A 57,671-nucleotide genomic window follows, 5' to 3' on the forward strand; every position below is an offset into this window, starting at 1 on the left:
CGAGGCTGCGGTAGCCGACGACTGGGCGCAATTGCTGCAGGTCAGTGAGCAGCATCGCGCCAGCCGCGAGACTCGCGAACTTCATCTGGAAAGCCGTCAGATGGGCTATTCGCTGAAACAGTTGCTCAACGGGCTGCCCGAACTGGATCGCGATGCCCGCCACTTTCTGGAGCAGACCGTAGAGCCGCATCTCGCCCTGGGCTGGGCGCTCGCTGCACGTACTTGGCAGATCAACCCGCAGGACGCGCTGGCCGCGTGGCTCTGGAGCTGGCTGGAAAACCAGCTGGCAGTGCTGATGAAAACCTTGCCGCTTGGCCAGCAGGCCGCTCAACGCCTGACCAGCGAGCTATTGCCATTGCTGCAACAGGCTCAGGCAAATGCCACACACCAGGACATACATCATGTTGGCAGCGCAGCTTTTGGTCTGTCGCTCGCCAGCATGGCGCACGAACGTCAATACAGCCGGTTATTCCGGTCCTGATCAGCCTTTAAGGAGAATTCAATGAACAGCCAACCCCTGCGCGTCGGCATTGGTGGCCCGGTAGGTTCCGGCAAGACCGCACTGACCCTGGCGCTGTGCCTGGCCTTGCGTGATCGTTACAACCTGGCCGTCGTGACCAACGATATCTATACCCGTGAAGACGCCGACTTTCTGGTGCGCAACGAAGCACTGGCGCCCGAGCGCATCATCGGCGTTGAAACCGGTGGCTGCCCGCACACGGCGATTCGCGAAGACGCTTCGATCAATCTGGAAGCAGTCGATCAACTGAACAGGCGCTTCGAAGCTCTGGACATGATTATCGTCGAGTCCGGTGGCGACAACCTGTCAGCCACTTTCAGCCCCGAGCTTTCTGACCTGACGATCTACGTGATCGACGTGTCGGCGGGCGACAAGCTGCCACGCAAGGGCGGGCCAGGCATCTGCAAATCCGACCTGCTGGTGATCAACAAGATCGACCTCGCGCCGCTGGTAGGCGCTTCACTGGAGATGATGGACAGCGACACGCGCAAAATGCGTGGCGAGAAGCCGTTTGTCTTCAGCAACCAGAAAACCGGCCAGGGTCTGGAACAGATCATCGCCTTCATCGAGCGCCAGGGCTTGTTGACTGCCGCCTGAAATCACCTCTCTAAAGGAACCTGTTGATGAACTACACAAAAGCCTTTGGCGCACTTGCCCTGCTGCTGGCTCCGACCCTGGCCCTGGCTCACCCCGGCCACGGCGATAACGGTTTGATCGCCGGCATCAGCCATCCGCTCGGCGGGCTGGATCATTTACTGGCAATGCTTGCAGTCGGCCTGTGGGCCGCTCAGCAAAAAGGTGCGGCGCGCTGGGCACTGCCTTGTGCATTTGTCGGCACCATGTTGATCGGCGGCGTTCTGGGTTTCGAAGGTCTGAATCTGCCAGGGCTGGAAAGCGGCATTGCGGCTTCGGTGCTCGCATTGGGCCTGGCTGTCGCCCTGGCGGTTCGTCCGCCGCTGGCACTGGCGGTGGCTGCAACGGCACTGTTCGCAATGTTTCATGGCGTGGCGCATGGCCTTGAACTGCCTGAGATGTCCAGCCCTTGGGCCTATGCAGCCGGTTTCGTGGCGGCAACGGCAGCCTTGCATGCAGTGGGTTACGCCGTAGTGCGCGCACTGCCGCAAGCCGCCGCACCCTTGGTTCGCATCGCAGGCGCAGCCTCGGCAGCTACTGGCGTGTGGTTGCTGGCAGGCTGAATGTTCCAAGGAACACTTCAGCGCATTGAGGAACGAGAGGTACAGGCACACAGCGGCCTGAATGCTCATCCGCGCAGCAATCCTGATAACATGCTGCGCAACTCGACACTGCCGCGATGCCCGCCGATGCCTCTTGCTTCCAGCTCTGCCTCCACCCCCGAACTGAATCCGGTTTTCGCCGCCTTGCAGGCGCATTTCCTGCAAGTGGTCGTGCCGCTCTGGCAGGGGCCTGGCTGGAACGCGCAATTGGCATTGCCTTACGAAGCACTGGACGTCAACGAGCAGCCACTGCCACCGCAGCGTTATCGGGCGATGGCTTGTGCGCGCCAGCTGTTCCTGTTTTCCAGCCTGATCGGTCATCCCGAAGTGCCGGCGGCGCGCACCCGAGCCAGTGCGCTGTTTCGCTCTCTGCAACAACACTTTCATGATGCCGAGCATGGCGGCTGGTTCTACAGCATCGATCCGCAGGGCAAACCTCTGGATCGCCGCAAGGACCTCTACACACATGCCTTCATCATCTTTGCCTGTGCGCATTACTGGGCGAAGGTACAGGATCCGCTCGCCGAATCGGTGCTCAATGCAGCGCTCAATGTCGTAGCCGAGCGCTTTGCCGACGATGACGGGCTGTATGAAGCGCAACTCGATGAAGACTGGTCAAGACTGGGCACCGGGCCACTGCAGAACCCGCTGATGCACCTGGCAGAAGCCTTTCTGGCGACGCTGTCGGTGCGCGCCGATCCGGCAACCCAGTCGGCGATGGACGCGCTGGTTATCCACATGCAGCGCCGTTTCGTCGATACAGCGACCGGCGTAATGCTCGAAAAACCGCTGGGCGCTGTGGATAACTGGTACGAGCCAGGTCATCAGTTCGAATGGTTTTTTCTGCTGCAATCCTCGCCTGACCTGCACGATCGCGAACTGCACCAATCCATGACTCGGGCGTTCGCCTATGCAAAGGCACAAGGCGTTGATGCACATACCGGCGCTGTCACCGCCATGCTGACGCTGGACGGCACGGTACGCGATGCTACCCAGCGTATCTGGGCGCAAGCCGAATACCTGCGGGCAATGGCGCTGACGCCCGAGTGCGAGGCAGGGCTGGCCGACCAGTTACTGGCGTTCGAACAGCGCTTTCTGCACGCCAGGGGCTGGAACGAGTGCGTCGAGCCAGATGGCCGTGTCAGTCGCAGCGATATGCCATCGACCACGCCTTACCATCTGGCGACTTGTTACATCGGGTTGGCCGACTATATCGAGAATCGCTTCATCACCGCGTTCCCGCCGCCGACGCCCGCAGAGGGTTGATCAGCCGCGGTTGCGATCAATCGCGAAACCGGCCCAGGTCTGACTGACAGGCATCAGTTCCAGACTGTTGATGTTGACGTGCGCCGGCGTGTTCATAATCCAGAAAATCGTGTCGGCAATGTCTTGCGGCTGAATAGGCTCGGCACCCGCGTAGGTGGCGTCGTATTTGGCTTGGTCGCCACCGAAGCGCACCAGCGAAAACTCGCTCTCGCACAGCCCTGGCTCAAGGTTAGTCACCCGCACACCCGTACCGATCAGGTCGTTGCGCAGGTTCAGAGAGAACTGGCCGACGAAGGCCTTGGTGCCGCCATAGACGTTGCCGCCCGGATACGGATAGTTACCGGCCACCGAGCCCAGGTTGACGATGCTCGCACCGCGACCGTGCGCGATCAGGCGTGGCAGCAACAGGCGAGTGGTGTAGACCAGACCTTTGATGTTGGTGTCGATCATGGTGTCCCAGTCATCCAGATCGCACTTCGGCGCAGGATCGATCCCCAGCGCCAAACCGGCATTGTTGATCAGCCCCTGAATGGTGGCGAACTCTTCAGGCAAGTCTGCAATTGCACTCTCCATGGCCTTGCGGTCACGCACATCCAGCACCAGCGTATGCACTCTGGTTTGCTTCGACAGCTCGGCGCTCAAGGCATCCAGACGATCCTTGCGGCGGCCGGTCAATACCAGCGACCAGCCCGCCTCGGCAAACCGGCGAGCGCAGGCCTCACCAAAACCGGAAGTAGCGCCTGTGATGAATACCGTGGAAGTCATTTGGTTCTCCTGACATGGCGCAAAAAAAGCGCAGCCTGTTAATAAGTTATCCGCAGGGCAGCAGAATGCCTTTGTGCGGGACTGCGATGCAACAACCCGACGCATTTGTACAAAAAACAACCAGCAAGAGCAGAGCCATATGTTCCGGGCCTTGCAGCTAGTTTTGCCCACCTTATCCACAGTCAGACACACAATCTCTGGGGGCAAGTCAGTCCTGCTGAAAGTCCCGCCGTTCGGGGCCTCCAGCGTGTCGGGCAAAGTTTTTCCCTTGACTTTGATCAAGACTCGCCTGCGCGCCTAAAGCGTCAGAAAACCGTGATGGCCTGTAGCCCATACGCAGTAACGCTCAGCTCACTCTTTCCAATGCTTGTTCACAGACTTATCCACAGGGTTTGCATCGGAAAAAACTGTATGAACAACCAGCCTCAAAGCAGTTGACAACAGCCATTAAATTTTGGTCGAAATGCGCTGTACATAATTTAACCAGAGCGCTACAGGCCTTATGCATAAAGGGCTCCAGCTAAATACTCCCAAGTTATTAACAGCCGGTTCCACAGTAATTCTGAACAAGTCGAAACTGTGACAAAACAACCGTTTGCAGCGGTTTTATGTCGCATCCGGAGAGGTCGTCAGAAATGTTTTCCACAATCGAAAAGAATGACGCCCCGAATGTTTCGACATTCGGGGCGTTCGCGAGAAACGGCAGCGTTTTGACGAACTCAGTGCCCGCCCAGATAGGCGTTCCTGACCTCTTCATTTACAAGCAATTCCTTGCCCGTACCGGAGAGACGAATTTCGCCATTGACCATCACATAGGCACGATCAGACAGCTTCAGCGCATGGTTGGCGTTCTGCTCGACCAAAAAGATGGTCATGCCTGTGGCCGCCAACTCGCGCAGGGTCGAGAAGATCTGTTTGACGATGATAGGCGCCAGACCCAGGCTTGGCTCATCAAGCAGCAACAGCTTTGGCCGGCTCATCAGCGCTCGGGCAATGGCGAGCATCTGCTGCTCGCCACCGGACATGGTCATGGCGCGCTGGTTGCGGCGCTCCTTGAGCCTTGGAAACAACTCGAACATGCGCTGCATGTCTTCGGCCGAGTGCTTGTCGCCGATCGGAATGGTGCCCATCATCAGGTTTTCCTCGACCGACATGTCGGGAAATACACGTCGCCCTTCTGGTGACTGCGCGATGCCGTTGGAGGCGATGTAGTGCGAGGACTTCTGGGTGATGTCAGTGCCCTGATAGATGATCTGCCCACTGGCGGCGCGCGGCTGCCCAAAGATCGACATCAACAGCGTTGACTTGCCCGCGCCGTTGGAGCCGATCAGGCTCACCGTTTCGCCTTCGTTGATGTGCAGCGAGACCTTCTTGAGGGCTTGAATCGGCCCGTAAAACACATCGATCTCTTTCAGTTCGAGGATCGGCTTGCTCATACCAGCTCCTCTTCATCGGCGCCCAGGTACGCAGCGATCACTTTAGGGTCGTTGCGGATCTGTTCCGGCCCGCCCATGGCAATAACGTTGCCGTGGTCGAGCACCACAATATCGTCGGAAATACCCATGACCATGCCCATGTCATGCTCGATCAGCACGATGGTCATGTCGTGTTCGTCGCGCAGCAGACGGATCATGCCGCTCAGTGCTTCGGTTTCCTGCGGGTTGAGACCGGCGGCCGGCTCATCCAGGCAGATCACCTGCGGCCGCGTACACATGGCACGGGCGATTTCCAGACGGCGTTGCTGGCCGTAGGACAGCTCGCCCGCCAGGCGGTTGGCGCAATCCACCAGATCGACCACTTCCAGCCAGTAGAACGCCGTATCAAGCGCGTCCTCTTCGGCCTTGCGATAGCCTTTGGTGTTGAGGATCCCGCTGATCAGGCTGCGGTTGACCCACATGTGCTGGGCAACCAGCAAATTCTCGACCACCGACATTTCCTTGAACAGACGAATGTTCTGGAAGGTGCGCGCCAGCCCTGCCCGGTTGACCAGGTGAGTGCCACCGAACATTTTGTAGTACACCCGGCTGAGGAAGCTTTTCGGCGAAATAAAATCAGTGGCCTTGAACGGCTCGCCCAGCAACCTGATCACATCGGTGGTCTTGCCGCGGGTGTGCAGCTCGATGCGCCCGCCAGTGGCCTTGTAGAAACCGGTCAGGCAGTTGAAGACTGTGGTCTTGCCAGCGCCGTTGGGGCCGATCAGGGCGAAGATCGAGTTGCGCCGCACCTTGAGGCTGACGTCGCTGAGGGCCTTGATGCCGCCAAAGTGCATCATCAGGTGCTCTACAGAAAGAATCACTTCATTGCTCATCGTGCGCCTCCTTCTGTCACCAGTGCGCCCTTGCGTGGCTTGACGCCGGTGCGGCTGATGCGGATCAGCCCGCGTGGTCGCCAGATCATCATCAGCACCATCAGAATGCCGAACAGCAGCACCCGATACTCGGAGAAGCTGCGCAGCAGTTCAGGCGCAACGGTCAGCACGAACGCGGCAATCACCACGCCGATGGTAGAGCCCATACCGCCCAGCACAACGATGGCCAGAATCAGCGCCGACTCGAAGAAGGTGAACGAGGTCGGGTTGACGAAGCCTTGGTAGCTGGCGAAAAACACGCCCGCAAGCCCCGCTGTCGAAGCACCTATGGTAAACGCCGAGAGCTTGACCAGAACGTGATTGAGCCCCATCGAACGACAGGCGATCTCATCCTCGCGCAACGCTTCCCAGGCACGTCCGATCGGCATGCGGGTCAGGCGATGCTTGATGAACAGAACCGCCAGCACGACCAGAAACAGCACGGTATAGATGAAGATGAATTTCAGGTCCGGGTTGTAATCGAAGCCGAAATATTCATGGATGGGGATCCCGCCGTCCTTGGCACGACGACCGAACTCCAGGCCAAAGAAGGTTGGCGACGGCACCGGCACCCCGTTCGGACCGCCGGTGAACGACAGCCAGTTGTTCAGTACCAGACGAATGATTTCGCCGAAACCGAGCGTCACGATGGCCAGATAGTCGCCATGCATGCGCAATACCGGGAAGCCGAGAATGCACCCGGCAAGCGCCGCCGCGATCGCTGCCAGCGGCAACGCCGACCAGAAACCCAGGCCCAGATACTGATAGCCGAGCGCCAGACCATAGGCACCGATGGCGTAGAACGCGACGTAACCCAGATCGAGCAACCCCGCCAGACCGACCACGATATTCAGCCCAAGGCCAAGCAGCACGTAGATCAGGCCAAGGATTACAACCGTCAGGATGTATTTGTTGGCGAAGATCGGAAACACGATAGCAATGACGATCAGCAGCGGAATGATCCAGTACAGGCTGGACTTGTGATCGGGCTTGAGCACATGCACGCCAGAATCCGAGCTTTCAAAGCTCTGAGACAGGCGTATGCCCTTGGGCGTCTGCAGAAAAAGACTGATCAGAAAACGCCCGACCATGACCACAGCCACCAGCCAGGCCACGCGCGTGGGCTGCAGGTTGAAGCTGTAACCGTCGAGCACGATGCCGACAATAGGACCGAACACGATCAGCGCCAGCAGTCCGGCGATCACGGCATCGATCAGGCTTTTTTTGATTTCAACAGGTTTGGTGACAGGACCAGCAACGGAAGCGGACATACTTATACCTTCGCCACGAGTGGGCGACCCAGCAGGCCTTGAGGACGGAAAATCAGGATCAATACCAACAGGCCGAAACTGAACACGTCTTTGTAATCGGAGTTGACCAAGCCGGAGAACTGCGACTCGGCAACCCCCAGAATCAGTCCACCCAGCATGGCGCCCGGCAGCGACCCGATCCCGCCCAGTACCGCGGCGGTGAACGCCTTTATACCGATGATGAAGCCTGCGTAGAAATCGAAAGTGCCGTAGTTCATGGTGATCAACACACCGGCCAGTGCAGCCATGGCAGCGCCAATGATGAACACGTAGGAAATCACCCGATCGGTGTTGATCCCGAGGATCGACGCCATCTTGCGGTCCTGCTGTGTAGCGCGGCACATGCGGCCCAGCTTGGTGTACTTGATGATGTAGGTCAGTACGCCCATGCCGACGAAAGCGGCAATGAGGATGAAGATCTTGGTGTAGGTGATCTGCACAAAACCGCTGCCGATCTCGATGCGCCAGGCGCCCTCAAGCAATGTCGGCACGCCTTGCTGGCGAGCCCCCTGACTGATCTGCGCGTAGTTCTGCAGAATCAGGGAAATACCGATGGCACTGATCAGCGGTGCCAGGCGGGTCGAGTTACGCAGTGGCTTGTAAGCCACGCGCTCGATGACGAACCCATATACCCCGGTGACCACGATGGTAAAAACCAGGGTGCCAAGAATCAGGAATGGAAAGGATTCCACGCCGAAGAAAGACAGGACCGCAAGGCCGATGGCGGCCAGGTAGGCGGAAATCATGTAAACGTCGCCGTGGGCGAAGTTGATCATGCCGATGATGCCGTAGACCATCGTATAGCCGATGGCGATGAGGCCATAGACAGACCCCAGAGTGAGTCCGTTGACCATTTGTTGCAGGAAAATCCCATCCATCACGCACGCTCACACACTGAAAGGCAGTTCAGCACCCTGCCGGTCGTTCCCTCGTGAGGCGCGACCAGCAGGTCCGAAAACAACAACAGAGATGCAGGCGCGCTCATGGGCGCGCCCATCACCGCATCAGCGCCTGGGAGGCAGGGCTGACAGGGGGTTATCTCACTTCTGTTTTTCGAGTTGCTTGTATTTGCCGTTGGCGTCCCACTGATACACCACATAGTCGGAGACTTTCAGGTCGCCCTTCGCATCCCAGGCTTTTTCGCCCATAACGGTCTTGACCGGGTTGGCCTTGAGCCACTTGGCAGCCTCTTCGCCCTTGTTGGACTTGGCGCCATTGAAGCCGGCCGCCAGGGCCTGCACGGAAGCGTAAGCGTACAGCGTGTAGCCTTCAGGCTCGTAACCGGCCTTGCGGAACTGGTCAACAACTGCCTTGCTGTCCGGCAATGCGCGCGGGTCGGCACCAAAGGTCATGTACACGCCATCAACGTACTGCGCACCGCCAGCGGTGGTGGCCAGTTCGTCAGTCACGACGCCATCGTCAGACATGAACTTGACGTCCTTCAGCCCCTGCTCACGCATTTGGCGAACCAATGGGCCAGCTTCAGGGTGCAGGCCGCCGAAGTACACGACATCAGCGCCAACCGAACGAATCTTTGTGACCAAGGCGCTGAAATCTTTCTCACCACGGGTCAGGCCTTCCTCGAGTATCGGCTTGACGCCGCGCGCTGTCAGTTGCTTGGCCGTTGCATCGGCAAGGCCCTTGCCGTAAGTGTCCTTGTCGTTGATGACCGCGATTTTCTTGCCCTTGAGCACGTCGACGATGTAGTCGCCAGCGACGATGCCCTGCTGGTCATCACGGCCGCACATGCGGAACATCTCTTTCATACCGCGCTCGGTCACTGTCGGGTTGGTCGAGCCAGGCGTGATGGCAATCACACCCGCATCGCTGTAGACCTCGGAAGCCGGAATGGTCGACGACGAGCAGAAATGCCCGACCACACCAATCACTTTGTCCTGATCCACCAGACGGTTGGCAATTGCCACGGCCTGCTTCGGCTCGCAGGCATCATCGCCCGCCACCAGCACGATTTTCTCCCCGTTCACACCACCTGCCGCGTTGATCGCATCGGCCGCTGCCTGCGCGCCTTTCATATATTGCTCGCCAAACGATGCATTCGCGCCGGTCATGGGACCTGCGACGCCGATTTTCACATCCGCCTGTGCAAACGAAGACACGCCCAATGCAGTTGCCACTGCGATTGCCAGAAAGCCTTTCCTGTAAAACGTATGCGACATGAGTGGTGCTCCTGAGGATATTTTTTTAATGGGCACTGCGATTACGTGATTGCCTGGGTACGGGTTGCTCGATTACAGAGTTGCCTAGAGCAAGGCCCGTGCCATCGCTTTTTTCATTATGAGAATTGTCGTGTTTATCTTTTCATTCAATGACCTGATCGTCGTGCGCTGTGGTTGTGCAACCAAAAAAAACGCATAAAGGTGCAACTCTTCCCGATGAAAGAGCAACCAACCCCCCTTCAGAGTGCAACCCGCATTACACCCACAGGGCAACCCACTTGTAACATTACACGTCACCGAATTGCACACGCCCGGTGCGCGAACGCTACGAGACGCACCAATTGAGGTTAGTGGATTTGGCAGGAAATGCCGTGGGCCATACCTGCCCCTTATTGCTAACCAACAAGCGTCTGGCCGACAAACGACGTTCCAGCGGGATATCATTCCGATTACTCATATTGCTCATGCACGCTCGCGGGAACACAGAGAAGTCACCATGCTGAATAAACGCCACTTGCCCTCGATAGCCGCACTGCAATGCTTTGAGGCGGTGACCCGGCATTTGAGCTTCACCCGCGCCGCCGAAGAACTCAACCTGACCCAGAGCGCCGTCAGCAAACAGGTCGCGCAGCTCGAAGAGCTGGTCCAGCATCTGCTGTTTCAGCGCGTGCGACGTCGCCTGCAACTGACCCCGGCGGGTGCGCTGTATTTGGCGGAAGTGCGCAAGATTCTGACCCAGATAGAGATGTCCACTCACTTCCTGCGCTCCTATGGTGGCGAAACCGAAGTGCTGCGGGTCTCGACACCCTCGACGTTCGGCGCCCGCTGGCTGGTGCCGCGACTGAAGGGCTGGCGCTTGCGTCATCCGCACATTCACCTGGACCTGATCAACGAGCAAGAGGCTGACGACCTGATCAAGGGCCGTTGCGATGTGTCGTTCTACTTCGGCCAGGCTGCCATTCCCGGCGCCGAAAGTGTGAAGCTGTTTGGCGAAGAACTGGTGCCGGTCTGCGCACCTGAAAGTCTGCCGGACGAGCCATTCAGCGATCCGACCCAATTGAGCACACTGGTTTTACTGCAGAACGCCTTCCGCCCGAGGGCTTGGCACGAATGGTTCGAAAGTCAGGGGTATCAGACTGACCACAGCTATCACGGGCCGCGCTTTGAAACCTTCTATATGTGCATTCGTGCTGCGCAGGTCGGCTGCGGTGTCGCGCTGCTGCCGCGTTTTCTGGTCGAGGAGGAACTGGCCGAAGGCAAACTGGTGATTCCCCGGGACTACAGATTGCCCAGCACTAACAGCGCCTATTACCTGTCCTATCCGGAACACACTGCCGACGTGCCCAAAATCCGGGTTTTTCTGCAGTGGATGCTGGAACAGTTGGATCAACCGCCACATTAAAGGCGACAATGCACACCCATCCGGCCGTGAGCTTTCCGTGGTGACAGACAGGAAGTCGCGGGCCCGACATTATCCGGCTGCTCTGGAGAGCCCGATTCAATGAGCGAGAGCGCCTTTTCAAATCGCATCGTGCAAAGTCTGCTCGATACTGATTTCTACAAGCTGACCATGATGCAGGCTGTCCTGCATAACTACCCGAACGTGGACGTCGAGTGGGAGTTTCGCTGCCGCAATGGTGAAGATCTGCGTCCTTATCTGGACGAGATCAAGCACCAGATCGAGTTGCTGTGCGAGCTGTCTCTTACCCCTGAGCATCTGGGCTTTCTGGAACGCATCACGTTCCTGAAGCCGGACTTTCTCAGGTTTCTAGGGCTGTTCCGCTTCAATACCCGCTATGTCAAAACCAGCATCGAGGACGGTGAGCTGTGCATTCGTCTGCACGGGCCGTGGCTGCACGTCATCCTGTTCGAAGTGCCGTTGCTGGCGATTGTCAGTGAGGTCAGGAACCGCCACCGCTACCCGGACACCTTGCTCAGTCAGGCTCGGGATCGTCTCTATGAAAAATTCGACTGGCTGAACAGTAACGCCACGCCGGATGAGCTGGCCGAATTGAAAGTGGCGGATTTCGGCACCCGCAGGCGGTTTTCCTACCGCGTTCAGGAAGAAATCCTCGGCGTACTGAAAAAGGATTTCCCGGGGCAGTTCGTCGGCACCAGCAATGTGCATCTGGCACGCCAACTTGATCTGAAGCCGCTCGGCACAATGGCGCATGAATGGATCATGGCTCACCAGCAACTGGGGCCGCGCCTGATCGACAGTCAGATCGCCGCGCTCGATTGCTGGGTGCGCGAGTATCGAGGCCTGTTGGGCATCGCGCTGACGGATTGCATCACCACGGATGCTTTCCTGAATGACTTCGACCTGTACTTCGCCAAGCTCTTCGACGGTTTGCGCCATGATTCGGGAGACCCAGTGAAGTGGGCCGAAAAATGCATCTCGCATTACCAGAAACTGGGCATCGACCCGATGAGCAAGACACTGGTGTTTTCCGACGGACTGAACCTGCCCAAGTCTCTGGAGATTTTTCGGGCGCTGCGCGGGCGCATCAATGTCAGCTTTGGCATCGGCACCAACCTGACGGCTGATATCCCAGGCATAGCGCCCATGAACATGGTGCTGAAGATGACCGCCTGTGCAGGTCAGGCGGTAGCGAAAATTTCCGACGAGCCCGGCAAGACACAGTGCAAGGACCCGAATTTTGTCGCTTACATGCGGCATGTGTTCAAGGTCCCCAGCTTGCCGACGCCTGAAAAACCCGCTTGAATTATCCCACTGACGAGGAGTGAATCATGCACGCCGTACAGCGCCAGATTGCTGACCAGCTTAATGTCCAGCCACCTTTCGCGGACCAGAACGCACTGCAGGCCGAAGTGGCCCGCCGCGTCGACTTCATCAAAGAATGCGTGCAGAACGCAAGGCTGAAAACGCTGGTGCTGGGCATCAGCGGCGGTGTCGACTCACTGACTGCCGGCCTGCTTGCCCAGCGCGCGATCAAGGAGTTGCGTGAAAGCACCGGTGACAACGGCTATCGCTTCATCGCCGTGCGCCTGCCTTATGTCGTGCAGGCAGACGAGCATGAAGCCCAGGCATCTGTGGATTTCATCGAGCCGGACGAGCGCCATACCATCAACATCGGCTCCAGCGTCAAGGCACTGGCTGCCGAAGTGAAAGCAGCGTTCGACGGGCTGCCGGCCAGCGCTGTGGATTTTGTGCTCGGCAATACCAAGGCGCGTATGCGCATGGTTGCCCAGTACACCGTGGCGGGGGCTTATCAGGGGCTGGTGATAGGCACAGACCATGCGGCGGAAGCTGTCATATCTTCCCCCCTACACTAAACTGCACAACCACCTCTAAACCCCCCGTCTCAGAGGCTTCCTAAGAACTTACAATCAGAGGATACTGAACATCAGTAGCTGTGAAACTGATATGGATGCAGTAAGAAATGAAGGTGGTAGCAGTTCGACGCAAAGAGCTAGACCTCACTGAATCGGTCTTGGCCCATGGCCCATTCCGAGAGCGATTCCTCGCTCAGCCTGAATCCATAGAGCCGCTAGTGAAGGTAACAGGCAGTGCTCTGTTCGCTGACGATGAGCGCCTTCTCCCTTTAGTGTCGTCCTACCTCAACCGACATTACAGAAACACCATCCTCGCAGACCCAACCGTCCTTTCATACGGTCGACGAATTTCCTACCTCCTGACGTACTTGAATGCTAAGCCCGAGTACAGGACATGTGATCGTGATGTAGTGGTCTAATGATTCCGGACACTCATTTAGGCGAGAATATCGCCAGATATAGAGGTGTCTGATGACCAAGCAACGCCGTACCTTCTCCGCTGAATTCAAACGTGAGGCCGCAGGCCTCGTGCTCGATCAAGGTTATAGCCATGTCGAAGCTTCTCGCTCGCTTGGAGTGGTCGAGTCTGCGCTGCGTCGCTGGGTTAGCCAGCTCCAGCAGGAGCGCAATGGCGTGACGCCTCAGAGCAAAGCCCTGACGCCCGAGCAGCAGAAAATTCAGGAGCTGGAAGCGCGCATCGCTCGTCTTGAGCGGGAGAAATCCATTTTAAAAAAGGCTACCGCGCTCTTGATGTCGGAAGAACACGAGCGCTTGCGCTGATCGATCAGCTAGGTGCCCATGAGCCGATCGAATTGCTGTGCGAGATGTTCGAGACACCTCGCTCGTGCTACTACGACCATTGCCAGCGGCGTCGGGCTCCAGACACCGAGCGGGTTCGTTTACTCAGTCGAGTCAATGAGCTGTTCGGGCAAAGTCGAAGCGCTGCTGGCAGCCGCAGTATCGTTTCGGTATTGCAGGAAGATGGCGAGCAAATTGGCCGGTTCAAGGTACGTGGCCTGATGCGGGAACTGGGATTAATCAGCAAGCAACCTGGCTCTCATGCTTATAAAAAAGCAACAGTGGAGAGGCCTGACATTCCGAACATTTTGAATCGGCAGTTCGATGTACCCGCGCCCAATCAGGTTTGGTGTGGCGACATCACCTACATCTGGGCGCAAGGAAAATGGCATTACCTGGCGGTGGTTATGGATCTTTATGCGCGTCGGGTGGTGGGCTGGGCGTTTTCAAACAAACCGGACACGGACTTGGTCATCAAGGCGCTGGACATGGCTTATGAGCAACGCGGCAAGCCTCAGGGCCTGCTGTTTCACTCAGATCAGGGCTCCCAATATGGGAGCCGACAGTTTCGCCAGCGGCTTTGGCGATACCGCATGCGCCAGAGCATGAGTCGCCGAGGTAATTGCTACGACAACTCGCCGATGGAGCGTGTATTCCGCAGCTTGAAAACCGAGTGGATACCCGCCGTGGGCTACATGACGGCCCAAGAGGCACAGCGGGATATCAGTCATTATCTGATGCATCGCTACAACTGGGTTCGGCCACACCAGTTCAATAATGGACTGGCACCCGCTCAGTACGAGAAAAAACTTAACGTCGTGTCCGGGATCAGTTGACCACTACAACTTGGAAGATTCCTGATGCGGCTTCGCATGACAGACACGGACATTGGCTGTCCTATTGACCCCTTCTTGGTTCGCTCTTATTGTCTGCCATCATCTCGGATAAGCATGCAGCGGCCCAATGAGCATCTACACCAATTTCAGGTAGGGAAACCATGGAAGTAGCAGCTAGCCAATTTTTTCACCCAGTGGGGCATGGCACTTTTCTTACTGGTGTAGCATGGTCTCCTACTGGTGAAGCCTCCTTCACTTGGGCTTATGACTGTGGGTCGAAACGAAGAACTCTGACTAGTGCAGCTATCCGCGACCTGTCTGAATCTGGCCGCTACCTCATCGAAAGCAAGACCAAAAGATTCGATTTATTGGTTCTGTCACACTTCGACGACGACCACGTCAACGGTGTGGAGCTATTTCTAGAGACTTGGTCTGTAAAGTGGCTGGCGCTCCCCTTCCTTGATCTCCCCGCCAGGCTAGCTCAGGCAGCCGGCTTGGTCGGTGGCCCATGCTCAGACTCAACTGCACTCTTTCAAATCGCACCTACCAAGTGGCTCGCATCACGCGGGCTGAGCCAGCAGGTTGAAACAATTTTGCAGGTGAATGGCGGCCCTCCCCCCGATGACCAAGGAAATCCGGATGAGATACCGGGCGAACCTAGACCGTTCCCCAAAGAGGGGGACAACGTGGAGGGAGACGGAGAATACCGCCCGATTTTGGAGCGCTATCGGCCGCTCAGCAATGGTAAATCCACCGACCTAAATGAGAAAGTGCAGCCAAGCACGGCCCCGAGCAACGCCGATGATCATGCAATGGCAACGCTCAGCCATTCGACGCCGTTCAGCGCAGTGGGGGGTGGCATCGAGTTCATGTTTTACAACTCCGACCAGCCGGATGTAAGTGTCGTCAATAGCAAGGGTGAGCGAGCCGCTCGTCGCTCTAAAGTAGCCTTGACGCAAGTCGAGGTGGAGATAGAAGACATAGTCAAGCGTTATAGAATTGGCGTGCCCGGAGGGAAGCCCAAACCAAATTGGCGAGAAGAGCTGCGAAAAATTTACGACAGACATTTCGGCTCTTCAGGGATTGCTCGCAACAACATATCGCTTTGCCTGATGAGCCGCCTTGTCACTTTCTCTGAAGACCTATGTGCCAGATGTTCGAGAAATGGGCAACCAAGATGTGTATGCGTTTCGGCCTCACTGATGCTCGGCGACTTGAAAGTCGATTCTGCCACCTCCAGCTCGATGCGGAGACATTTCGGCGAGCATCGCTGGATCCGGCTAGCTGCCGTACAGGTACCTCACCATGGTTCTCAGCACTCTTGGGAAATTGGATCAGCCTCTACGTTCGATGCACAGATGTATGTGCAGTGTGTACCGGATGTTTCCCCGTATCATCCACATAAAACTGTAGAAGTGGACCTCGCAAGCGATGTTGTAAAAACAGCCAATTATCAAAAAGGCGTACATCTACTGATGGTTGGGGGCACGAGCCTCGGCGTACATTTCAAGCATGAAGAGGTTTTCAGACATCCCCACTATGGGAGCTGGCCATGGCATTGGCATTGGCCTAGGAACCGGTACTTAATCTGGGATTACGTTCGCTGGTTACTCGGAATTCGAGTTTCCCCGCCCACTTCTTGATTAGGTGCATGCCCCTTGGATGGGGCTATTCTTGTGCTACAAGTTGAAGGATCAATTGAATGCCGACCACTGAGCTTGGGAACAGTAAGCTGGTGTGCGATGACTTTGCTGGCTACAACGCCGGACTCGAGAAAGGCATGACCGAAACCGGCTGCATGACCCAGGTTTTTCGATCTGCACGTGCCGAGTTAAAGCCGGTTGGCCGAACAGGCGCTGCACTCGATTGGCGGTTTATTCGAGTTGAACACAAGGGCGAGACATGAGCGACGATGATCGTTGGCGGATATGACAAAAAAAGCAGCCCCATTTGAGTGACTGCATGGACTTAACCACCCATTTGCACTCGACTTGACCAGTGCACATGATCTCCATGACCGGCTGGAGTCGGCCTAGCTACCCCTTAAGAGTCGCCGAGGAGAGCTGATTTGATAGAGGAATCACAACCGTCTGGAAATCCTTGCTGATGCAGAAAGCGTTCTGTATGTGCGTCTCGGACTGTCCCTAGTGCAGGAGTCAAACTCGCGGGCTGGCCGCACACTCACTGTCGACAGATTGATGGCACAGGGCTACCAGCTCAAAATTTGTGCTTATAAGGATAAAAACCGAGGAAAACATCAGAAGGGGTGAGGGCCAAATCCCAACTTATCGCGATGTTTGATAACAGCTTATTGGGAGTTCAGCCCAACATTTTAAAATTAAAACTGCGACACTAAATAAAGGTTTGAGCTTTGAAAAATCAAAGCAGGAAAATTGAAATATTTCTCAAAGACGGATTTTTTGTTGGCTCAATCACAGCATCAGACGTCGACACGATCTTAAATGCCATTGAAGGGCATTCAACACCCTCATCGTTGACATTGGAAAAGGAAGCGAAAATGATTGAAGGCAACTACTATGAAATCACATCTAATCTCATAGTACGGCTGGACGAGACGCGAACCCAATTCTTACATAAAGAACAGATAATTCTTTATATAAAAGGAATCAATCTTTTCTGAAAACTTCAACCCAACCAGTCAAGGTTTAATATTTTTTTATAGCTAAGAACACCACCATTAAAGAGTTTTTCATGCCTATTTTTAAATATTACAGACCGAATATATATTTTGAAAAATCGATTCGCTACAACGAGTTGTATTTCTCAGCAAATCATGAGCTAAACGATCCTAACGACCTTAAAGCCACCTACTATTTTGAAGACAGCCCTTCTCTCTGGAAAAATTTACTATCGCTTAAACCAATCAGTCCCGCATGGAATATCCTTCACCACATATCCGCACATGACGAACTATTAATAAATGAGCTTAACACTTTATTCAAAAACGTAACAGTGGACTCATTGACCGGTTCGATACGAGAAATAATCCAAAGCAGAGAACCTGACTTGAAGGATTTATTTGAGCGCTCGATCATTGACAGTCCCGCATCAAACGAATCTGATTTCGCAGAGCAGTCATCGAAAAAAAATCGCGTCGATTGGTGCGTTCTTATAATTACAGAACTTCTTGCTAGGGCAGTAAACCATCAGCTCTATAGTGTTTCGTTCTCAAAGAGCGCTCTTGACCCAATGATGTGGGCCCATTATGCCGATGGTTTCAAAGGCTGCGTGGTGATATATGGCGGACTTGAAGGACCTACTATAAAGCTAAGACACCATCTGATGTCAGACCAAGCGGACATTTACCCGTTGCGTGAGGTCAAGTACATAGATTCGGATAAACATATTCCTATCCTTGAGTGTGCAACGGAAGGCAAGACCAAAGTGGAGGAGGCTTTTTTACAAAAAAACTCATTTTGGTGCTACGAACAAGAACTAAGGCTATTCACGAGTGAGGAAATTCAGACTCACTGGATGGCTGCGTCTGACAAAAAACCAGAAAACCCCAAGCAGAGAATTTTGTACCATGGCACAAATTTTATAAGCGGTATAATATTTGGCCCCAGAGTAAGCGAGGATTACGAGCGCCATATAAAAACGATTATTGCAAGCAACAGGGAGTATGCAGATGAAAAAATGCCTTTCTATTCTTTCAACACCACTCTTAACCCGCACGGCCGACTAGAGGTAAGCTCCGCCTCAAAAATTATTGATAGCAGTCTAGGCAGAATGATCATTGAAAACGAGGAAAGAGAAAAGTTGCTTCTAGCTTTCGGCATTACTAAACCAACGCATGACCACTAAACACACAGCAAGCACATGAAAAAACTTAACATCCCGAGCTTAAGGCAGTACATATAGCGACCAATAGAGCTGTAAGTACTGCCAGCCACGCAGCCGTGCTAGGGCAAGAACCCTGAACTTCTCGACAAGGGAGAGTTGTATATTCTGATAGTCAGACCTTACGATCTCGGGCCGCTTACAAATCAGCGTTTGATGGTCAGTGAATCGCGTCGGACAGACGCGTTCAGAAGCTAGGCGAAGAAATAAAACCTTAAAAATCTTATAGCAATTACGACATATACGGTAAGCCTTGGCACAAAATACTTAGAGGAATTATTGAGTTAGGCATGCTTGCAAAGTCGCGCTTGCGTTTTGACAGTACTTTCTGAAGCCTTGCCGCTTCATTACTGCTTTTGACTAAAACGGCAATAGGCGATTCAGGCATAATTAAACTTCCTTTGCACCGCCATTCTCTCTCATGAATCCAGTTGACGCCTGTACCATCTACATTTTCCAAACGGACTACACGCCATTTTTCATCCTCAGCAATTCCGAGTTGCTCCATCTCAGCGTCTGAAAGATAAATTACTGGTCGGCATCCCTTTTTATAAGCGGTTTTTTTGGTAATAACAATCCCATAAGGCTCATACCTGGGTTTTGCGGGATCTGTGTTCGCCTGATTCAGTACGTACTTGAGTGAATTTAAAGGTATGTCCATGAAGCAAGCCGCTGGATTGACCCCCTTGATAAATCCTTTTTTTGTTGTGCTACCTTCTATTCGTCCATCGAGAAGTATAGATATCAAGTTCTCAAAAGCTGAAAATCCGTTATCGCTAGACCTCCGAGTCAGATGCACCAAATATGGTGAGAGGTCAGGGCGCTCAAAAAAAGGCAGTTCGTTGCTCATTGAAGTCTTCCTGTGACGTGAACGTACCATTGTCGTATTATGTCCCTTATCTGTCGCGCAGCGCCTGTTATAAACTCAAGGTATGGATCAAGAAACTTACTGAAGATCACAAGCACACTACCGGTTACCTTAACAAAAAAAATCGAAACACAATACTCCAGAGGGAGTACGTAAGCCAAAAAAAACACGCTTACTACATCACGAAAGAAGGGGGTCCTATTTCGCGATGCCGTAAGTCTAATTCCTACAGGCACTCGTATTTCTATAGCAACTGGCCTTGAAGATCAGTCGCCGATACGCCAGCCAGACGTAATCGGGTAACGACGATCTCGCCCAAACCCACGCTCGGTGATCCTTGGGCCCACTGCTGCCTGGCGACGTTTGTATTCGTTGAGGTCAACAAGGCGGATCACTTTGCGCACGACCTCTGCGTCAAATCCTTCCTCTATGATCGCGTCGGCGGACAGGTCCTGCTCGACATAAAGGCGAAGCATTTCATCAAGCACCGGATACGGTGGCAGGGAGTCTTCGTCTTTCTGGTCGGGTGCCAGCTCAGCTGACGGTGGGCGGTCAATGACGCGCTGCGGGATCACGTAGCCCTGGGTATTGCGGTACTCGCAGAGCTTGAATACCAGCGTCTTTGGTACGTCCTTGAGGACATCAAACCCACCGGCCATATCGCCGTAGAGAGTCGCGTAGCCGACAGCCATCTCGCTCTTGTTGCCGGTTGTCAGCACCAAGTAGCGCTTTTTGTTGGAGATGGCCATCAACATCGTGCCACGGCACCGGGCCTGGAGGTTCTCCTCCGTGGTGTCCTTGCCCAGCCCTTCGAACATTGGCGCAAGCGTAGCAAGGAACGCTTCGACCATGGGTGCGATTGGCAGAACACTGTACTTCACCCCCAGGATGTCTGCTTCTTCCCTCGCGTCGTCTTGGCTCATCTGCGCCGTGTAGTGGTAAGGCATCATCACGGCTTCGACGTTTTCTGCGCCAAGCGCATCAACAGCAACGGCCAGAACCAGTGCTGAGTCGATCCCGCCAGAAAGGCCCAGTACAACACCTTTAAAGCCATTACGCTGCACGTAGTCTGTCACGCCACTCACCAGCGCCTGGTACACGCTGGCTTCCAGGCTCAGCAGCTCTATCACAGTCCCTGGAACTGGCACCAGAGCACTGTCGGTGCAATCGAAGTCGGTGACGTACAGGCCCTCTTCAAACGCTGGAGCGCGCTGGGTGACCTTGCCGTTGCCGTCCACGACAAAACTATTGCCGTCAAAAACCAGCTCGTCCTGGCCGCCGACTTGGTTCACGTACACCATTGGAATTGAGCACTCATCGGCCCGCTGGGCCAGCAGGGCTTCACGCTCCGCTTGCTTGCCGCGATGAAACGGCGATGCGTTGAGCGTCAGCATGATCTGGGCGCCAGCGTCGCAGGCCTGCTTGAGGGGCTCCGAGAACCAGATGTCCTCGCAGATCGTGATGCCGACCTGGATGCCGAACAAGTTGACGACGCAGGGGCCGCTGCCGGACTCGAAATAGCGCTTCTCATCGAAGACGCGGTAGTTCGGCAGGCGCTGCTTATAGTAGCGAGCAACCTCCTCGCCTTCTGAGATGACCGCGCAACTGTTGTAGCGAGCGCCATCTTCAACCCACGGGAAGCCGATCACGATCACGATGCCGCGAGCGGCCTCGCGGACGCGCGCCAGTGCCTTCTCGATGCGGCTCTGCATGCTGGAACGCAGTAGCAGATCCTCTGGAGGATAGCCGCAAAGGGTCAGCTCAGGGAAGACGATGACCTGTGCGCCGAGGTCGTCGCGAGCGGTCTGAGCTGCTTCGATGATTTTCTCGACGTTGCCATGAACATCACCAACTCGGATGTTCAACTGGGCCATTACCACTCTCAAACGCTGATCCATGGGTCCTCCCGAAACCTGATAAGGGATCTACAAGATTCTGCGCCGTCAGCTAGGCGTCGTTCATCTGGCAATTTCGGGGAGCGCTCGGGTGACATCCGAAACACGCTACCGAGTTGGCTGAAGGCGACTGAGCGGCAGCACAAAGTGGCTTTGGTAACTCATCTAAGGACAGGCCGGACATGTCGCAGCATCTTGTGATAGTAGAGTCATTATGCCCGATCAAGGGGTGATGCCGAGGCTCGATTGCTGGCAAAGCTGGGTGGTAGGCGAAAATTTTAAATTATTTTCCGTTGTGCAGACGTGGATTGTGCACATATCATCAGCAATAAAACGGGTGCTTATATTCAGTTGATTGTGCACTTTTCCGGGGGGAGGAATGTCATGGGCTTTTTCACCAAATTCGGCGACGGCGCTTGCGACCTTGCCCCATTGAGCGGGCTGGTGAAAAACCAGGCACGCGCAATCGCTCGCCATTTCGGCGCGCCGGAATCCCTGGTAGAAAAAGTACCGACTGCCGACCTGGAAGACCTTTCACCTGGCAAACCGGACGAAGCCTCTCATGGCGTGACCTACGCAGAGATAGACGCCTTCCTGCATGGCGAGCCGGTGCGTGAAGAAGCATTCCGCATCATCTGCGAAACCTACGCGAAGACCCAGCACAAACGCGAACTGCCGTACGCACCTTGAGTGACTGGCTCAGAACTGTGACGCGAAGCGTCACGCAAGGCATTCCCAATCTGGAGCGTGGGGAACGATAGTCGTCAAGTAGACACTATCGTGCCCATGCTCGGCGTGGGAATGCCGTTGCGGACGCTCTTCGTCCGCTGCTGAAGGCTTGCCGTTACTTCAGGGTCACGGTGCCTTTCATCATGCTGATGTGCCCCGGGAAGGTGCAGAAAAACTGGTACTTCTCTGCTGCATCAAGTTTGGACACATCAAACGTCACCGAGTCTTTTTCACCGGCACCGATGACTTTGGTATGAGCGATGATGCGATCGTCGCCAGGCTTCAGATAATCCTTGTCGATACCTGCAGCCATGCCATCGTTGGTAATCGCCTGAGCGTCAGCGTCTTTGCTCAACACCCAGTTGTGCCCCATGACGTTCTTCGGCAGGTTGCCGGAATGCGTCAGGTTGACGGTGAACGTCTTGCAGCTCTTGTCGATCTGGATGGCTTTGGTGTCGTACATCATCTGATCGGTCGAATCGACTGTGGTGGAGCACTCGGCGGCCAACAACTGGCCACTGGCCAACGACAACAGCGAAATCGCTACGAGCTTGCGAATCATTTGAATCTCCAGGCAGGCCATTTGAGTAAACGTTGAAAATTGATGTAACAAGAGAGTGCCTTATCGGCGCCAGGGTTCCAAAGACGTGTATCGAAAGGTCCCGGCACAATTGCTCCTTTGAAGAACGATTCAAGAGGCCCGCTAATTAGGCGGCTCAGGCAGCGACGGGCATGACGGTGACGCGGACTTCGGGATCGTGGCTGCCGCCGCCCAGGATAACCCCACGCAAAGGCGATACATCCGAAAAGTCACGCCCCCAGGCCAGGCTGATGTGCTCCAGTGCAGGCTGCGCATTATTGGTCGGGTCAAAGTCGACCCAGCCCGACGCCGGACAAAACACCGACACCCACGCGTGCGAAGCATCAGCACCGATCAGCCGGGGTTGACCGGGCGGAGGCTGAGTCAGCAGATAACCACTCACGTAGCGTGCCGCCAGCCCCCGCGAGCGCAGGCACGCCAGCATCAGGTGCGCAAAGTCCTGACAGACACCGCGCCGTCGCTCCAGCACTTCCACCAGCGGTGTCGCTACCTGAGTCGCTTCTTCGTCGAAAGTGAATTCGCTGAAGATCTTCTCCATCAAGGCCTGCACACCCAGCAGCAACGGGCGTCCGGCAGGAAAGCAGTCCTGCGAAAACTCGACGAACGAACGTTTCAGGTGTACGTAGGGAGACTCGAAGCGATAGCGGCAGGCCTCCAGAATATCTTCGGTCATCGGTTTGGCGCTGTAAGTCAGCGCACTGCGCGTCACTTCCCATTCCGGCGACAGATTGAAATCCAGAAACGGGCGTTCGAGTACCTCGATACGCAGCCGGGCATTGACCTGCAACTCATCATGAGGACGCTCGAACGCCAGGCGCGTCAGCGGGTTGCCGAACACGTCCAGCTCGTCGCGACGCGTGGTCGGCGTCGGGAATATCTCCAGTGCCTGCTCGGTGCAACGCTGCCACTGACTGCTGCGTGGCCAAAGATGCGCCAACTGCTGAGCCAGGGAAACCGGGCTGTCGTACTTGTAATGCGTGTCGTGAAAAATCTGGTAGAAAGCGCTCATCAGACAGATACCGTGCGTTGGCTGACGTCATCGACGTGGGCAAAATGGCGCAAGGCCAGACGGTCTGAAGCCTGCCCACTGCTGTCGCCGATGCTCTGCAACAAGTCGGCCAGCCCGTCGAGGACTGCGTCGATGCTGCTCTGACCAAACAACGGGTTTTCCAGGCTACCCAGATCGAAGGCAGCGAGACGCTGAGCCAGCACCGCAAGGCCGTTATCGCGCGGCGCATCGAACTCGTCGTTCAGGCGGCGCAGCGAACGTTGTACCAGTTTGAGCTGAAACAGCACCGCATGCGGATTCTGCTCATCAAGCAACAGCAGGTCCAGCACTGGAATCAGATGCGGCACCGACATGTAACGCGAACGGTAGGTGATGCTGCTGTTGCCCAGTTCCAGCAACCATTCCAGCCCGGCCTTCTCCGAAACCGCCGAACCGCGCAGAAAGGCCGCCAGGCTTGTGCTGAGAAACTTCAGACGCTCTATCCGGCGCCCGATCATCAGGAAGCTCCAGCCTTCATCACGGGTCATGTCATCCATGGCAAAACCGGCAAGCGCCGCCAGCGACATCACCAGACGGTTGAGAAAATCCACCAGCTCGCCAAAGTCCGGCTCCTCGGTATCCAGGCTCAACGCTTCGCGCTGGAGCTCGACCAGCGCCTGCCAGTTTTCTCTCGATAGCTTGCCGCGCACCTGTGAAGCGGCCCACTGCAGACGCTGCAGATTGCCACGCAGGCTGAATGGCCACTCTTCACCCAGAAGCGCCACAAGCAGGCGATCCTTCAGCTCTTCGCCCTCTTGCGCTTCGGGCAGCATGCCGAGGCTTTCAGCCAGCGCGACGGCAGCCTGTAGCGCAAGCGGGTCATCATCATCGACGTAGCGCGTGAGCATGATGCGCAGCAGGCGCGCGCTGTCTTCGCAACGTTCGCAATAGCGGCCGAACCAGAACAGGTTTTCCACCACCCGCGATGGCAGATAGGGGTCGCGCCGGATCAGGTCATAGACCCCCAGCACGCGCTGACCTTTCCAGGGTTCACCGAGGTGCGAGCGCTCGCCCAGCACCCAGGTGTCCTTGCTCGCACCACCGCGCTGCATAGAGACCACCTCGGCATCGGCTTCAGCGGCCACTCGGGTCAGACCGCCCGGCAGTACACGATAGCCGTCGACGCTGGCCACGGCGTACACGCGCATGCCAATGGCACGCGGCTGCAAACCGGTGCCATCGGCCTGCAGCACCGGCGCGTGGGACAATTGCGCCAGCTCCTGGGCCACATAGGCATAAGGCCGCGATTGCATGCGTTGGGCGAGAGCCGTGCGCTGTTCCTCGTTGAGATCGCGTCCAAACACTGGGGCAAAATGCTGCGAGGGAAATGCGGGTTTGATCAGCAAGTCAGGCAGTTTTTCCAGCGCCTGCGCCAGCACGGTCGGCTCTCCGCACCACCAGGTTGCCACCGATGGCAGAATCAGGTCCTCACCGAACAGGTACTGACTGATTTTCGGCAAAAAGCCCAATAACCCAGGCGATTCAAGCACACCGCTGCCCAGCGCATTGGCGACCAGCACGTTGCCTTGACGCACCGCCTCCAGCAAACCCGGCACGCCGAGTGCGGAATCGGTTCGCAATTCCAGCGGATCACAGAAATCATCGTCCAGACGACGCATGATCGCGTGAACCCGGCGCAGGCCGCTGAGGGTTTTCAGGTAAACGGTGTCATCGCGAACGGTAAGATCGCCGCCCTCGACCAGCGGATAACCCAGCTGCCGCGCCAGATACAGGTGCTCGAAATAACTTTCGTTAAAGCGCCCTGGCGTCAACAACACCACCAGCGGCGCCTCGCTGCTGGTCGGCGCCTGACGTGAAAGGGTCTGTTGCAAGGTATCGAAGAAGCCTGACAGATGCCGGACCTGCAGGTCGCGGTAGGTTTCAGGCAAGGCACGGGCGACGCTCTGGCGATTCTCCAAAGCATAACCCGCCCCGGAGGGCGCCTGAGTACGGTCGGCGGTAACCCACCAGCGCCCGTCCGGCGTGCGCGCCAGGTCAACGGCGTACATGTGCAAAAAGGTGCCTTCAGGCGGTTTTATGCCCTGGCATGGCCACAAGAAGTTGTTATGGCCGAACACCAGTTCGGCAGGCAGCAAACCATTGGCGATCAGGGTCTGGGGACCATAAAGATCGGCCAGCACGGCGTTGAGCAACCGCGCACGCTGGGCAATCCCTGCCGCCACGTGCTGCCACTCATCCGCCGCAATAATGTGCGGCAACAGGTCCAGTTCCCATGGACGATCAGCGCCCTTCGGGTCGGCGTAGACGTTGTAGGTGACGCCGTTTTCCTGAATCTGCCGGGTCAGCAGGGCTTGACGCTGAATCAATTGCGCCGACGTACTGCGTTGCATGTGCTCGTAAAGGCGTCGCCAGTGTGGACGAACGGCGCCATCAGCATCGAGCATCTCGTGGTAAGTGCCCTCGGAAAGAGAGTAGCGATCAAGCAGGTCAGGCATGGAAGGCTCGGCAGGCAACGTAAGGACTTCAGAGTAGTGCTGCCAGATGTCACATCCGTGTGCATCTGACGCACAGAGCCACTGTTTTTAATGCAGACGCATATCCAGCGTCATCGGCAGCTCGTCATTAATATTGAGCGACGGAACGGTCAGCTTGCCGGGTGTGTGACCGATGCGGAAGAAACGTGACAGGCGACGGCTTTCCGCTTCGTTGGCGTTGACCGGCAATGTCTCGTAGTTGCGACCGCCCGGGTGGGCGACATGATACTCGCAGCCGCCCAGCGAGCGGTGCATCCAGGTATCGAGCAGGTCGAACACTAGCGGGGCATGTACGCCGATGGTCGGTTGCAGGCAGTTGGCCGGTTGCCAGGCACGATAGCGTACGCCCGCGACAAACTCGCCGACGCGTCCGGTCGGCTGCAGGGGTACGGGTATGCCATTGCAGGTCAGCAGATAGCGTTGCGGCGGCAGCCCGCTGAGATGCACCTGCAAGCGTTCCAGCGATGAATCGACATAGCGCACCGCACCGCCAGCCGAGCCCTCCTCGCCCAGCACATGCCAAGGCTCCAGCGCCTGACGCAGTTCCAGCTCGATGCCGTTGACGGCGTAATCGCCCACTTTCGGAAAGCGAAATTCCAGATGCGCGGCAAACCAGTCGGCCTTGACCGGATAACCGGCCGCGTTCAGGTCAGCCACTACGTCGGCGAAATCCTGCTCGATGAAATGCGGCAGCATGAAGCGGTCGTGCAACTGCGTGCCCCAGCGTGCCAGTTTGGCCGGTGCATAAGGCTCGCGCCAGAAACGGGCGACCAGCGCGCGCAGCAGCAATTGCTGGGCGAGGCTCATACGCGCGTGAGGCGGCATCTCGAAGGCGCGCAGCTCCAGCAAGCCCAGGCGCCCGGTCGCGCCATCCGGCGAATACAGCTTGTCGATGCAGAACTCGGCGCGGTGGGTGTTACCGGTGACATCGATCAGCAGGTTGCGCAGCAGGCGATCCACGACCCAAGGCGCAACGTCTTCTCCGGGTTCGGGCATCTGCGCGAAGGCAATTTCCATTTCGTAGAGCGAGTCGTTACGCGCCTCGTCGATACGTGGCGCCTGTGAGGTAGGGCCAATGAACAGCCCGGAAAACAGGTACGACAGCGAAGGATGGTTGTGCCAGTAACTGATCAGGCTGCGCAGCAGGTCCGGACGCCGCAGGAACGGAGAATCGCCCGGTGTCGCCCCGCCCAGCACGAAGTGATTGCCGCCGCCAGTGCCGGTATGACGACCATCTATCATGAATTTTTCGGTGGTAAGACGTGTGAGGCGCGCCTGCTCGTAGAGAAATTCGGTGCGCTCGACCAGTTCGTCCCAACTTGCCGAGGGCTGCACGTTGACTTCGATCACACCCGGGTCAGGCGTAATGCGGAAGTTGCACAGACGCGGATCGCTCGGCGGCTCGTAACCTTCGAGCAGAACCGGGCATTGCAACTCTTCGGCAGTTGCTTCGATCACGGCTACAAGCTCAAGGTATTCCTCAAGCTTCTGCAGCGGCGGCATGAACAGGTAGAGACGCCCAGCACGCGCTTCGGCACACAGCGCCGTACGGGTCAGCCAATCGGCGGACTCGTCGATCTTCGGCGCGCGTTCAGCGTCTGTCTCGGTTGACTTGAGTGCCGAGGTCAGCGAGTCGCTGTCGGCCAGCTCAGGAAAGTCCTGATTATGGTCGGTCGGGTGAATGAACGGGTACTCCGCCGCCTTGACCCAAGGCTGCGAGGCCAGTGGCAGTCGATACCCCAACGCTGAATCACCTGGCACCAGACGGCAATGCTCGTCACGCAGATACCAGCGGCCGCTCTGCCAGCTGTCACCTTCTGCACTACGGGCCAGCGGCAAGACCTGGCCGATCATCTTGTCCAGCCCCTGCGCGAAGACCTTGCGCAGGCGCGCCCGCTCAAGCTCGTCGCCCAGCCGCGAATCTTCGGCGGTCACGTTGACCGGCAGCGCACCTTCGCGCCACAGGTAGTAGAAATTATCTTCGTAGGCCGGAAAAACAAAACGGGCCGGCAGTTTCAGGCGCTCGGCAACGCTGGCCAGAAAACGCCCGGCCAGCTCGCCAGTTGCGCCGTAGTCCTGTGTTTCATCGGCGATCAGCGCATTGTTGCGCCAGACCGGCTTGCCGTCCTTGCGCCAGAAACAGTTCAGCGACCAGCGCGGCAACTGTTCGCCCGGATACCATTTGCCCTGCCCGAAATGCACGATCCCCAGCGGCGCATAGTGCGCGCGCATGCGCTGGAAGAGTTCGGCAGACAGCTCACGCTTGCGCGGCCCCAGCGCTGCAGTGTTCCATTCGGGGCCATCGCGATCATCAATGGAAACAAACGTAGGCTCGCCGCCCATAGTCAGGCGCACATCATCGCGGATCAGATCGGCATCAATCTGCCGCCCAAGCGCCTGGATGTCCTGCCACTGCTCTTCGCTGTAGGGCTTGGTGACGCGTGGCGCTTCCCAGATACGCTCTACAGACATTTCATGGCTGAACTCGGTTTCGCACGGCTCGACCAGCCCGCTGATCGGTGCTGCGGAGGATGGCTCGGGACTGCAGGCCAGCGGAATGTGGCCTTCGCCGGCGAACAGTCCAGAGGTGGCGTCCAGCCCGACCCAGCCTGCACCCGGCAGATACACCTCGCACCAGGCGTGCAGGTCGGTGAAGTCGACGTCGGTACCGGAAGGCCCGTCCAGCGCTGCAACGTCAGCTTTGAGCTGGATCAGATACCCCGACACGAAGCGCGCGGCCATGCCCAAATGACGCAGCAGCTGCACCAGCAGCCACGCAGAATCGCGGCAGGAACCCGAGGCGTTTTCCAGAGTGAACTCGGGGGTCTGTACACCCGGCTCCATGCGAATCAGATAATCGACGTCCTGGCTCAGACGCTGGTTGAGGCCAACCAGAAAGTCGATGGCCGGAATCGGCTCACGGCTGATGCTGTCCAGATAGGCCTGGAATCTCGGGGTCAGCGGCAGTTTTTCGAGATACGGTGCCAGTTCACGCTGCTCTTCGCTGGCATACGTGAACGGGATGTTTTCAGCGTACGGCTCGAGAAAGAAATCGAACGGGTTGAACACTGCCATCTCGGCAACCAGATCGACCTCGACACGGAACTCCCTGGTTTTTTCCGGAAAGACCAGGCGCGCCAGATAGTTGCCCTGTGGGTCCTGCTGCCAGTTGATGAAATGATTTTCAGGCAACACTTTCAACGAATACGACAGTACGCGTGTGCGGCTGTGAGCGGCCGGGCGCAGGCGAACGATCTGAGGACCCAGTTCGACCGCGCGGTCGTAGCGATAATGCGTGACATGGTGCAAGGCAATATGAATCGACACGGCGTGCCTCCTGCGAGCCTGAACGGTAAATGAGCCGCGCAAGACTTATGCCATCCGGTCAAAGTCAGGCGCCTACGACATCGGCACTACCCGCTTTACGAGGCTCAGCACCAAAATCGTGCCGGCCTGAGCCAACGGTGCAAGGGTTGCACAGTAATAAGGCAGACAGTGTGGCAGAGGGATTGGGTGTGGGGTGAAGAATTGTGAGCAGCGTGGGGGCGTGGTGTGACGCAGAGCGTCACGAACGGCATTCCTACGCTGGAGCGTGAGTAACGAGCATACGCTGAATACGTGCCCAAGCTCTGCGTGGGCATGCCGCTCTGGACGCTCTGCGTCCGCCCCTGTTCAAGCAGGCGGCGCTATGCGATGTATGTTAGCGCGGTACTACCGGCTTGCGCTTGGCTGGCTTGGGGCCTTTGCCTTTGGCGGCGTCAATGCGCTCTTTGGCGGCCTGCTTGTTGCGCGCCATTGCGGCAGCCTTCGCTTCTTCACGCTTGTCCCACGGCTTGCTGCCGTCGCTGCCACGTGGCGGCAGACCGGTGTGCTGGGTCTGAATCAGCGTGGTCTTGGTGTTCTTGCCGACCTTGTGGCTACCTGCCGGTGTCGAGTTCTTGCGGCGGGCACTCTGGTAGGTGTCGGTCGCAGGCTGATGCAGCGGGATCAATTGATCTTTGCCCGACCCGATGAGGTCGGAACGGCCCATACGCTCCAGCGCCTCGCGCAGCATCGGCCAACCTTTCGGATCGTGATAGCGCAGGAATGCCTTGTGCAGACGACGCTGTGCTTCGCTCTTCACAATCGTGACGCCGTCACTCTTGTAAGTCACCTTACGCAACGGGTTCTTGCCCGAGTGGTACATGGCCGTGGCCGTGGCCATTGGCGACGGGTAGAACGCCTGCACCTGATCCGCACGGAAGCCGTTGCCCTTGAGCCACAGCGCCAGGTTCATCATGTCTTCATCAGTGGTGCCCGGGTGGGCGGCGATGAAGTAAGGAATCAGGTACTGCTCCTTGCCTGCTTCCTTGGTGTACTTCTCGAACATGCGCTTGAACTTGTTATAGCTGCCAATGCCCGGCTTCATCATCTGGTTGAGCGGACCTTCCTCGGTGTGTTCCGGGGCGATCTTCAGGTAACCACCGACGTGGTGCGTGACCAGCTCCTTGACGTATTCCGGCGACTCGACCGCGAGGTCGTATCGCAGGCCGGAAGCGATCAGGATTTTCTTCACACCCGGCAACGCTCGGGCACTGCGGTACAGCTGAATCAGCGACGAGTGATCGGTGTTCAGGTTCGGGCAGATACCAGGAAACACGCAGGACGGCTTGCGGCACGCCGATTCGATCTCCGGGCTTTTGCAGGCGATGCGATACATGTTCGCAGTCGGTCCGCCCAGGTCGGAAATGACGCCGGTAAAGCCTGGCACCTTGTCGCGGATCTCTTCGATTTCACGAATGATCGATTCTTCGGAACGGTTCTGAATGATCCGCCCTTCATGCTCGGTAATCGAGCAGAACGTACAGCCGCCGAAACAGCCACGCATGATGTTCACCGAAAAACGGATCATGTCGTAGGCCGGAATCTTTTCCTTGCCGTACGCAGGGTGAGGAACGCGCGCGTAAGGCATGCCGAACACGTAGTCCATTTCTTCGGTGGTCATCGGAATGGGCGGTGGATTGAACCAGACGTCAACTTCACCATGCTTCTGCACCAATGCGCGGGCGTTGCCCGGATTGGTTTCAAGGTGCAACACGCGGTTGGCGTGGGCGTACAGAACGGCATCGTTCCTGACCTTTTCCACCGACGGCAGACGAATCACAGTCTTGTCGCGGGTCATGCGCGGGCTGGCAAGGATCTGCACCACCTTGGCTTCATTCGGGTCTTCGACGTCGCCTTTTTCCTGCTCGATGGCGCAGGCCTGGGTGTCCTGGGTGTTGACGTACGGGTTGATGATCTTGTCGACCTTGCCCGGACGATCGATGCGCGTCGAGTCGACTTCATACCAGCCTTGCGGCGTGTCACGACGGATGAAGGCAGTGCCGCGCACATCGGTGATGTCTTCGATCTTGTGGCCATAGGACAGACGCTGGGCAACTTCGACAATCGCACGTTCGGCATTGCCGTACAGCAGGATGTCGGCGCAGGCGTCAATCAGGATCGAGTTGCGAACCTTGTCCTGCCAGTAGTCATAGTGGGCAATACGGCGCAACGAGGCTTCGATGCCGCCCAGCACGATCGGCACGTGTTTGTAGGCTTCCTTGCAGCGCTGGCTGTACACCAGACTCGCGCGGTCCGGGCGCTTGCCGGCCATGCCGCCAGGTGTGTAGGCGTCATCGGAGCGGATTTTCTTGTCCGCCGTGTATCGGTTGATCATCGAGTCCATGTTGCCGGCAGCGACACCGAAAAACAGGTTCGGCTCGCCGAGCTTCATGAAGTCGTCTTTGGACTGCCAGTCAGGCTGCGCGATGATCCCGACCCGAAAGCCCTGGGACTCAAGCAAACGGCCAATGATTGCCATGCCGAAAGACGGGTGATCAACGTACGCATCACCTGTGACGATGATGATGTCGCAGGAATCCCAGCCAAGCAGATCCATTTCTTCCCGGCTCATGGGCAGGAAAGGTGCTGGTCCGAAACATTCGGCCCAGTACTTGGGATAGTCAAATAACGGCTTGGCTGCTTGCATGTTCAGGACCTACGTTTGCACGTTGGAAAAATCGCGGGCGCGGAATATAGCACATTTTTTGATCAAGCCTGACAACGGCGGTCGGATTTGACTGACCTTAGATCAATCTTCGTCGAAGTTGTAACTGCCGGGGGCCAGGTTCTCGAAACGCGTGTATTTGCCGATGAACGCAAGGCGTGTAGTGCCGATAGGGCCGTTACGCTGCTTGCCGATAATGATCTCGGCAATGCCCTTGTGTTCGGTTTCGGGGTGATACACCTCGTCTCGATACACAAACATGATGACGTCGGCATCCTGCTCGATCGCTCCGGATTCCCGGAGGTCGGAGTTGATCGGGCGTTTGTTCGGTCGCTGTTCAAGCGAGCGGTTCAACTGCGAAAGGGCAATAACCGGGCAGTTGAACTCCTTGGCCAGCGCTTTCAGGGACCGGGAAATCTCGGAGATCTCGTTGGTACGGTTGTCGCCGCTCGAACCGGGAATCTGCATCAGCTGCAGGTAGTCGATCATGATCATGGCGATGTCGCCGTGCTCTCGAACGATACGGCGTGTGCGTGCGCGCATTTCCGAGGGGCTGATGCCTGCTGTATCGTCGATGAACAGCTTGCGATCGTTGAGCAGATTGACCGCCGAGGTCAGGCGCGGCCAGTCATCATCTTCCAGACGGCCGGCGCGCACCTTGGTCTGATCGATACGCCCCAGCGATGAAAGCATACGCATGATCAGCGATTCACCTGGCATTTCCAACGAATAGACCAGCACCACCTTGTCGCTGCGCAACACAGCGTTTTCGACCAGGTTCATCGCGAAAGTGGTTTTACCCATCGACGGACGACCTGCAACGATGATCAGGTCAGATGGCTGCAGACCGCTGGTTTTTTCATCGAGATCGGTGTAGCCAGTGGAAAGGCCGGTGATTGCGTTGTCGCTGTTGAACAGGGTATCGATACGGTCGATGGCCTTGGTCAGCAGGTCGTTGACACTGACCGGGCCGCCGGTCTTGGGCCGCGCTTCGGCTATCTGAAAAATCTGCCGTTCGGCCTCGTCCAGAATCTCTTCGGCGGTTCGACCTTCCGGGTTGAACGCGCTGTCCGCGATTTCAGTGCTGATACCAATCAACTGCCGCAATGTGGCCCGCGCACGAACGATCTGTGCATAGGCCTTGATGTTGGCAACAGAGGGCGTGTTTTTCGCCAGTTCGCTGAGGTAGCCCAGGCCACCGACTTGCGAGGTCTGGCCTTCCTTGTCCAGCTGTTCGGCCAGGGTAACCACGTCGATCGGGCTGTTCTGATCAGCCAGCCGGGCAATGGCGCGGAAGATCAGACGGTGGTCATGTCGATAGAAATCACCATCAGAGACTTGATCGAGCACGCGCTCCCAGGCGTTGTTGTCCAGCATCAGACCACCGAGCACAGCCTGTTCGGCCTCGATGGAATGTGGCGGCACCTTGAGGGCAGCGGTTTGCAGATCGTATTGCTCGGGGGCGGATATATCGTTCATGGCCACTTTAATTCGGGGGGTTGCAGAATGGGGATGGCACAAAGACAAAGGGCACGACCTGTAAACAGGATCGTGCCCGATGTTAATCCTCTCACGACAATGCCGCCAGACGATTCAGTGTTGCTTAAGCAGCCACTACGACAACGCGTACGGTCGCTTCTACGTCGCTGTGCAGATGCACGGCTACGTCGAATTCGCCAACGTTGCGGATAGTGCCGTTCGGCAGACGAACTTCGCTTTTTGCAACTTCAACGCCAGAGGCGGTCAGTGCATCAGCGATGTCGTGAGTACCGATCGAACCGAACAGCTTGCCTTCGTCACCAGCGGTGGCAGTGATAGTCACTTCCAGCTCAGCCAGTTGGGCAGCGCGAGTTTCGGCAGATGCTTTCTTGTCTGCAGCCAGTTTTTCCAGCTCGGCACGACGCTCTTCAAACGCAGCCACGTTGGCAGCGGTTGCAGCGGTTGCTTTGCCGTAAGGCAGCAGGTAGTTACGACCGTAACCGGCCTTAACGTTTACTTTGTCGCCCAGGTTGCCCAGGTTGGCGACTTTTTCCAGAAGGATCAGTTGCATGTGGAAATCCTCTTAACTTTTAACCTTCACCGTTCGCAGGACCATTGCCGGAGTCTTTCGAACCCCGGCGACCGCGAAAATCAATCAGGCTGTCGACAATGGCAATTACCACGAGCAACGGATAGATCAGTTGCATGAACACCAGCAGCGTGATGTACATCCCTACCAGCCAGAACCGCGAAAGGCGCTTTTCAGCAACCAGTCCGTGAATCAGGGCCAGCCCGGCAAATGCCAGCGGTACGCTGCACAGCGGTGTGATCATGGCTACCTGAGGCCCGAAATTCGGCCCAACCAGCATGCACACCAACAGCGCCAACGCAGGCACCAGTGGAAGTTTCACGGCGCGAAATTCACGCCCGAAACCACCAGGGTTGTACAACATCGCTTGCCAGTACCGGCCCAGCATCAGGCACAGCACACTGACGATTTGCAACACAGCCGCTATCAGGCCATTCAGGACGGGAGCAATCAGTGACCCCAGACGCGCTCGCTCTTCTACGTTCAACTGCTCGTAGAGCCCGGCCAGCATTGTCGGCAGATGTTTCTGCAACTCCTGCGACATTGCTTCCAGAGGTTCGCGAAAAACCGTGCCCAGAACCACTGCGTACACCACACCCAACGCCACGCTGACCAGCAGCACGCGGACCCAGGACTCGCTGGCACGCAAAACCATTGCCAAACTCAGCGAACCCAGCAGCACCATGGCTGTACGAGGTTCACCGAAATACCACCAGACCAAGGCCGGCAGCAGAGCCCAGGACAGGACACCAACGGCATCACTGAACCCGCGTCGCAGGAGCACAAGGCAACCTGCGGCAGCACTCAACCAGAACAACAGCGGCAACGCCGCACATCCAGCCACTACGAGAGTGGCCTGCATACGGCCGCGCATGATGAATTCAGCCAGGGCACGCATGCTTTCTATCCTTTGTTACGTTTTGTCGACTACCTGGTCTCAGCGGCCGTGGCTGTCGGTGTAGGCCAGCAGGGCCAGGAAGCGGGCACGCTTGATAGCGGTGGCCAGCTGACGCTGATAACGTGCTTTGGTACCAGTGATACGGCTTGGAACGATTTTGCCGGTCTCGGATACGTAGGCTTTCAGAGTGTTGAGATCTTTGTAATCGATCTCTTTGACGTCTTCAGCGGTGAAGCGGCAGAATTTACGACGACGGAAGAAACGTGCCATGTAATTGGCTCCTCAAAAGGTCCGTGGATTACTCGTCAGCGTTATCGCTAACGTCGCTGTTGTCGCCGTCATCGCCATCGGCGCTGTCGGAGTGCTCAGGACGGTCACGACGCTCACGGCGCTCACTGCGGTTCTCTTCAGCCTTGAGCATCTCGGACTGGCCAGTTACGGCTTCGTCGCGACGGATGACCAGGTTACGGATCACAGCATCGTTGTAACGGAAGTTGTCTTCCAGCTCGGCCAGAGCCTTGCCAGTGCATTCAACGTTCAGCATCACGTAGTGAGCCTTGTGAACATTGTTGATTGCGTAAGCCAGTTGACGACGGCCCCAATCTTCCAGACGGTGGATTTTGCCGCCGTCTTCTTCGATCAGCTTGGTGTAACGCTCTACCATGCCGCCGACTTGCTCGCTTTGATCCGGGTGGACCAAAAAGATAATTTCGTAATGACGCATGAATGCTCCTTACGGGTTGTAGCCTGCCGCTCAAATAGCGGTCAGACAAGGAGTGAATGACACTGTTGGTCTTGCTCAGGGACAGGCACATGAGCGCCTGCCGTGACAGCAAGGGGCGCAATTGTAGAGAAGGGTCGAGGGAGGTGCAAGGCAATTGGTAAGCCAGTGAGCAGATAGCGAAACGCGACCTGCTCACTGGACGACCGGCAAGGGGTCAGGATTTCTTGCCGGCAGCCTTTACACTGCGCTGGCGCAGCGCTTCAAAAAGACACACGCCGGTCGCAACCGACACGTTCAGGCTGCTGACACTGCCCGCCATCGGCAGACGCACCAGATAATCACAGTGCTCGCGGGTCAGGCGACGCATGCCCTTGCCTTCGGCCCCCATGATGATGATGGTCGGCCCGGTCAGGTCCTGCTGATACAGCTCGACCTCGGCCTCGCCCGCCGTACCGACAACCCACAAACCGCGCTGCTGGAGTTTTTCCAGCGTGCGCGCAAGGTTGGTCACGGCCACCAGAGGAATCACTTCCGCAGCGCCGCAGGCGACTTTTCGCACAGCAGGCGTCAAGGTTGCAGACTTGTCCTTGGGCACGATAACAGCCAGCGCACCGGCCGCATCGGCGGTACGCAGGCAAGCGCCCAGGTTATGCGGATCAGTCACACCATCAAGCACCAGCAGCAACGGCGGCCCCTCGCTGCGATCAAGCAGCTCATCGAGCATTGCCTCGCCCCAGACCTGGCTAGGGCTGACGTCGGCAACCACGCCCTGATGCACACCTTCAACCCAGGCGTCCATTTCGCGACGCTCGGCCTGACCGATAGTCACGCGATTTTCGCTCGCCAGCGCAACCAGCGTCTGAACACGAGGGTCATTACGACCCTCTGCCAGCCAGATGTGCTTGACGCGCTTGGGGTGATGACGAAGCAAAGCTTCTACGGCGTGTACGCCGTAGATTTTTTCCAGCTGACTCATGACTTGGCCTTGGGTTTACGAGCGCCACTGTTTTTTGCAGCCGGCGCGGAGCCCGTCTTCGACGAGCCTTTGCGGTGCTTGCTGGCCGGCTTGCTCGACGAAGGAGCAGAGCCCGACCTGTCAGACTTTCCCGACGACGCCTTGCTACCACCCTTCGCGTCTGCCAGAAGTGCTTTCTTCAGTTCGCGGCTTTTACGCACTTCTGCGTTTTTAGCCGCCGCATCGCCCGGGCGATACGCTTCGGAACTGGTCTCTTTGGCCGAAGAGGTACGGCGACCTGACTTGGTGGCAGGCGCCTTGTCCTTCTCAGCCGCAGCGGCTGCAGGTGGCGCAGTGTCATGACCGCGACGCTTGCGACCGACAGGTGTAGCGGCGGCTGCCGTTGCGGAAATCTCGAAATCGATCTTGCGCTCATCCAGATCGACACGCATGACGCGCACTTCGACAGTATCGCCAAGGCGGAAATTACGCCCGGTACGCTCACCGGCAAGGCGGTGATGCAGCGGGTCGAAATGGTAGTAGTCGCCCGGCAGTGCGGTGACGTGGACCAGACCCTCGACATAGATATCGGTCAGCTCGACGAACAGGCCAAAACCGGTTACCGCCGTGATCACACCGGGGAACGACTCGCCGACGCGATCCTTCATATACTCGCACTTGAGCCAATTGACCACGTCACGCGTGGCCTCATCAGCGCGGCGCTCGCTCATCGAACACTGCTCGCCCAACTGATCGAGCAATGCGTCGTCGTACGGATAGATACGCGCTTTCGGAATCGTTGCAGCGCCTGCGCGACGAACGTGCGGGGTATCCTGCTTGGAGCGGATAATGCTGCGGATCGCGCGGTGCGTCAACAGATCGGGATAGCGACGGATCGGCGACGTGAAGTGCGTGTACGCCTCGTAATTCAGGCCGAAGTGGCCATTGTTGTCCGAGCTGTACACCGCCTGACTCAACGAACGCAGCATCACGGTCTGGATCAGGTGATAGTCCGGACGATCACGAACGGTCTCAAGCAGTGCCTGATAGTCCTTCGGCGTCGGGCCTTCCTTGCCTTTGTGCAGGGTCAGACCCAACTCGCCAAGGAACGCACGCAGTTTTTCCAGACGCTCTGGTGGCGGACCATCGTGGACACGGTACAACGCAGGAATTTCGTGCTTTTTAAGGAACTGCGCGGTGGCCACGTTGGCGGCCAGCATGCACTCCTCGATCAGCTTGTGAGCGTCGTTGCGGGTAGTCGGACGAATTTCGGCGATCTTGCGCTCGGAGCCGAAGATGATCCGGGTTTCCTGAGTTTCGAAATCGATCGCACCCCGCACATGACGCGCGCCAAGCAACACCTTGTACATGGCGTAAAGCTGCTTGAGGTGCGGCACCACGTCGCCATATTCGCCGCGCAGGCTCTTCGCCTCGGCGGTTTTAGGCTGCTCCAGAATCGTGCTGACCTTGTTATAGGTCAGACGGGCATGGGAATGGATGATGCCTTCGTAGAACACGTAGTCAGTCATTTCGCCGGTCTTGGAGATAGTCATCTCACAGACCATGGCCAGACGATCAACGTGCGGGTTCAGCGAGCACAGGCCGTTGGACAATTGCTCAGGCAGCATAGGCACGACACGCTCGGGGAAATACACCGAGTTGCCGCGTACCTGAGACTCGGCGTCCAGCGCCGAACCGATTTTTACGTAGCTCGATACGTCGGCAATTGCCACGTAGAGCTTCCAGCCACCGGAGAACAAACGCAGTTTGCCCGGCTTGGCTTCGCAATAAACCGCATCGTCGAAGTCGCGTGCATCTTCACCATCGATGGTAACGAAAGGCAAGTGACGCAGATCGACGCGATGCTCCTTGTCCTTCTCTTCGACTTCCGGCTTGAGCTTGGCAGCCTCCTTGAGGACGGCTTCGGGCCATACGTGCGGAATATCGTAAGTACGCAGCGCAACATCGATCTCCATGCCCGGAGCCATGTAGTTACCGACCACTTCGACCACATCACCTTGCGGCTGGAAGCGCGGGGTTGGCCAGTGAGTGATCTTCACCTCGACGAACTGGCCGATTTTGGCGCTGTTGTTGCGACCCGGCGTGACCAGCACTTCCTGCTGGATCTTCGGGTTGTCGGGCACCACAAAACCAATGCCGCTTTCTTCGAAATAGCGACCCACTATGGTTTCGTGAGCACGCGAGATCACCTCGACGATCACACCCTCGCGACGGCCACGACGGTCCAGGCCGGAGACCCGAGCCAGCGCCCGGTCACCGTCGAACACCAGACGCATCTGCGCCGGGCTCATGAACAGGTCGTCGGAGCCGTCGTCGGGAACCAGAAAACCGAAACCGTCGCGATGGCCGGAGATGCGACCCAGGATCAGGTCAAGCTTGTCTACCGGTGCATAGGTGCCACGACGGGTGTAGATCAATTGGGCGTCGCGCTCCATCGCACGAAGGCGACGGCGCAGGGCCTCGAATTGATCCTCGGTGGTCAGGCCGAATTCTTCGACCAGTTGCTCGCGACTTGCCGGCGAACCGCGCTCGGCAAGGTGCTGCAAGATCAGCTCGCGGCTGGGAATGGGGTTTTCGTATTTTTCCGCTTCACGAGCGGCCTCGGGATCGAGGGACTGCCAATCGGCCATTAGATAGTTTTCACCTTGTATATATAGGGGTTAGTTTGGCATAGACCTCATGAAACGGGAAATTTCACGCTCAAACCGGCCTGTAAATCATAGGCTCGACCACACTGAGACGCCCGAAACACGCCGCCTGTGATTTTTTTGGACTTTTTTTCACTGCCGGGGTTTACAGCCCAAAAGACGCTCCGTATAGTGCGCGCCATCGATAGGCCTATGCCTTCCGATAATGCCCAGATGGTGAAATTGGTAGACACGCCAGCTTCAGGTGCTGGTGACCGCAAGGTCGTGGAAGTTCGAGTCTTCTTCTGGGCACCAATTCAGGCAACAGACTACAACAGTCTCAAGCCTCACAAAAACCCGCGAAAGCGGGTTTTTGCATTTTCCGCCTTTGATTAATCAAAACAGGGGTTTACAGAGCAAAACGATGGCCGTATAGTGCGCCCCATCAACGGCGTACACGTCATTGATACTGCCCAGATGGTGAAATTGGTAGACACGCCAGCTTCAGGTGCTGGTGACCGCAAGGTCGTGGAAGTTCGAGTCTTCTTCTGGGCACCAATTCAAAAAAACCGAGCCAATGGCTCGGTTTTTTGCTTTCTGGACTTACCAAAAACAGTCCGGCCTGTACCCGGCACTGCAACTGCAGCGCCGCCCCCGCGCATTCAAGCCCTGAACTGCCCCAGGCTGGCTTTCAGCTGTGCAGCCAGCCCGCTGAGTACTTTGCCACTGGCGGTCGTTTCCACCACCGCTTTGGCAGCTCGCTCGGCCTGAGCGTGAATCACCTCTACCCGACCGCGAACAGCCTGCGCACCCTGCGCCTGATGAACCGCTGCCTGAGTTGCCAGGCCAATGGCTGCATGCACCTGCTCGACAGAAGCCTGAACCGTCTGCTGACGCTTGGCACTGTCGCGCAACACTTCAAGCCCTTCCTTGGCCTGTCGACCAGCGACACCGATGGCGGCTACAGCCTCTTTTGCGCCACGCTGCAAGGCGATGATGTGTTCCTGAATATCCCCCGTCGAACTCTGCGTCTTGCTGGCCAGCGCTCGAACTTCGTCGGCGACTACGGCAAAGCCCCTGCCCGTTTCGCCTGCACGCGCCGCTTCGATGGCGGCGTTGAGCGCAAGCAAGTTGGTTTGTTCGGCAATACCGTGGATGACTTCCAGCACAACCTCGATCTGCTGGCTTTGCTGCGCCAGGCGCTCGATGACCTGCGCACCGGTCTCGACCTGACCGGCCAGCGCTTCGATCAGCCCGCCGACCTGACTGGAAGTACGGGTGTTTTCATCAGTCGCCTGCTTGATATCGATCACCTGACGCAGGGCGGCCTGCATTGCGTGACTTTCCGACTGCGCCTCGTCGGCCATCTGCTCCAGCGCTTTAAGACTGGCCGCCACCTCATCACGCTGCAACTCGGCCGCCGCATCGGCACCGGCATTGCGCTGGCTCATTGCGCCGATCTCGATCCCGGTCAACTGTGCAACCTCACCCGCCTCACGCACGATGGGCTGCAACTTGTCGATGAAGCGATTGACCGCTGCCGACATGTCGCCAATCTCGTCATTGCTGTCCAGCTTGACGCGCCTGGTCAAGTCACCCTCTCCCGCCGCCAGATCGTTGAGTGCCGCGATCAACAGGTGCAGCTTGCTGACCACTCGACGCCCCAGCACGACAGCCAGCAACAGCAGCACGCCAAGGCCCACCAACGCCAGGCCCATGCCGATCCGCCAGCGCAGCGTTTCGGCCGCTTCCTGAACAGTGACACGCGTGTTGCCGGTCATTGCCGTTGCTGCGATCTGAGCCGCTTGCAAGCGCCCACGCAGAGCCGTCGAGCTGTCTTTTGACGCACTGGCAAGGCTGTCGGAGACCAATTGTTCGCCGCTGGTGATCAGCGCTGCAAAACGCTTGTCCAGTGCCGCAAGATTTTCCTCGACCGTTGCCGTGGAAACGCCCATGCGCACCTTGCCAATCTCGACACCATTAGGGCTGATGGAGGCTTCGACGTAGTACACGGATGGATCGTTTTTTGCGGCACTCAGGACTTTATCCATCGCCCGTTCGCCCTCGCCCTTGGCCAGCAACGCTCTGACCAGCGCGTTATCCCGGTTCATGTAGCGAGTAAGGTGCTCTCCTGCTGCATCGTCATAGACGACGAACAGCACATTGGGATTGCGCTGCGCCCGTCGGGCAAACTCGGAAAGTGTCGGTGTGTCGTTGTCCCACATGGCTCGCGGAGCGACGGCAGCCAGCAATTCGGCCATATCGGTGGCCGAGTCTTTGAGGTCTTTTTCCAGCGTGGCGCGCAGTTGCGTCTGCTCGTCTTTCAAACGCGTCGACAGACCGACACTCAGGCGTTGACGCGTGCTGGCCGAAAGCGCATCGAGACTCGACGTCACTTCGCTACTCGCCAGTTCCAGCTCGGAGGAAAGATGTTGCGAATCTACCCCGAGGCGATTGGCGAGATCCGCCTCAAGGGCTGTGACCGTGCTCCGGGTAAGCGCAACCGCCACGATGACTTGCACCAGAAGGGCAATGCCCAACGCAATGAAGACCGGGCGCAGCAGACGACTTTGCAATAGAGATAAGATCGCAGACACAGGAGAATCCTTCCACCCTGAGCGCCATTAAAATGATGGCACTTTTCTGTCACCTTTGTAGCAAGCGCCGTGCCGTGACACAAGTCTCACTTTCTGGCGCATTTGATACGCCAGACTTCGAAAGCAGAAAGGGCCGCAAATGCGGCCCTTTCTGTATAACCAAGCGATGAATCAGCCGAATGGATGACGCAGCACGATGGTTTCGTTGCGGTCAGGGCCGGTCGAAATGATATCGATAGGCGCCCCCACAAGCTCTTCGACCCGCTTGATGTAAGCGCGGGCAGCGGCAGGCAGCTCTTCCAGAGTCTTGGCACCCAGCGTCGACTCGCTCCAGCCTGGCATTTGCTCATACACCGGACGAAGGCCCAGATAGCTGTCAGCATCAGTCGGAGCATCAATGACGGCACCGTCTTCGTTCTCGTAACCGATGCAGATGTTGATGGTTTCCAGACCGTCGAGCACGTCCAGCTTGGTCAGGCACAGGCCAGAAATGCTGTTGATTTCGATGGCACGACGCAGGATGACGGCATCGAACCAGCCACAACGACGTGCGCGACCGGTGGTGGCGCCGAACTCGTGGCCACGCTTGGCCAGAAACGCACCAACGTCGTCGAACAGCTCGGTCGGAAACGGCCCAGAACCCACACGCGTGGTGTAAGCCTTGGTGATACCCAGAATGTAATCCAGATACATCGGACCGAAACCCGAACCGGTGGCGATGCCGCCAGCAGTGGTGTTGGAGCTGGTGACGTACGGATAGGTGCCGTGGTCGATGTCCAGCAGCGAGCCCTGGGCACCTTCGAACATGATGTCCTTGCCATCGCGACGCATCTCATGCAGCGCAGCAGTGACGTCGAGCATCAGCGGCTTGAGCAGGTCAGCGTATTCCATGCACTCGTCGAGTGTTTTCTGGAAGTCGATGGCAGGCTCTTTGTAGTAATTGACCAGCACAAAGTTGTGATAGTCGAGCAGCTCGCCCAGCTTGGCGGCGAAGCGCTCGCGGTGGAACAGGTCGCCGATGCGCAGTCCGCGACGCGCCACCTTGTCTTCGTAAGCCGGGCCGATACCACGACCGGTGGTGCCGATCTTGAATTCGCCGCGGGCTTTTTCGCGCGCCTGATCCAATGCAACGTGATACGACAGGATCAGCGGGCAGGACGGGCTGATGCGCAGGCGCTCGCGCACCGGAATGCCTTTCTCTTCCAGCTTGATGATTTCGCGCAGGAGCGCGTCGGGGGCGACCACCACACCATTGCCGATCAGGCACTGCACGCCTTCGCGCAGCACACCGGACGGGATCAGGTGCAATACGGTCTTCTCACCGTCGATCACCAGGGTGTGGCCAGCATTGTGGCCACCCTGATAACGCACTACGGCGGTAGCATGTTCGGTCAGCAGATCAACGATCTTGCCTTTGCCCTCATCACCCCATTGAGTGCCCAGGACTACGACATTCTTACCCATAACACTTGTCCTCATTCACGCAAACTTGGTGCCGGCGGCGGCCGGCAGGAATACTCAAGAAGCCAGCGGCATTACCTGCCAGTGCTCGCCATGCTGAATCAATTGCCGGTCACAGTCGGCTTCGCGCGCCGCACTCACCTGCTGCCCAGGCAATGCCTGAACCACACGCTGACCTTCATTGCGCAACTGGCATACCTGCTGCCAGAGTGCCGCGTCCGTGCTGTCCGGCATCCATATGCCACCGGACGGTAAAACGATTTCTGCCTGCCCCAGAGTTACCAGGGTTTTCAGGTCAGTGGAAAAGCCGGTCGCCGGGCGGGCACGACCGAAGTCGGCGCCGATATCATCGTAACGACCGCCCTGGGCAATCGACTGGCCCACGCCCGGTACGAACACCGCAAAGACCACACCGGTATGGTAGTGGTAGCCGCGCAGTTCGCCGAGATCGAAATACAAAGGCAACTGCGGGAAGCGCACAGCCAGGCGATCGGCGATAGCCAGCAGGTCATCAAGCGCTGCCAACACAGGTGCAGGGGCCGCCGACAGTCGATCCCGAGCTGCATCAAGCACCTCACGACCACCGCACAGATCAACCAGCGCACGCAGCATCGAAGCCAGCTCTTGCGGCAGATCAGCGGTCAGTGCAACCACTTCGTCGATGGCCTTGCGTTGCAGCGCATCGAACAACTGCTGCTCGACCTCACCTGAAAGACCGGCCGCACGCGCCAGACCACGATAGATACCGACATGCCCGAGGTCCATGTGCACATCCGGCACATCGGCCAGCTGCAGCATGGCCAGCATCAGACTGATGACCTCGACGTCGCTGCTCGGGCTTGCGTCGCCATACAGCTCGGCGCCGAGCTGTATCGGACTGCGAGAGGAGGACAATGCCCGTGGCTGAGCATGCAGAACGCTGCCTGCGTAGCATAGACGGCTAGGGCCTTCACGCTTCAGGGTGTGCGCATCGATGCGTGCAACCTGCGGCGTGATGTCGGCACGAAAGCCCATCTGCCGGCCCGACTGCGGATCGATGACCTTGAAGGTGCGCAAATCCAGATCCGAACCCGCGCCGGTCAGCAGCGACTCCAGATACTCGATATGCGGGGTGACGACGAACTCATAGCCCCAGCTCTGAAACAGATCCAACACCTGACGGCGCGCTACTTCAATACGTGCCGCTTCCGGTGGCAGTACTTCTTCGATGCCATCTGGTAGCAGCCAGCGGTCAACCGTTGCCATTACGCCTTTCCCCTGTGATCCAGGCGGCCAGCCTACAGGCTGGCCTTGAGTGAAGCAGAGAGTGGCGCGCCGTATGACGGGCACGACAAATGCCCGGGACAGGCCACGCAGACCACTCTCCTCGAAAAACTTTGCCGCTTTCTGAATCAGATGCGGCCAATCAATCGTGCAGACGCAAAAAAGCCGGGAATTTCCCGGCTGCCGCATGATACACACGTTTCACCGTACGTTCACCCCACCAGGCGGTTTTGCCGCCCGGCGGGTGATTGATTACGGCTTGGCTTTTTCCATGTAGCGAAAGAATTCGCTGTTTGGATCAAGCACCATCACGTCACTCTTGTTCGCAAAGCTTTCGCGGTAGGCGCGCAGGCTACGGTAAAACGCGTAGAACTCCTGATCCTGACCGTAGGCCTTGGAGTAGATCGCAGCAGCCTGGGCATCACCATCACCACGCGCCTCTTCAGACTCGCGATAGGCTTCTGCCAGCAACACACGGCGCTGGCGATCGGCGTCGGCACGGATGCCTTCACCCAGCTCGTTACCCTTGGCACGGTGCTCGCGCGCTTCACGTTCACGCTCGGTACTCATCCGCTCGAAAACGCTGCGATTCACTTCCTTGGGCAGGTCAATGGCCTTGACCCGAACATCGAGCACTTCGATACCCAGCTCTTTTTCAGCCATGCGGTTCAGCGAACCGGTGATATCCGCCATCAGTGCGTCTCGCTCGCCCGACACGACTTCGTGCAGGGTGCGCTTGCCGAACTGGTCGCGCAGGCCGGACTCCAGACGACGCGACAGGCGTTCATCAGCAATCTGCTTGAGGCCGGAAGTCGCGGTGTAGAAACGTTCCGCATCCTTCACGCGCCATTTGGCGTAGGCATCGACCATTACGGCTTTCTTTTCCAGCGTCAGAAAACGCTGGGTAGGCGCATCGAGCGTTAGAAGACGTCCGTCGAACTTGCGCACCTGGTTCACGTAAGGAACCTTCACATGCAGGCCCGGCTGAACGTCAGCCTGGACCACCTTGCCGAACTGCAGCAAAACCGCACGTTCAGTCTGGGACACTATGTAGAAGCTGTTCCAGGCGATGACTGCCAGTACCACACCGACAATAAGGGTGATCAGCGATTTATTGCTCATCAGCGAGTCTCCCTTGTACGTACTTCACCGCGCTGCTGAGCCTCGGTCGCCCGGGCGGCGGCAGCGGCAGCATCGGTATTGGCCTGAGATGGCGTACCCGAACCGGAGCCATGGGCAGTACTGCTGCGACTGCTTTCGATCATCTTGTCGAGCGGGAGGTAAAGCAGATTATTCTGCCCCTTGTCACCGGTCACGAGAACCTTGCTGGTGTTGCTGAAGACTTCCTGCATGGTGTCCAGGTACAGACGCTGGCGGGTTACTTCAGGAGCCTTGCGGTATTCGGCAACCAGCTTGGTAAAGCGATCAGCCTCACCTTTGGCCCGCGAAACCACTTCGTCACGGTAGCCGTTGGCATCTTCGAGAATGCGCTGAGCCTGACCGCGAGCTTCCGGGATAACCCCGTTGGCGTAGCTTTCAGCCTGGTTGCGTGAACGCTGCTCGTCTTCACGGGCGCGGATCACGTCATCAAACGCTTCCTGTACTTCGCGTGGTGCGGCAGCGCTTTGCACGTTCACCTGAGTAACGGTGATGCCGGTGCCGTAGGTATCGAGGAAGCGTTGCAGACGCTCCTTGATTTCACTGGCCATCAGCTCACGGCCTTCAGTCAGTACCTGGTCCATCGCCGTGGAGCCCACGACATGGCGCAGCGCGCTTTCAGTCGCGTGTTGCAGGCTGATTTCAGGCTGATCGACGTTCAGGACGAAGTCCTTCAGGTTGCTGATCTTGTACTGCACGGTCAGTGGCACCTCGACGATGTTCTCGTCTTCGGTGAGCATCTGGCCCTGTTTGCTGTAGGCGCGCTCGCGAGTCACGTTTTCCATGTACTTGCGATCGAACGGCGGGAAGTAGATGTTGAGGCCCGGCCCCACGGTTTCGTGGTATTGACCGAAACGCAGCACGACGGCCTGCTCCTGCTCATCGACAACATAGATAGCGCTGTACAGCCAGAAAGCGACAAGCACGACCAGGCCGATGCCGAGCAGGCCAAAGCCACCGCCCTTGCCAGAACCGCCGCCATTGCCGCTGCCGCCATCACTGCCGCGTTTGTTACCGCCGCCGAACAACCCCTTCAGGCTTTCCTGCAGCTTACGGAAGGCCTCGTCGAGATCAGGTGGTCCCTTGCGGTCGCCGCCACGGCGTTTGCCGCCCCAGGGATCTTGATTATTCGAGTTGCCACCCGGCTCATTCCAAGCCATAGCGCTCTCCATCTGATAAAGCAAAGACGCGCCCGCGGCGCGCCGACCAATGCTACAGAATGCCCGCGAAAGCCGTACAACGGCTTTTTCGTGCTTTTATTGCAAAGTGTGTTGCTCGATGAACTCCAGCGGCTGCAATCCTTCGCGACTCACCAGTCGATTGAGTTCAACGCGCGGTATTCGCACCGCCAGCAAGCTGGCACCGTCTTCGTCATGCGACTCGCTCTGCACCGCACCCAGCTCGAAGAACTGGGCGCGCAGCCGGGCAAGGCTTTGCGGCAAGTGAAGCGTACCGACAAACAGGTCGTTGCCAAGCAATTCGGCGATAGCCTGTTTGAGCAGATCCAGCCCGCGACCATCACGCGCCGACACCCAGACACGCTGCGGCTTGCCATCGGCATCGCGTTGTATCTGAGGCTCCACGCCTTCGAGCAGATCGAGTTTGTTATAGACCTCGAGGATCGGCAAGCCCTCGGCACCGATCTCACCGAGCACGGCCATAACCTGCTCGATCTGCGACATGCGATCAGGCTCGTGCGAGTCGATGACATGCAGGAGCAAATCGGAATTGCTCGACTCTTCAAGGGTCGCGCGAAAGGCTTCTACCAACTTGTGAGGCAGATGGCGAATGAAGCCTACGGTGTCAGCCAGAACGATCGGGCCAAGGTCATCGAGCTGCAGACGACGCAGGGTAGGATCGAGCGTGGCGAACAACTGATCGGCCGCAAACACATCCGAATCGGTCACCGAGTTGAAAAGGGTCGATTTGCCGGCGTTGGTATAACCCACCAGTGAAACCGACGGAATATCCGCACGCCGACGTCCGCGACGCGCCTGATCCCGCTGACTGCGAACCTTCTCAAGACGGCCTTTGATCTGCCGCAGGCGAACCCGCAGAAGACGTCGGTCGGTCTCGAGCTGAGTTTCACCCGGACCACGCAGGCCGATACCGCCCTTTTGCCGCTCAAGGTGAGTCCAGCCGCGTACCAGACGGGTACTCATATGCTCAAGCTGGGCCAGTTCGACCTGCAGCTTGCCTTCGTGAGTACGCGCCCGCTGCGCGAAGATATCGAGGATCAGCCCCGTACGATCAAGCACGCGACACTCGAAAACGCGCTCGAGGTTACGTTCCTGACTGGGCGTGAGGGTGTGATTGAATATCACAAGATCAGCCTGCTCGGCTTTGACCTGGTCGCGAAGCTCCTCGACCTTGCCAGAGCCAATCAGGTATTTGGCCGATGGCCGATGACGCGGCACGTTGATAAACGCAACGGTATCAGCACCAGCCGATATGGCCAGCTCCTGAAACTCCTGCGGATCTTCGCGCGCCTCAGGGTCCTGACCATCCAGGTGAACGAGAATGGCCCGCTCACCACCACTGTGGCGCTCAAAGAACAAGGCAGACTCCTATCAGGCGTTACCTGGCTCGGCGTCCGCGCCGTCAGCATCAGTAGCGCTGGGCAGGCGGATCGGGCGAACCGGTACGACGGTGGAAATAGCGTGTTTGTAGACCATCTGGCTGACCGTGTTCTTCAGCAAAATGACGAACTGGTCGAAAGACTCGATCGTACCCTGCAGCTTGATACCGTTGACCAGATAGATCGATACCCCGACCTTCTCTTTACGCAAGGTATTCAGGTAAGGGTCTTGTAGCGAATGCCCTTTTGACATGTGCCGCACTCCTTTAAGGATCAATAATAATAAATCGAATTCGATTGGCTTGACCGGCCACCCCCCAAGGATAGACGGCTATTGCAGGGACTCAGCTCAATATGGAGACCGATCCCAGGTATTTCAAGGCGCGTGGCAGATTGTCGCTGGCCAGACTGTCCAGCCAGTGCAGATTCTCCCAGCTGCGAAGCCAGGTAAATTGCCGTTTGGCCAGCTGGCGCGTTGCAATGATGCCCCGCTCCTGCATTTCATCCCGCGTCAGCTTTCCGTCCAGATGATCCCAGACCTGGCGATAACCCACTGCTCTTATGGAAGGCAACCCTGAATGCAGGTCGCCTCTCGAGCGCAATGCCAGTACTTCGTCCAGAAACCCCTGATCCAGCATTTGCTCAAAACGTAGCGCGATGCGATGGTGCAGCACCTTGCGATCAGCCGGAGCTATTGCAAGGTTTGCGACAGTATAGGGCAATTGCTGACGCCCTGATGCGGCTGCTTCGGTACTTTGCGCAGTTTGTTGCTCGCGGTGTGCGGTCATGCTCATTCCGCTGACGCGATAAACCTCCAGCGCCCTGATCAGCCGTTGCGGATCGTTAGGGTGAATACGCGCCGCCGACACGGGGTCGACTGCCGCCAGTTGATCATGCAACGACTGCCATCCAAAGGCCTGTGCATCGGCTTCAAGCTGCGCACGAACCTCTGCATCGGCGGCCGGCATATCTGCCAGCCCGTCCAATAGAGCCTTGAAATACAACATAGTGCCGCCGACCAGCAAAGGAATATTTCCGCGTGCGGTAATTTCTGCCATCGCCGCCAGCGCATCGCTGCGAAAGTCAGCTGCAGAGTAGCTTTGTGCCGGGTCGAGAATATCGATAAGGCGATGCGGAAACTCGGCCAATTGCGCTTTGGATGGCTTGGCGGTGCCGATGTCCATGCCGCGATAGACCAGTGCAGAATCGACGCTGATCAGCTCGCAGGGCAGCACTTTGCTGAGTTCGATTGCCAGATCGGTCTTGCCTGCAGCGGTTGGCCCCATGAGAAAGATGGCCGGAGGTAAAGCGTTCATTCATTGACCGCGCAGGAATAATTTATCCAGATCACTCAGGCCCATCTGGGTCCAGGTGGGACGACCGTGGTTGCACTGTCCGCTACGCTCGGTGTTCTCCATGTCGCGCAGCAGGCCGTTCATTTCAGGGATGGCCAGACGCCGGTTGGCGCGAATCGCCCCGTGACAGGCCATTGTGCCAAGCAGCTCGTTCATGTGTGCCTGCACCCGGTCGCTGGTGCCGTACTCCATCAGATCGGCCAGCACATCGCTGACCAGCCGATTGGCCTCGGCCTGCTTGAGCAACGCGGGAATCTGGCGGATGGCCAGGGTTTCCGGACCAAGCCGCTGAAGCTCGAAACCCAGTCGCTGGAACGTCGCGATGTGCTCTTCGGCGCAGTCCGCTTCACGCTGGCTGACAGCGAGCGACTCAGGCACCAACAGTGGTTGGCCGCTGAGTCCTTCGTTGGCCATCGCGATTTTCAAACGCTCGTACATGATCCGCTCATGGGCAGCATGCATGTCTACCAGCACCAACCCGTGGGCATTTTCAGCAAGAATGTAGATGCCTTTGAGCTGCGCCAATGCGTAACCCAGCGGAGGGATATCGCTCGGCGACTCCGGCAATGCCGAAGGGGCGGCGCTGGGCAAGGGCGCAAAAAACTCGCGGTAGGCGCTCTGCGCTTCAGCGACCGGCAGCGCTGACGCAGGTCGCGGAGAATACTGGTATTGGTAACCACTGCCGGAACCGCCGCCAGCAGGCCGGGCAAAAGCCTCGCCCTGGGGCTGTTCAAGCACGTTGTTGGCCAGACGCATTTCGCCCTGTGGCCCGAACTCACCTGCGTCAGGACCTGTCGGTTTGGGCTCGGCGGCGACTGGCACGCTGCCGCCCACCTGATTTTCGGGACGCACATCGCCCAAAGCGCGGTGCAAGGTGCCGTAAAGGAAGTCATGCACCATGCGCCCGTCGCGGAAGCGCACTTCATGTTTGGTCGGGTGAACGTTGACGTCCACCGCTGCAGGGTCGACTTCAAAGAACAGCACGAAAGTCGGATGACGACCATTGAACAGCACATCGCGATACGCCTGGCGCACCGCATGAGCGACCAGCTTGTCGCGCACTGCGCGGCCATTCACGAAAAAATATTGCAGATCGGCCTGGCTGCGAGAAAACGTCGGCAGCCCTACCCAGCCCCACAGATGCAGGCCATTGCGCTCGATCTCGATAGGCAGCGCCTGCTCGAGAAAGCCCGGCCCGCAGATAGCCGAAACCCGCCGAGCTCTGGCGGTGTCGTCATGCGCCTCGTGCAGGCTGAGCACAGTCTTGCCGTTATGGCGCAGATGGAAGGCCACGTCGAAACGCGCCAGCGCCATGCGCTTGATGACTTCCTGCAAATGATCGAATTCGGTTTTCTCGGCCTTCAGAAACTTGCGGCGAGCCGGTGTATTGAAAAACAGGTCACGCACTTCCACCGAAGTGCCGACCGGATGCGCCGCAGGCTGCACGCGCGGGGCCATGTCACGGCCTTCGGTTTCAACCTGCCAGGCCTGGTCGGCGTCACGGGTGCGCGAGGTCAGCGTCAACCGCGCAACGGAACTGATCGACGCCAATGCCTCGCCACGAAACCCGAGGCTCATGACGCGCTCGAGGTCTTCCAGATCGCGAATCTTGCTGGTCGCGTGTCGCGCCAGTGCCAGCGGAAGATCATCGGAGGAAATACCGCCGCCATCATCACGCACCTTCAACAGCTTGATGCCAGCCTGCTCGACATCGATATCAATGCGCCGAGCGCCTGAGTCAAGGCTGTTTTCCAGCAGCTCCTTGATCACCGAAGCCGGACGCTCGACCACCTCGCCAGCAGCGATCTGGTTAGCCAGACGCGGACTGAGCAGTTCGATACGCGCAGCGCTCAGGACAGCTTGAGCGCTGGTGGCTTCAGCGCCGTCGAGAAGAAGATCGGTCATTACTGGGCTGCAACCTCAGAGCTCGGAATTCGCAGGTCCTGACCGATTTTCAACTCATCGGTTTTCAGGTTGTTGGCTGTGCGCAGCGTGGCGATGTTCATGTCATAACGCGCTGCGAGCATGGCCAGAGTCTCGCCAGAGCGCACCACGTGATTGCGCGGCCCTTGGGTCAGCTTGCCGTTGTCGCGCAGCCAGGCAATGTAAGTGCCCTGTGGCGGGTTCTGCTGGAAGAACTGTTTCACGCCAGAGGTAATCGAGCGCGCCAGAGCCTGCTGGTGCGACGCAGAACCCAGTTTGTTAGCTTCGTTGGCATTGGAGATGAACCCGGTTTCTACCAGAATCGATGGAATGTCCGGCGACTTGAGAACCATGAAGCCTGCCTGCTCGACACGGGATTTGTGCAGCGAAGTCACTCGGCCAATATTGCTCAATACTTTCTGGCCGACATTCAGGCTCGACGACAGCGACGCGGTCATCGACAAGTCCAGCAACACGCCTGCGAGCATTCGGTCCTTGTCATCGAGGCTGACCGCACCGGCACCACCAATCAGGTCGGAACGGTTTTCACTGTCCGCCAGCCAGCGCGCGGTTTCGGAAGTGGCTCCGCGATCAGACAGGGCGAATACCGACGCACCAAACGCAGCGGAGGAAGGTGCAGCATCGGCGTGAATCGACACGAACAGGTCGGCACCCTTGGCGCGAGCAATCTCGGTACGTTTGCGCAACGGGATAAAGTAATCGCCGGTTCGCGTCAGTTCGGCGCGGTAGCCTTTTTCTGCGTTGACCTGACGCTGCAATTCCTTGGCAATCGACAGCACCACGTTTTTCTCTTTCTGGCCCGCGCCACCCGAGGCGCCCGGGTCTTCACCGCCGTGCCCGGCATCGATCACGATAACGATATCGCGCTTACCGTTAGGCACAGGTGTCAGCTTGATTTCAGGTTTGGCAGGGCTCACCGGAACTGCGGGCGCCGTATTGGCGGCAGTGTCCGGGATCACAGGGGTCGTCGGATTGGCATCTGCGGCGTTGTCGAACAGATCGACCACCAGACGGTTGCCATACTGCTGGTTAGGCGCAAGGGTGAAGCTCTTGGGCGTCACTGCTTTCTTCAGATCGATGACCACCCGCAGGTCGGTCGGCGTACGCTGGGCAGAACGCATGCTGCTGATCGGCGTATTGGCTGTCGGCACATTCAGCGCACCGCCGAGGGTGGCACCATTTATGTCGATCACCAGGCGATCCGGCGAGGTCAGGGTGAATACGCTGTGCTGGACGGGCCCTGTCAGGTCGAACACCAGGCGCGTGTTATCCGGCGCTCGCCATAAGCGGACACTTCGTACTTGCGTAGCGGCAACCGCCTCGACAGCCAGGGCCATCAACAGCAGACCAACTACAGTAACCAGCGCGCGCATGCGCATACCTAACCCCATATCTATTTGAATTCCAAAGCCAAAGTGGCGCACCAGCGTTCACCACGCGAACCCAGCGGGCTCAATATCACGGACCGACCTTCGCCGTGCGCGCCAATGGTAATGGTCAGGTCGGGCTTTGGCAAAAAGCCTGCACCGCGTTGGGGCCATTCAATCAGACAAAGTGCATCGCCGTCGAAGTAATCACGCACACCCATGAACTCAAGTTCTTCGGGATCGACCAGCCGGTACAGATCGAAATGGAAGACCCGGATCTGACCTATTTCATAAGGCTCGACCAGCGTGAAAGTGGGGCTCTTGACAGCCCCTTGATGCCCGAACCCGCGAATCATTCCCCGTGAGAGAGTGGTTTTTCCAGCGCCCAGATCGCCGTCGAGAAAAATCACACCGGTGCCCTCGGTAACGCCTGCGAGGCGCGCACCAAATTGCATCATGGCGTCCTCACCAACCACCTGCAGCTTTAAATCAGACACGGTTGCAGCTCCTCCAATAACTGACGAATGGCGGGAATAATATCGCTGGCGGCCAGCCCTCGGCCGGTTTCACCGAGTTTCTGACCGGCACTGGCGTGCAGCCATACTGCAAGGCAGGCAGCATCGAATGGCGTCAGGTGCTGCGCCATCAACGCGCCGATCAGCCCGGCAAGCACGTCGCCCAGACCTGCGGTAGCCATCGCCGGATGGCCGCGATCACACAACGCCACTTGCCCGCCTGCATCGGCGATCAGGCTGCCGGAGCCTTTGAGGACGCAAACGGTGTTGAATTTACGGGCCAGTGCCCGGACCGCGCCAAGGCGATCCGCTTGAATGTCCTTTATAGCTACACCCAGCAGGCGCGCTGCTTCACCTGGATGCGGCGTGATGACGCTGTTGGCAGGCAGGCTTACCTGCCCTGTCGCCAGCCTGTTCAGCGCGTCGGCGTCCCAGACCTGCGGACGCTCAGCGTTGGCGGCAGCCGACAACAGACTGCGCCCCCAGGCGTCCTGCCCCAGACCCGGTCCTACGACCAGCACACTGGCGGGCTCGATCAGCGCCATCAACTGATTGGCCGAGCTGATCGCCGCACTCATGATTTCCGGCATGCGCGTCAACGCTGCCGGAATGTGTTCGGCGCGCGTCGCGAGGGTGAGCATGCCTGCGCCACTGCGCAGGGCGCTTTCCGCGCTAAGCAGGGCAGCACCACCAAAACCGTGATCGCCACCGATGACCAGCACGCGCCCGAACATTCCCTTGTGCGCAATGCGCGGCCGTGGCGCCAACTGCGGCAGATTATGTGTATCAAGACGTTTCGCGCTGACCGGAGTTTGCGCGACCAGCTCCGGATCGGCCTGCAAGTCATCAAAAACCAGCTCACCCACCAGGTCTGCCGCCTCACCGGTCAGCAGTCCTGTTTTCAGGCAGATGAAGGTCACCGTAAGATCGGCACGCACCGCAACGCCCAGTGCCTGACCGCTATCAGTGCTCAGCCCTGAAGGAATGTCCACCGCCGCAACTGGCAAACCGCTGGCATTGATTGCTTTGATAGCCGACAGGTAAGGCTCGTGCACCTCGCCATTGAGCCCGGTGCCGAGCAACGCATCCAGCACCACGCCGTCGAGCGCCTGCCCTGCCCACGCCTGGATGCCCACTGCCGAGGCCGCTGCATACGCCGCTGCTGCGTCACCGGTCAGTGCAGCCGGATCACCGACAGCCAGCACGCTGACCTGCCAGCCCGCCTTGTGGGCGAGGGCCGCCACCAGATAACCGTCACCGGCATTGTTGCCACATCCGGCCAGAACGGTCAGCTGGTTAGCCTGCGGCCAGCGCCGACGCAGCGCGCGCCACGTCGCATGGGCAGCACGCTGCATCAATTCCATGCCTGGCGTGCCAGCGGCAATCAGCCGGGCATCAAGGTCGCGGACCTGCGCCGCACTGTACAGCGCGTCGGGTAAATGAGGTTTAGTGTCGAACATGCGTCTATAGGCTCCGATGTCTGGCAGAATTATACGCACCTTGGCCCCGGTTTCTCTCTGCGCATGTCCGCTATTACTGCTGTACTTCCTACTTCCGATGATCTTGCCGCACTCGCCTTGTCTATCAAGGCGTGGGGGCGTGAGCTGGGCTTTCAGGAAGTCGGGATCAGCGGCCTCGACCTGGCAGAGCACGAGCAGCACCTGCAGCGCTGGCTCGATGAGGGTTATCACGGCGAAATGGACTATATGGCAGCCCATGGCAGCAAACGTTCCCACCCCGATGAGTTGGTACCGGGGACGTTGCGCGTGGTGTCGCTACGCATGGATTACCTGCCAGGCGACAGCGAAATGGCCCAGCGCCTTGCTGAGCCGGAAAAAGCCTACGTTTCGCGCTACGCCCTGGGCCGTGACTACCACAAACTGATTCGCAAACGCTTGCAGCAACTGGCCGAGCGCATTCAGCAGGCCATCGGCCCTTTCGGTTTCCGCGCATTCGTGGACAGCGCACCGGTGCTTGAAAAAGCTATTGCACAACAGGCCGGACTGGGCTGGATCGGCAAGAACACGCTGGTCTTGAACCGCAAGGCGGGCAGCTTCTTTTTTCTTGGCGAGCTGTTTGTCGATATTCCGCTGCCGGTCGATGCACCTCATGCCACTGAACACTGCGGGCGCTGCACTGCCTGCCTGGACATCTGCCCGACTGCGGCTTTTGTAGGGCCTTACGTGCTGGACGCGCGGCGCTGTATTTCCTATCTGACCATCGAGCTTAAGACGGCTATTCCTGAAGAGCTGCGCCCCTTGATCGGCAACCGGGTGTTCGGTTGCGACGATTGCCAGATTGCCTGCCCATGGAACCGCTTCGCCCGGCCGACAGACCAGCGTGACTTTCAGCCGCGCCACAATCTGGATAACGCAGGCCTGGCCGAGTTGTTTTTATGGGATGAAGAGACATTTCTCGCCAACACCGAAGGCTCGCCCCTGCGCCGCGCCGGCTATGAACGCTGGCTACGTAACCTGGCCGTTGGCCTGGGCAATGCGCCCTCCACCATACCGGTGATCGAAGCCCTGCAAGCAAAGCGCGACTACCCGTCGGAACTGGTCAGAGAACACGTGGAATGGGCGTTGCAGCGGCATGGGTTGGCGCCACTTTAAATTTGCGACGCGGCGAGAAGTTTTGACGCGGGGCGTCACGAAATGCATCCCCACGCTGGAGTGAGGAACGATAGTCCTCGAACTATCGCGCCTAAGCTCTGCGTCCTCTTAAGGCTCGTCTTTATAGACGAACTTGGGCATCTCCCAGTGGAAACGAATGGCCAGCAAGCGCAGCAGCAGACCACCGAACAAGGTGATCAGCACGGCCTGCTCGTTTGGCAATTGCAGGTACTGGCACAGTAGAAAACACCACGCGGCCAGAAACGAAACGCTGGCATACAGCTCGCGGCGGAATATAAGAGGGATGTCGTTGCAGAAGATGTCGCGCAGGATGCCGCCGAATACCCCGGTGATGACGCCGCACACTGAGGCAATCAGCAGCCCGTGCCCCGCCTCCAGTGCGGTCATGCAGCCGATAAGGGTGAAGGCCACCAGCCCCAGGGCGTCGAGCACCAGAAACAGGGAGCGCAAGTGGCGCATCAACGGGGCGATAAAGATCGTCACCAAGGCCGCCACACTGGTCAGCACCAGGTATTCCGGGTGTTTCACCCAAGTCAGCGGATAGTGGCCGATCAGCACGTCGCGCACTGAACCACCGCCCAGCGCAGTGACGCAGGCGATCAGTACTACACCGAACCAGTCCATGCCGCGTCGACCGGCCGACAAGGCGCCCGTCATGGCTTCAGCAGTGATGGCGATCAGATAAAGCATCAGCAACATGGCGGCGACTCTGCGAAAAAGGCGCGCAGTCTAACCAGCGAACCTGCGCACTGAAAGAGTGCAGCGAAGATTAATCACCGCACACCGATGCCTTGCTTTCACTCGATCACGGCTTGATGAAATGCTCTCGGTAGAAACGCAACTCGGCAATCGACTCGCGAATGTCATCCAGCGCAAGATGCGTGCTGCCCTTCTTGAACTTGAGCTCGGGGGACCAGCGAGCAGCCAGTTCCTTGAGGGTCGAGACGTCGAGGTTGCGGTAGTGGAAGTAGTTTTCGAGCGTCGGCATGTGACGATAAAGGAAGCGACGATCCTGACAGATGCTGTTACCGCAGATCGGCGAACTGCGCTCGGGCACCCACAGCTTGATGAATTCCAGAGTCTGCGCCTCAGCGTCAGCCATGCTGATGGTGCTTTCGCGCACGCGCTGGGTCAGGCCAGAACCGCCGTGCTGGCGCGTATTCCACTCATCCATCTTTGCCAGCGTCTCGTCGCTTTGATGCACGGCGATCACCGGCCCTTCGGCCAGTGTGTTGAGCTCACTGTCCGTGATAATCGTGGCCATTTCGATGATGACATCGGTATCAGGGTCCAGACCGGTCATTTCCAGATCGATCCAGATCAGGTTCTGCTTGTTCTGCATGTGTCGACTCCTCAGCGTAGGCGCGCAGTTTAGCTCACCCTGCCGTGCTAGACTCCTGCCGATCCAACGTACTGCTTAATTCATCGGTT

At 57.8% G+C, this 57,671-nt stretch carries 44 protein-coding genes, 2 tRNA genes and 3 pseudogenes (1 of these 49 only partly in view); 15 read left to right on the forward strand and 34 right to left on the reverse strand.

Annotated features, from left to right (window positions below; translation table 11 throughout):
- From I9H09_RS21240 to I9H09_RS21255, 4 genes are all read left to right on the forward strand, one after another.
- Positions 1-481, forward strand: the 3' portion of a protein-coding gene (locus I9H09_RS21240) for an urease accessory protein UreF (RefSeq protein ID WP_005888567.1). 194 nt of this gene lie to the left of the window's left edge; the window shows 481 of its 675 coding nt (coding positions 195-675); its start codon lies beyond the left edge, outside the window; it ends in the stop codon at positions 479-481.
- Positions 482-502: 21 nt separating this feature from the next.
- Positions 503-1,117 (forward strand): urease accessory protein UreG, encoded by a 615-nt coding sequence (gene ureG / locus I9H09_RS21245; RefSeq protein WP_005888565.1) that lies wholly within the window; start codon positions 503-505, stop codon positions 1,115-1,117.
- 26 nt (positions 1,118-1,143) lie between these two features.
- The gene (locus I9H09_RS21250; protein WP_005888563.1) at positions 1,144-1,716 is read left to right on the forward strand and encodes a HupE/UreJ family protein; all 573 of its coding nucleotides are present in this window, start codon (positions 1,144-1,146) and stop codon (positions 1,714-1,716) included.
- A gap of 90 nt (positions 1,717-1,806) precedes the next feature.
- Positions 1,807-3,021, forward strand: coding sequence for an AGE family epimerase/isomerase (locus tag I9H09_RS21255; RefSeq protein ID WP_053931582.1), 1,215 nt, complete (start codon positions 1,807-1,809; stop codon positions 3,019-3,021).
- On the opposite strand, the gene I9H09_RS21260 is transcribed toward I9H09_RS21255, so the two are convergent.
- The 6 genes from I9H09_RS21260 to I9H09_RS21285 form a co-directional block, all read right to left on the reverse strand.
- A complete protein-coding gene (locus I9H09_RS21260) occupies positions 3,022-3,786 on the reverse strand; it encodes an SDR family oxidoreductase (RefSeq protein ID WP_005888557.1) in 765 nt (254 codons plus the stop codon).
- Between the two features lie 719 nt (positions 3,787-4,505).
- Positions 4,506-5,222: an ABC transporter ATP-binding protein gene (locus I9H09_RS21265; protein WP_003317226.1), complete on the reverse strand. Its 717-nt coding sequence runs from the start codon at positions 5,220-5,222 to the stop codon at positions 4,506-4,508.
- On the reverse strand, positions 5,219-6,094 hold the full coding sequence (locus I9H09_RS21270) for an ABC transporter ATP-binding protein (RefSeq protein WP_005888553.1): 876 nt from the start codon (positions 6,092-6,094) through the stop codon (positions 5,219-5,221). The genes I9H09_RS21265 and I9H09_RS21270 overlap by 4 nt, the downstream gene beginning before the upstream one ends.
- Positions 6,091-7,404 carry a high-affinity branched-chain amino acid ABC transporter permease LivM gene (gene livM / locus I9H09_RS21275; RefSeq protein ID WP_005888552.1) on the reverse strand — a complete coding sequence of 438 codons (1,314 nt, stop codon included), beginning with the start codon at positions 7,402-7,404 and terminating at the stop codon, positions 6,091-6,093. Before livM ends, I9H09_RS21270 begins: the two co-directional genes overlap by 4 nt.
- Before the next feature lie 2 nt (positions 7,405-7,406).
- Positions 7,407-8,321: an ABC transporter permease subunit gene (locus tag I9H09_RS21280; protein WP_005888550.1), complete on the reverse strand. Its 915-nt coding sequence runs from the start codon at positions 8,319-8,321 to the stop codon at positions 7,407-7,409.
- Positions 8,322-8,483: 162 nt separating this feature from the next.
- Positions 8,484-9,620, reverse strand: coding sequence for a branched-chain amino acid ABC transporter substrate-binding protein (locus I9H09_RS21285; protein ID WP_122356036.1), 1,137 nt, complete (start codon positions 9,618-9,620; stop codon positions 8,484-8,486).
- Positions 9,621-10,116: 496 nt separating this feature from the next.
- Here I9H09_RS21285 and I9H09_RS21290 point away from each other — a divergent pair, with 496 nt between their 5' ends.
- The 7 genes and pseudogenes from I9H09_RS21290 to I9H09_RS21320 all read left to right on the forward strand — a co-directional run bounded on the left by I9H09_RS21290 (position 10,117) and on the right by I9H09_RS21320 (position 18,376).
- Complete coding sequence (locus tag I9H09_RS21290) at positions 10,117-11,022, forward strand: LysR substrate-binding domain-containing protein (protein WP_122347940.1); 906 nt, start codon at positions 10,117-10,119, stop codon at positions 11,020-11,022.
- Positions 11,023-11,121: 99 nt separating this feature from the next.
- Positions 11,122-12,345 carry a nicotinate phosphoribosyltransferase gene (gene pncB / locus I9H09_RS21295; RefSeq protein ID WP_005888542.1) on the forward strand — a complete coding sequence of 408 codons (1,224 nt, stop codon included), beginning with the start codon at positions 11,122-11,124 and terminating at the stop codon, positions 12,343-12,345.
- A gap of 26 nt (positions 12,346-12,371) precedes the next feature.
- Positions 12,372-12,899: pseudogene (gene nadE / locus I9H09_RS21300) on the forward strand (NAD(+) synthase); the annotation flags it as partial.
- A gap of 489 nt (positions 12,900-13,388) precedes the next feature.
- Positions 13,389-14,551 (forward strand): IS3 family transposase gene (locus tag I9H09_RS21305; RefSeq protein WP_122346372.1). Its coding sequence is split into 2 segments (ribosomal slippage): positions 13,389-13,644 and positions 13,644-14,551, totalling 1,164 coding nucleotides; the frame shifts between segments, so codons are not numbered across the junction.
- Between the two features lie 161 nt (positions 14,552-14,712).
- Positions 14,713-16,194: a ComEC/Rec2 family competence protein gene (locus tag I9H09_RS21310; RefSeq protein WP_095067227.1), complete on the forward strand. Its 1,482-nt coding sequence runs from the start codon at positions 14,713-14,715 to the stop codon at positions 16,192-16,194.
- Positions 16,195-16,274: 80 nt separating this feature from the next.
- Positions 16,275-16,480, forward strand: a pseudogene (locus I9H09_RS21315) (IS66 family transposase); the annotation flags it as partial.
- Positions 16,481-17,263: 783 nt separating this feature from the next.
- Entirely contained in the window at positions 17,264-18,376 is a 1,113-nt protein-coding gene (locus I9H09_RS21320) for a DUF2971 domain-containing protein (RefSeq protein WP_095067228.1), read from the forward strand.
- 268 nt (positions 18,377-18,644) lie between these two features.
- On the opposite strand, the gene I9H09_RS21325 is transcribed toward I9H09_RS21320, so the two are convergent.
- Both I9H09_RS21325 and I9H09_RS21330 read right to left on the reverse strand, forming a co-directional pair.
- Entirely contained in the window at positions 18,645-19,262 is a 618-nt protein-coding gene (locus I9H09_RS21325) for a hypothetical protein (protein ID WP_017704078.1), read from the reverse strand.
- 284 nt (positions 19,263-19,546) lie between these two features.
- The gene (locus I9H09_RS21330) at positions 19,547-21,178 is read right to left on the reverse strand and encodes an NAD+ synthase (protein WP_122347932.1); all 1,632 of its coding nucleotides are present in this window, start codon (positions 21,176-21,178) and stop codon (positions 19,547-19,549) included.
- Between the two features lie 378 nt (positions 21,179-21,556).
- Here I9H09_RS21330 and nadE (I9H09_RS21335) point away from each other — a divergent pair.
- Positions 21,557-21,865: pseudogene (gene nadE / locus I9H09_RS21335) on the forward strand (NAD(+) synthase); the annotation flags it as partial.
- 154 nt (positions 21,866-22,019) lie between these two features.
- Here the strand turns inward: nadE (I9H09_RS21335) and azu are convergent.
- The 12 genes from azu to rnr form a co-directional block, all read right to left on the reverse strand.
- Positions 22,020-22,466, reverse strand: a complete 447-nt coding sequence (gene azu / locus I9H09_RS21340; protein ID WP_005888538.1) for an azurin — start codon at positions 22,464-22,466, stop codon at positions 22,020-22,022.
- Between the two features lie 154 nt (positions 22,467-22,620).
- Positions 22,621-23,514, reverse strand: coding sequence for a transglutaminase family protein (locus tag I9H09_RS21345; protein WP_005888537.1), 894 nt, complete (start codon positions 23,512-23,514; stop codon positions 22,621-22,623).
- Positions 23,514-26,009: a circularly permuted type 2 ATP-grasp protein gene (locus I9H09_RS21350; RefSeq protein WP_122347933.1), complete on the reverse strand. Its 2,496-nt coding sequence runs from the start codon at positions 26,007-26,009 to the stop codon at positions 23,514-23,516. Before I9H09_RS21350 ends, I9H09_RS21345 begins: the two co-directional genes overlap by 1 nt.
- An 87-nt stretch (positions 26,010-26,096) precedes the next feature.
- On the reverse strand, positions 26,097-29,375 hold the full coding sequence (locus I9H09_RS21355; RefSeq protein ID WP_122347934.1) for a transglutaminase family protein: 3,279 nt from the start codon (positions 29,373-29,375) through the stop codon (positions 26,097-26,099).
- 373 nt (positions 29,376-29,748) lie between these two features.
- A complete protein-coding gene (locus I9H09_RS21360) occupies positions 29,749-32,058 on the reverse strand; it encodes a YgiQ family radical SAM protein (protein ID WP_122347935.1) in 2,310 nt (769 codons plus the stop codon).
- A gap of 102 nt (positions 32,059-32,160) precedes the next feature.
- Positions 32,161-33,555 carry a replicative DNA helicase gene (dnaB, locus tag I9H09_RS21365; protein ID WP_005888531.1) on the reverse strand — a complete coding sequence of 465 codons (1,395 nt, stop codon included), beginning with the start codon at positions 33,553-33,555 and terminating at the stop codon, positions 32,161-32,163.
- Between the two features lie 124 nt (positions 33,556-33,679).
- Positions 33,680-34,126, reverse strand: coding sequence for a 50S ribosomal protein L9 (gene rplI, locus I9H09_RS21370; protein ID WP_003317208.1), 447 nt, complete (start codon positions 34,124-34,126; stop codon positions 33,680-33,682).
- A 19-nt stretch (positions 34,127-34,145) separates the two neighbouring features.
- Positions 34,146-35,042 carry a YybS family protein gene (locus I9H09_RS21375; protein ID WP_005888529.1) on the reverse strand — a complete coding sequence of 299 codons (897 nt, stop codon included), beginning with the start codon at positions 35,040-35,042 and terminating at the stop codon, positions 34,146-34,148.
- 39 nt (positions 35,043-35,081) lie between these two features.
- Entirely contained in the window at positions 35,082-35,312 is a 231-nt protein-coding gene (gene rpsR / locus I9H09_RS21380; protein WP_002551829.1) for a 30S ribosomal protein S18, read from the reverse strand.
- A 28-nt stretch (positions 35,313-35,340) separates the two neighbouring features.
- Entirely contained in the window at positions 35,341-35,766 is a 426-nt protein-coding gene (gene rpsF / locus I9H09_RS21385) for a 30S ribosomal protein S6 (protein ID WP_002551828.1), read from the reverse strand.
- 214 nt (positions 35,767-35,980) lie between these two features.
- The gene (gene rlmB / locus I9H09_RS21390; protein WP_024646411.1) at positions 35,981-36,742 is read right to left on the reverse strand and encodes a 23S rRNA (guanosine(2251)-2'-O)-methyltransferase RlmB; all 762 of its coding nucleotides are present in this window, start codon (positions 36,740-36,742) and stop codon (positions 35,981-35,983) included.
- On the reverse strand, positions 36,739-39,372 hold the full coding sequence (rnr, locus tag I9H09_RS21395) for a ribonuclease R (RefSeq protein WP_236502503.1): 2,634 nt from the start codon (positions 39,370-39,372) through the stop codon (positions 36,739-36,741). Before rnr ends, rlmB begins: the two co-directional genes overlap by 4 nt.
- A gap of 225 nt (positions 39,373-39,597) precedes the next feature.
- Between rnr and I9H09_RS21400 the strand changes: the two genes are divergently transcribed.
- Positions 39,598-39,684, forward strand: a tRNA-Leu gene (locus I9H09_RS21400).
- Between the two features lie 156 nt (positions 39,685-39,840).
- A tRNA-Leu gene (locus tag I9H09_RS21405) sits at positions 39,841-39,927 on the forward strand.
- 104 nt (positions 39,928-40,031) lie between these two features.
- Here I9H09_RS21405 and I9H09_RS21410 read toward each other — a convergent pair.
- The 12 genes from I9H09_RS21410 to I9H09_RS21465 all read right to left on the reverse strand — a co-directional run bounded on the left by I9H09_RS21410 (position 40,032) and on the right by I9H09_RS21465 (position 55,067).
- A complete protein-coding gene (locus tag I9H09_RS21410; RefSeq protein ID WP_122347936.1) occupies positions 40,032-41,966 on the reverse strand; it encodes a methyl-accepting chemotaxis protein in 1,935 nt (644 codons plus the stop codon).
- 171 nt (positions 41,967-42,137) lie between these two features.
- The gene (locus I9H09_RS21415; RefSeq protein WP_024670382.1) at positions 42,138-43,430 is read right to left on the reverse strand and encodes an adenylosuccinate synthase; all 1,293 of its coding nucleotides are present in this window, start codon (positions 43,428-43,430) and stop codon (positions 42,138-42,140) included.
- Positions 43,431-43,484: 54 nt separating this feature from the next.
- Positions 43,485-44,672, reverse strand: a complete 1,188-nt coding sequence (locus tag I9H09_RS21420) for an ATP phosphoribosyltransferase regulatory subunit (RefSeq protein WP_005888519.1) — start codon at positions 44,670-44,672, stop codon at positions 43,485-43,487.
- Between the two features lie 270 nt (positions 44,673-44,942).
- Positions 44,943-45,812, reverse strand: a complete 870-nt coding sequence (hflC, locus tag I9H09_RS21425; RefSeq protein WP_005888516.1) for a protease modulator HflC — start codon at positions 45,810-45,812, stop codon at positions 44,943-44,945.
- Positions 45,812-47,008 carry an FtsH protease activity modulator HflK gene (gene hflK / locus I9H09_RS21430; RefSeq protein ID WP_005888514.1) on the reverse strand — a complete coding sequence of 399 codons (1,197 nt, stop codon included), beginning with the start codon at positions 47,006-47,008 and terminating at the stop codon, positions 45,812-45,814. The genes hflC and hflK overlap by 1 nt, the downstream gene beginning before the upstream one ends.
- Before the next feature lie 96 nt (positions 47,009-47,104).
- A complete protein-coding gene (gene hflX / locus I9H09_RS21435; RefSeq protein ID WP_024690930.1) occupies positions 47,105-48,406 on the reverse strand; it encodes a ribosome rescue GTPase HflX in 1,302 nt (433 codons plus the stop codon).
- A gap of 12 nt (positions 48,407-48,418) precedes the next feature.
- A complete protein-coding gene (gene hfq / locus I9H09_RS21440; RefSeq protein WP_002551819.1) occupies positions 48,419-48,679 on the reverse strand; it encodes an RNA chaperone Hfq in 261 nt (86 codons plus the stop codon).
- Between the two features lie 91 nt (positions 48,680-48,770).
- Positions 48,771-49,742 (reverse strand): tRNA (adenosine(37)-N6)-dimethylallyltransferase MiaA, encoded by a 972-nt coding sequence (gene miaA, locus I9H09_RS21445; RefSeq protein ID WP_024670383.1) that lies wholly within the window; start codon positions 49,740-49,742, stop codon positions 48,771-48,773.
- Positions 49,743-51,686 (reverse strand): DNA mismatch repair endonuclease MutL, encoded by a 1,944-nt coding sequence (gene mutL / locus I9H09_RS21450; RefSeq protein WP_005888511.1) that lies wholly within the window; start codon positions 51,684-51,686, stop codon positions 49,743-49,745.
- A complete protein-coding gene (locus tag I9H09_RS21455) occupies positions 51,686-53,116 on the reverse strand; it encodes an N-acetylmuramoyl-L-alanine amidase (RefSeq protein ID WP_202981880.1) in 1,431 nt (476 codons plus the stop codon). Before I9H09_RS21455 ends, mutL begins: the two co-directional genes overlap by 1 nt.
- 2 nt (positions 53,117-53,118) lie before the next feature.
- Positions 53,119-53,547 carry a tRNA (adenosine(37)-N6)-threonylcarbamoyltransferase complex ATPase subunit type 1 TsaE gene (tsaE, locus tag I9H09_RS21460; RefSeq protein ID WP_268948599.1) on the reverse strand — a complete coding sequence of 143 codons (429 nt, stop codon included), beginning with the start codon at positions 53,545-53,547 and terminating at the stop codon, positions 53,119-53,121.
- A 29-nt stretch (positions 53,548-53,576) separates the two neighbouring features.
- The gene (locus tag I9H09_RS21465) at positions 53,577-55,067 is read right to left on the reverse strand and encodes an NAD(P)H-hydrate dehydratase (RefSeq protein WP_236502250.1); all 1,491 of its coding nucleotides are present in this window, start codon (positions 55,065-55,067) and stop codon (positions 53,577-53,579) included.
- 63 nt (positions 55,068-55,130) lie between these two features.
- Here I9H09_RS21465 and queG point away from each other — a divergent pair, with 63 nt between their 5' ends.
- On the forward strand, positions 55,131-56,219 hold the full coding sequence (gene queG, locus I9H09_RS21470; protein WP_024670387.1) for a tRNA epoxyqueuosine(34) reductase QueG: 1,089 nt from the start codon (positions 55,131-55,133) through the stop codon (positions 56,217-56,219).
- Positions 56,220-56,327: 108 nt separating this feature from the next.
- On the opposite strand, the gene I9H09_RS21475 is transcribed toward queG, so the two are convergent.
- Both I9H09_RS21475 and orn read right to left on the reverse strand, forming a co-directional pair.
- Complete coding sequence (locus I9H09_RS21475) at positions 56,328-56,939, reverse strand: trimeric intracellular cation channel family protein (RefSeq protein WP_005888502.1); 612 nt, start codon at positions 56,937-56,939, stop codon at positions 56,328-56,330.
- A 106-nt stretch (positions 56,940-57,045) separates the two neighbouring features.
- Positions 57,046-57,582 (reverse strand): oligoribonuclease, encoded by a 537-nt coding sequence (orn, locus tag I9H09_RS21480; RefSeq protein WP_005888500.1) that lies wholly within the window; start codon positions 57,580-57,582, stop codon positions 57,046-57,048.
- Between the last annotated feature and the right edge of the window lie 89 nt (positions 57,583-57,671).

The organism is Pseudomonas tremae (genome assembly GCF_023278125.1).
GTDB classification, from domain to species: domain Bacteria; phylum Pseudomonadota; class Gammaproteobacteria; order Pseudomonadales; family Pseudomonadaceae; genus Aquipseudomonas; species Aquipseudomonas tremae.

Excerpts from the sequence above, each read along its gene's own strand:
- dnaB (WP_005888531.1), bottom strand. The coding sequence starts at position 33,555 with ATGAACGATATATCCGCCCCCGAGCAATACGATCTGCAAACCGCTGCC.
- I9H09_RS21420 (WP_005888519.1), bottom strand. The coding sequence starts at position 44,672 with ATGGCAACGGTTGACCGCTGGCTGCTACCAGATGGCATCGAAGAAGTA.
- I9H09_RS21350 (WP_122347933.1), bottom strand. The coding sequence starts at position 26,009 with ATGCCTGACCTGCTTGATCGCTACTCTCTTTCCGAGGGCACTTACCAC.
- hflC (WP_005888516.1), bottom strand. The coding sequence starts at position 45,812 with ATGAGCAATAAATCGCTGATCACCCTTATTGTCGGTGTGGTACTGGCA.
- I9H09_RS21255 (WP_053931582.1), top strand. The coding sequence starts at position 1,807 with ATGCTGCGCAACTCGACACTGCCGCGATGCCCGCCGATGCCTCTTGCT.
- rpsR (WP_002551829.1), bottom strand. The coding sequence starts at position 35,312 with ATGGCACGTTTCTTCCGTCGTCGTAAATTCTGCCGCTTCACCGCTGAA.
- I9H09_RS21265 (WP_003317226.1), bottom strand. The coding sequence starts at position 5,222 with ATGAGCAAGCCGATCCTCGAACTGAAAGAGATCGATGTGTTTTACGGG.
- I9H09_RS21455 (WP_202981880.1), bottom strand. The coding sequence starts at position 53,116 with ATGGGGTTAGGTATGCGCATGCGCGCGCTGGTTACTGTAGTTGGTCTG.
- I9H09_RS21250 (WP_005888563.1), top strand. The coding sequence starts at position 1,144 with ATGAACTACACAAAAGCCTTTGGCGCACTTGCCCTGCTGCTGGCTCCG.
- livM (WP_005888552.1), bottom strand. The coding sequence starts at position 7,404 with ATGTCCGCTTCCGTTGCTGGTCCTGTCACCAAACCTGTTGAAATCAAA.
- I9H09_RS21325 (WP_017704078.1), bottom strand. The coding sequence starts at position 19,262 with ATGAGCAACGAACTGCCTTTTTTTGAGCGCCCTGACCTCTCACCATAT.
- mutL (WP_005888511.1), bottom strand. The coding sequence starts at position 51,686 with ATGACCGATCTTCTTCTCGACGGCGCTGAAGCCACCAGCGCTCAAGCT.
- miaA (WP_024670383.1), bottom strand. The coding sequence starts at position 49,742 with ATGAACGCTTTACCTCCGGCCATCTTTCTCATGGGGCCAACCGCTGCA.
- I9H09_RS21290 (WP_122347940.1), top strand. The coding sequence starts at position 10,117 with ATGCTGAATAAACGCCACTTGCCCTCGATAGCCGCACTGCAATGCTTT.
- ureG (WP_005888565.1), top strand. The coding sequence starts at position 503 with ATGAACAGCCAACCCCTGCGCGTCGGCATTGGTGGCCCGGTAGGTTCC.
- I9H09_RS21415 (WP_024670382.1), bottom strand. The coding sequence starts at position 43,430 with ATGGGTAAGAATGTCGTAGTCCTGGGCACTCAATGGGGTGATGAGGGC.
- rplI (WP_003317208.1), bottom strand. The coding sequence starts at position 34,126 with ATGCAACTGATCCTTCTGGAAAAAGTCGCCAACCTGGGCAACCTGGGC.
- I9H09_RS21285 (WP_122356036.1), bottom strand. The coding sequence starts at position 9,620 with ATGTCGCATACGTTTTACAGGAAAGGCTTTCTGGCAATCGCAGTGGCA.
- hflK (WP_005888514.1), bottom strand. The coding sequence starts at position 47,008 with ATGGCTTGGAATGAGCCGGGTGGCAACTCGAATAATCAAGATCCCTGG.
- I9H09_RS21465 (WP_236502250.1), bottom strand. The coding sequence starts at position 55,067 with ATGTTCGACACTAAACCTCATTTACCCGACGCGCTGTACAGTGCGGCG.
- I9H09_RS21345 (WP_005888537.1), bottom strand. The coding sequence starts at position 23,514 with ATGAGCGCTTTCTACCAGATTTTTCACGACACGCATTACAAGTACGAC.
- I9H09_RS21330 (WP_122347932.1), bottom strand. The coding sequence starts at position 21,178 with ATGGATCAGCGTTTGAGAGTGGTAATGGCCCAGTTGAACATCCGAGTT.
- pncB (WP_005888542.1), top strand. The coding sequence starts at position 11,122 with ATGAGCGAGAGCGCCTTTTCAAATCGCATCGTGCAAAGTCTGCTCGAT.
- orn (WP_005888500.1), bottom strand. The coding sequence starts at position 57,582 with ATGCAGAACAAGCAGAACCTGATCTGGATCGATCTGGAAATGACCGGT.
- rnr (WP_236502503.1), bottom strand. The coding sequence starts at position 39,372 with ATGGCCGATTGGCAGTCCCTCGATCCCGAGGCCGCTCGTGAAGCGGAA.
- I9H09_RS21280 (WP_005888550.1), bottom strand. The coding sequence starts at position 8,321 with ATGGATGGGATTTTCCTGCAACAAATGGTCAACGGACTCACTCTGGGG.
- rpsF (WP_002551828.1), bottom strand. The coding sequence starts at position 35,766 with ATGCGTCATTACGAAATTATCTTTTTGGTCCACCCGGATCAAAGCGAG.
- I9H09_RS21475 (WP_005888502.1), bottom strand. The coding sequence starts at position 56,939 with ATGTTGCTGATGCTTTATCTGATCGCCATCACTGCTGAAGCCATGACG.
- rlmB (WP_024646411.1), bottom strand. The coding sequence starts at position 36,742 with ATGAGTCAGCTGGAAAAAATCTACGGCGTACACGCCGTAGAAGCTTTG.
- I9H09_RS21260 (WP_005888557.1), bottom strand. The coding sequence starts at position 3,786 with ATGACTTCCACGGTATTCATCACAGGCGCTACTTCCGGTTTTGGTGAG.
- I9H09_RS21375 (WP_005888529.1), bottom strand. The coding sequence starts at position 35,042 with ATGCGTGCCCTGGCTGAATTCATCATGCGCGGCCGTATGCAGGCCACT.
- tsaE (WP_268948599.1), bottom strand. The coding sequence starts at position 53,547 with ATGCAATTTGGTGCGCGCCTCGCAGGCGTTACCGAGGGCACCGGTGTG.
- hfq (WP_002551819.1), bottom strand. The coding sequence starts at position 48,679 with ATGTCAAAAGGGCATTCGCTACAAGACCCTTACCTGAATACCTTGCGT.
- I9H09_RS21360 (WP_122347935.1), bottom strand. The coding sequence starts at position 32,058 with ATGCAAGCAGCCAAGCCGTTATTTGACTATCCCAAGTACTGGGCCGAA.
- I9H09_RS21310 (WP_095067227.1), top strand. The coding sequence starts at position 14,713 with ATGGAAGTAGCAGCTAGCCAATTTTTTCACCCAGTGGGGCATGGCACT.
- I9H09_RS21270 (WP_005888553.1), bottom strand. The coding sequence starts at position 6,094 with ATGAGCAATGAAGTGATTCTTTCTGTAGAGCACCTGATGATGCACTTT.
- queG (WP_024670387.1), top strand. The coding sequence starts at position 55,131 with ATGTCCGCTATTACTGCTGTACTTCCTACTTCCGATGATCTTGCCGCA.
- azu (WP_005888538.1), bottom strand. The coding sequence starts at position 22,466 with ATGATTCGCAAGCTCGTAGCGATTTCGCTGTTGTCGTTGGCCAGTGGC.
- I9H09_RS21320 (WP_095067228.1), top strand. The coding sequence starts at position 17,264 with ATGCCTATTTTTAAATATTACAGACCGAATATATATTTTGAAAAATCG.